This is a genomic window from Pseudoclavibacter sp. CFCC 14310, assembly GCF_008831165.1.
Classification (GTDB): Bacteria; Actinomycetota; Actinomycetes; order Actinomycetales; family Microbacteriaceae; genus Pseudoclavibacter_A.
The window spans coordinates 227,544-285,214 of sequence record NZ_WBKC01000004.1 but is presented as its reverse complement, the minus strand read 5'-3'; the positions used below and the strand labels follow the sequence as shown (position 1 = coordinate 285,214).

Here is a 57,671-nt window from a genome sequence, read left to right as displayed (position 1 = left end):
AAGTCGCGTTCGTCGAGCAGGCGTCGGATGACACCGCCGACCTGGCCGGTCGCGCCGACCACGGCGACGTTCAGCGGGCGGGTGGGATGTGTGTAGGTGCTCATCGTCCTGTTCCTCCGTAGACCACGGCCTCGCCGTTGGCGTCAAGGCCGAAAGCGGTGTGCACGGCGCGCACGGCCTCGTCGAGGCTGTCGAGCCGGGTGACCACTGACACGCGAATGTCACTGGTCGAGATCATCTCGATGTTGATGTCGTTGTCAGCCAGCGCAGAGAAGAAGCGAGCCGAGACACCGGGATGCGTTCGCATCCCCGCGCCGACGATTGCCAGTTTCGCGATCTGGTCGTCGTACTGGATCGACTCGAAGCCGAGCGCCTCCTGATGACGACGCAGCGATGCGACCACCCGGGGGCCGTCGCCGGTCGGCAGGGTGAAAGAGATGTCTGTGCGACCAGTCGCCGCGGCCGAGATGTTCTGCACGATCATGTCGATGCTGGTGCCCTCGTCAGAGACGACCTTGAAGAGGTCGGCGGCGCGACCGATCTTGTCGGGAACCCCGATGACGGTGATCTTCGCCTCGTCTTTGTCAGTGGCGACTCCGGTGATGATGGGTGCTTCCACGGTCTCTCCCTCTTCGGGCTCGGCGACGATGGTGCCGGCCTTGTTGCTGAACGACGAACGCACGTGCAGGGTCACGTGATGACGGCGGGCGAACTCCACGGCGCGAATATAGAGCACCTTCGCGCCCGACGAGGCGAGTTCGAGCATCTCTTCACTGGTGACGAAGTCGAGTTTGTGCGCGGTGGGCACGACGCGCGGGTCTGCGGTGAAGACGCCGTCGACATCGGTGTAGATCTCGCAGACGTCGGCGTGCATGGCCGCGGCCAGCGCGACGGCGGTGGTGTCCGAGCCGCCTCGACCGAGCGTGGTGATGTCGCCGGTGCTGCGGTTGAACCCCTGGAAGCCGGCGACGATGGCGATGGCCCCGTCTTCGATGGCTTCGAACACGCGCTTGGGCGTGACGTCGACGATGCTGGCGTTGCCGTGAATGGCGTCGGTGACCAGGCCGGCCTGCGACCCGGTGAACGACCGGGCCTCCTGCCCGAGGGCGATGATGGCCATCGCGAGCAGCGACATCGAGATGCGCTCTCCGGCGGTGAGCAGCATGTCGAGCTCGCGGCCGCTGGGAGTGACCGAGACCTCGTGTGCGAGGTCGATGAGCTCGTCGGTGGTGTCACCCATGGCGCTGACGACGACGACGACGTCGTTGCCGGCCTTCTTCGTCTCGACGATGCGCTTGGCGACGCGCTTGATGCCCGTTGCGTCCGAGACGGATGATCCCCCGAACTTCTGTACGACGAGTGCCACGCGGTCTTCCCTGCCTTGTCTGAGTCTGCGGTGGCCGAGATCTCTGCGCGCAGCGCCGTCGAGGCCCCACGCGTCGGATGACTGCCGAACTCCAGTCTAACCGGTGCTGCGCGCCCACGGCAGGGTGGGTCGTCGCACACGTCTTTCTCATACTGAGCAACTATTGTGATGAGGGGCATGACACCTGTGCCCCGAGAACATCGACGAGGCGGTGCCGAAATGTCGCAGCTGGAGTCACTGCGTGACATTCTTGTCGCGATCAACCCCTTCAGCGGGCTGCCTCCGATTCTTCAGACGGTCTACTGGGTGGTCTTCGTCACGATTCTGATATCGATCCTCTCGGAGCTGTGGCTGATGGCCAAGGGGGCTCGGGCGACCTCGCGCCACGGCTCTTCAGGGCCGGCCCAGGCGACCGACGACTACCTCTGGGTGTTCGTCGTTCCCGCACTCAACGAGGAGACCACCATTCGCGACTCGGTCACGCGGCTGCAGGCGGTCGACGTTCGGCACCGACGCATCCTCGTGGTCAACGACGGGTCAGAGGACGGCACAGGCGCGGTGCTCGACGAGATCACCTCGGCCTCTGACGACGTGCTGGTACTGACCAGAAGACCACCGAGTGCCCGCCAGGGGAAGGCAGCAGCGCTCAACGCGGCCTACCGCCATCTGCTGGCCGAGCGCAGTGACCCGACCTCGTCTCTCGCGCAGTTCGACGAGGCGCACACCGTCATCGTCATCGTCGACGCCGACGGTCGTCTGGAGCCTGACGCTCCCCGGGCGGTGACTCCTCATTTCGACGACGCGCGTGTCGGCGGCGTGCAGGTGCTCGTGCGCATCTACAACCGTGCTCGTGTGCTGCCCTGGGTGCAGGATCTGGAGTTCGCCGTCTTCGGCTGGGTCTATCAACGCGGCCGTTCGGCGCTCGACACCGCCAACATGGGCGGAAACGGGCAGTTCAACCGTCTGAGAGCTCTGCAGTCGATCGCCGACGAGTGCGGCCCGTGGCGCAACCGTCTGACCGAAGACCAGGATCTCGGCGTGCGTCTTCTGGAACAGGGATGGAAAGGGCGCCAGGAGAACTCGACGTGGGTGTCGCAGCAGGGGCTGTCTTCGCTTCGCCGACTCTACCGACAGCGTGTGCGCTGGTCTCAGGGCACTTGGCAGGCGCTTCGCCTGATCGCCCAGCCGCGCACCGGCATGAGGCCGCTCGCACGTGCCGACCAGATCTGGTATCTGCTCACCCCATGCACCCAGGCGCTCGTCGGAGCCACCGTCGCGCTCAGCGTCGTCTACGTCGCCATCGACATCGAGCATCTGCACATCGCAGTGATCACGGGGGTCATGTTCTATCTCATGTCATTCGCGCCCGGCGTGGCCGCCATGCTCGCCTCGCTGCGTGGAAACGGCCCGTGGCGAGTGCTGCTGGCCATCGCGCTGGCGCATTGCTTCGTGATCTACAGCTGGATAATCTATCCGGTGGTGTATCAGGCCGCCCTGCGGCAGCTGCTGCACAGACAGTCCTGGTCGAAGACGGCGAGAGAGCCGATCGACGACGACCCCGCGCTCAGTCTGTCCGTCTGACCGCGCCCTGGACGAGGCATCAGCCATCGAAAGGAATCCTCTCGCCATGACGCAGCCCGACCCGACGACAGTGACAGCGACTGCAGCGGCAGCTGACCATCCGCTGCGCGTCTGGGTGATCTACGGCACGCGGCCCGAAGGCATCAAAGTCGCCCCGCTCGTCCACGTTCTCGAACGTTCGCCGCTCTTCGCACCAGTCGCGATCTCGACGAAACAGCACCGAGAGATGCTCGAGCAGGTCAACGAGGTGCTCGATCTGCACCCGGCGCTGACAGACCATCTTGACGTGTTCCAGCCCGGGCAGGGCGTGAACGAGCTGTTGAGCAAGGTCATCGCCGGGGTAGACAGACTCATCGTCGAGGCGCCGGAACCGCCTGACTGCATCGTCGTTCAGGGCGATACGACAACGGCGGCGGGCACCGCGATCGCAGCCTTCAACAGGGATGTGCCTCTGGTGCACATGGAGGCCGGGCTGCGCAGCTGGGACATCCGCTCGCCTTTTCCAGAAGAGGCCAACCGGCGCCTGATCTCGCTCGTGGCATCGCTGCACCTGGCCCCCTCAGAGCGCGCGAGACACAACCTGCTGGAGGAGCGGATCCCAGCTGACCGCGTGATCGTCACCGGCAACACCGTGATCGATGCGCTGAAGTACATCACAGCCAAGGATCTGCCCGTCACAGACCCGCGGCTGCGAGCCCTGCTGGACAGCGGGCGCCCGTACATTCTGGTGACCACGCATCGCCGCGAGAACTGGGGCGAACCTCTGCGGCACATCGGGGCGGCGCTCGCGGCGCTGGCAGCGGCGCATCCTGAGATCGACATTTTCATTCCGCTGCACGGCAATCCGATGATTCATGCCACGCTTGCACCCTTCATCGACAGCTGCGAGAACATCATCGTCACCACGCCGCTCAGCTATCCCGATTTCGTGCACGCGATGAGCCGAGCCCATGTCATCCTCAGTGACTCTGGAGGGGTGCAGGAGGAGGCGCCGACCTTCGGCGTGCCGGTACTGCTGCTGCGCGAGACGACTGAACGCCCCTCGGCGGTGGCCTCGGGCGCGGTTCGGCTCGTCGGCACAGATCGCGACCGCATCGTGGCCGAGACCGAGCAGCTGCTGACCGATTCGCAGGCGTGGGCGAGGATGGCCCATGCTTCGAACCCCTATGGCGACGGGCACGCAGCCGAACTCTCGGCGGCTGCACTTGCCGACCTGCTCACTCGCACACGAAGCGAGTGAGCCAGTCGACGACTCTCGCCTCCGGCGACAGGCGGTGAGACGGACGTCTGCGCTGCGCGCTCACGAGGCCTGTGTGTGGCCGGGGCCTTGATGCGTCAGAGACTGCGTCGCCCCTCGAACGCGCGGCCGAGCGTGATCTCGTCTGCATATTCGAGATCGCCGCCCACGGGCAGGCCGGAGGCGAGTCTGGTCACTGAGATGTCGAGGTAGCTGAGCTGCCGGGAGAGATAGGTGGCCGTGGCCTCGCCTTCGAGATTGGGGTCGGTCGCGATGATGACCTCTTGCACGGTGCCGTCGGCGAGCCGAGGCATCAGGCTCGTGATGCGCAGCTGATCGGGGCCGACGCCGTCGATCGGGCTGATCGCGCCGCCGAGCACATGATAGAGACCGTGAAACTCGTGGGTGCGCTCGATCGCGGCCACGTCTTTGGGCTCTTCGACGACGCAGATCACCGTCTGGTCACGTCGAGCGTCGCTGCAGATGCTGCAGACGTCGGTCTCGGTGAGGTTGCCGCAGATGCTGCAGAAATGCACATGCTCGCGCACGGCCGCGAGCGTCTGCGCGAGCTTGGTCGGATTGTAGTGCTCGTCCTGCACGACAAAGAACGCGATGCGCTGGGCAGACTTCGGGCCGATGCCGGGCAGCTGCCCCAGCTCGTCGATCAGATCCTGGATCAGACCTTCGTACATGTGCTCCTACTGTTCGTGCTTCGTGACAGGTGACTCCCGGCGCGTGGCGGGCGCTCAGCGCTCGTCGATCGGCTTCGCATGCAGCATCTGGCGAATCACGGCTTCGCCATACTGCGCTCGGTGGTGTGGGGTGGTCGACTGCTGCGTCGGTGCAGGAGGCGGGGTGGGCGGTTCGGCCGACTGCGGGGTCTCGGAATCGAGATCGTCCGGGGCAGGAGCACCACCGTACTCGTCTTCGGGAGGTTCGGGCGGGAGCTCTTCTGGCCAAGGAGCGTCGGCGGCAGCGGAGGCGGGCTGCGGAGTGGTCGACGGCGGGGCCGAAGGCTCTGCGGAGTTCTTCGCTGGCGCCGTCGCTGTTGAGGGTGATGCGGCTGTATCGCCCGCTGTCGGACTCGTCGGCTCTGCAGGGGCAGACCCGGGGGTGCCGGCGTCGCGAGGGACGGGACTGCCGGTCACCTGCGGGGCGGGTCGGGTGCTGCCGCTGTGCGCGATGAAACGCATCCGGATGCCGAAGATCTGCTGCAGCGCATCGCGTACGCCGTCTGCGGCCGGGTTCGACCCGGTGCGGCTGCCGCGGAAGCTCTCGGCGTCTGTCGACGAAGCGAAGCTCAGAGTCAGGACGTCGTCGTGGAAAGCCACCGGTTTGGCATTAATCGCAACGATCCAAGCGCGACGGTTCGTACCCTCCAAATGCGCGAGCACCTGATCCCAACTGGCTCGAATCTGATCGAGCGTGAGCACAGTTGCCGGTGCGCTCGGCTGCTGCTGGGCGGTCGTGCTCTCGCCGGAGGCAGGGGCGGCAGCGCCGGCTGGGGGAGCCGGCGGCGTCGTCGAGGGCGCGGGAGCGCTGGCCGGGGCCGAGGTCTTGCCCGCTGGGCTCTCGGACGGAGCGGGGGAAAGCCGGGCTGACCCCTTCGGTTGCTCGGCACTCTGCGCTGGCACCGACTGTCGGGCTGCAGGCTGAGCCTCGGCCTGTGCCGCAGGCTGCGGGGCAGTCTCCTGCCCCGGCTGCGCCCTTTGAGGCGCTGCGGGCTCTGGCGAAGCAGTCTGTGGTGCACCTCCACGATTGCTCGGGGCACCATTTGCGGCGGCACCCTGCACGCCGATGCGGCGTTCGAGGCGGTCGATGCGGCTCAGGGCGCCGAGCTCGTTCGCATCGGCGGCTGGGACGAGCAGTCGTGCGCACATGAGTTCGAGCTGCATCCTCGGGCTCGTGGTGCCCGCCATCGTGTTCAGCGTGTGATTGACGATGTCTGCAGCGCGCGACAGCTCGGCCGTGCCGAACTCGCGAGCCTGGCGCTGCAGCACATCGAGCTCGTCTTGGCTCGTGCCGCGCAGAATCGCCTGCGCCTGGTCAGGGGCGGCCTGCACGACGATGAGATCGCGCAGTCGTTCGAGCACGTCTTCGGCAAAGCGCTTCGGATCCTGACCTGTCTGCACCACCTTGTCGACGCTGAGGAACAGCTGCTCGGCCTGCTGCCGCCCGATGGCGTCGATCACCTCGGCGAGCAGATCGCCGGGCGTGTAGCCGAGGAGTCCGATGGTGCGTGCATACGAGATCGTGCCGGTCTCAGAGCCCGCGATGAGCTGGTCGACCACCGACAGGGTGTCACGCACCGAACCGCCGCCCGCACGCACGGCCAGAGGCAGCACGCCGGGCTCAGCCGAGACATCCTCGGCAGACAGGATCTTCTCGAGAAACGGCAGCATCGTGGCAGGGGGCACCAGCCGGAAGGGATAGTGGTGCGTGCGCGACCGGATCGTGCCGATGACCTTCTCTGGCTCGGTGGTCGCGAAGATGAACTTCACGTGTTCTGGCGGCTCTTCGACGAGCTTCAGCAGCGCATTGAAGCCGGCTGCCGTGACCATATGGGCCTCGTCGATGATGAAGACTTTGTATCGGTCACGTGCCGGGGCGAACACGGCGCGCTCGCGAAGGTCGCGGGCGTCGTCGACGCCACCATGACTGGCTGCGTCGATCTCGATGACGTCGAGTGAGCCGGACCCGCCGGTCGCGAGTTCGCGGCAGCTGGCGCATTCGCCGCATGGGGTGTCAGTGGGGCCCTGCTCGCAGTTCAGGCAGCGGGCCAGAATGCGTGCCGACGTGGTCTTGCCGCAGCCGCGCGGCCCGGAGAAGAGATAGGCATGGTTCACACGATTCGTGCGCAGCGCGGTGGACAGGGGAGCCGTCACCTGCTCCTGACCGATGAGGTCGGCGAAGGTGTCTGGGCGATAGCGTCGATAGAGTGCGGTGACCACGTGTCAAGAGTACCCGTCGGGTACGACACGAACGGTGGATGCCGTACATCTGTGAGCGAACACGCGCACGTCGTACTGGTGTGCAGAGACGATGGCCGGTGTGCTGAGAAAAGAAAAGACTCCTCGCGCACCCGACAGAGCCCGGTTACCCTTGCTGCGTTTCCGCCCTGGGGGAATTGGCCTGGATGTCGTCACACGAGGAGCCGACTGCAACATTAGCACAGCGGAGGATAGGGGATTCGAACCCCTGAGGGCTTGCACCCAACTCGCTTTCCAAGCGAGCGCCATAGGCCACTAGGCGAATCCTCCAGGCGTCGCGCATCCGAAGACGGCAACTCTGCGAGTATACCCAATAGCCATACCCCGTGAATGACAGCTGTCAAGGCGGGGTGATTCTTGGGGTGAATTCTTCCAGAAACCGACTTCTGTTGGAGAACCGCTGCCTATTCTCATGCACAGTGCGTCTGCCCTCTCCGCAGCCGATGGATTCGGACAGTGAGGGCGCCTTGGCGTGCACGGGGATGGAATGAAGGACAAAGACATGGGCATAGGGGCGAAGAGGCACGTGCAGGAACAGCCTGCGACGAACGGTGGAAGGCGCAAACGCCTCCTGAGTGGGATGCTGGGAATCGTCAGTGCGTTCGCTCTCGTCGTCAGCGGCTTCGCGCCGGCGATCGGCTCGTTGGCGCAGGCACTGCCAGCGGTCGCTGACGAACTGCCCGAATACCTGGCCATCAGCAAGTCTGTCGACGGAGCAGATCTCAGGACGCTTGAGCCCGGCCAGTCATTCACCTATCAGATCGATCTCAAGTGCTCTGAGAGCAACTGCCTGAACGCTCAGGCTGTCGACCGACTGCCATCCGAACTCCAGGGCTTCAGAATCAATGGTGTCGAGGTGACTCCGAACGAGGTCGGCGGTGTGGTGACCTGGAAAGACGGTGAGAGCACCGTGCCACAGCCCCAGACTGTGGGCGCCGACACCGGATTCGTCCTCGACCTGAATCAGGCGTTCCCCGGTGGAAAGGGCCTGGCCGACGGCACGACCGCCCACATCAATGTCACGCTGCAGGTGCCGGCCGACTTCTCGCCCGACGACCCCCGCAACGGCCAGACGATCACCAACACTGCGAAGAGCACCGCCGACAACTCACGCGCTGACGAAGACTCGGCCGATGTCGTCGTCAAGGTCGATCAGAGAATCGATGCGGCAGTCGATAAGGGCTGGACGCCCGCCAAGGCCTCATACAACCCTGGTGATGCATCGACCATCACGCTCAAGTCGTCGAACACCTCCAACGTCACGGTCGACAGCCTCGTCGTGCAGGAGCCGCAGTCCTCTGACGCAACCGACGGCGCCGCTGCTCTCGCCGAGAACAATCCCTTCCGCATCACCGACTTCACGGGGTTCGGCACTTCTCAGAAACCGGCCGGGGCGGATACCGTGCAGGTCGATGCTTACGTCAAGGGCGAGGACGGACAGTGGCACTGGGTCACCGGCACACCCGGCGTCGACTTCGTGCTGCCCGCAGGTGTGACCAACGACGAGGTCGGCGGCCTGCGTTTCACCTATCAGGGTGCCCTCGCGCCCCGTGCGGCTGACGACATCCAGCTGCAGCTGGTGCAGCGAGCGACCGACCGCAACGACGACAGCGATCTGTCGACGAAGACGTCGACCATCGCCAACGTGGCTCAGGCGCAGACTGCCAAGGGCGACGCAAAGAGCGAGGTCAAGACCGATGACGCCACGTACACGGTGGCTCCGAGCGCGATCGCCACGAGCGTCGACAAGTCGTTCACGCCCAGCCGCCTGCCGGCCGGCAACACCACGACCGGCACGATCCTGGCGAAGAACACCGCATCACCGGTCAAGACTCTGACGATCTCGGACAACTCCGGGTTCTTCTCCGACACAACGAAGTTCTCCGGATTCACCGATCCGATCGCCTACCCCGACAGCGCCACAAGCGGCAAGGTCGTCTTCCACATGAGCGACGGCACGACGAAGGAGGTCGCCTTCGCCGACGGAGACACCCCGCAGACTCCGGCTGGCGTCGTCACCGGATTCGACGTCGTGTTCGGCGCAGAGACGAACAGCATCATCAGCAATGGTCAGACGACTGTGAAGTTCAGGGTCTCGACCACGAGCGACGTCGATTTCGGAGACGAGACCACGCTGACCTCGACCAATACCGCCACATCGAACGTCGAGGCGGCGAACGGCCAGACCGGCACCGATTCCGACTCGGCCGACCTGACCATCATCAAGCCCGCTGTCAACGTTCATCTCGACAAGACTCTGAAGCCGGCCGACAACGTCGAGCCGGGCCAGGAAGTGGTCGCCGAGATGAAGTCGACTGCCGAGTCGGGTTCTGACTACGTCAAGCCGACGAAGATCGTCGTCGAGGACTCATGGGCCGACGACAAACCTGCAGACGGCTTCTGGAACGCCTTCGACCTTGCCTCGATTCAGCCGACCCAGGTACCTGCCGGAGCATCGCTGACGGTCGAGGTGCAGAAGGCCGACGGGAGCTGGATCACCCTGGACACCAAAGACGCACAGACCGGCGCGTCGCTGTACCAGCTGAGCGCCGCCGATCTGGCGGCCAAGCTGAACGGAGTCTCCGCCGACTCTCTGACCGGCATCCGATTCACGTTCGAGAAGCCTGCCGATGATCCGTTCCCCGCAAGTGCCACAGTGCGCCCGTACGTGAGCTATACAGCCAGAGAGAACACGCGACTCGATGCTTCGACGCCGACGGATCAAACGGATGGCGACGACGACGCCCAGCAGAAGTCGACCAAGTATCAGAACTCGGCGACCACGAAGGGCACCGGAACGACGGACGACGGCACAGAGATCTCCGGCACCGACGACGCCCAGGCCGATACCGGCGTCATCGTCTACCCGGGAGACCACGGAACCGGGCCGGCCAGCCACATCAGCAAGGTGTGGGATCGTGACTCCGTTGCCGCACAGTCCGGTGACGTCGCCACCACGCATTTGAACTGGCGTGTCAGCAAGGGCATCACACAGGCGAGAATCACAGACCCGCAGAGTGACCTCGAAACGCCGAAGAACACCGTCTTCGACGCGTTCGACCTCACCGCTGTCAACGGCGTGCAGGTCTCGAACGACGCCTATTCCAACGGGTGGTTCATGAAGTACGACACGGTCGCGTCGATCGAGCTGTACTCCAACGGAGCGTGGCACACGGTCGCCCCGACGGGCGGCGCCTGGCAGCAGCCCGACGGCAGCTTCAAGGGCTACCGCCTGACCCCCGACGAGAAAGCGAACTCCACGGCCGTGCGGGTCACGGTCGTGCCGAACGACGTCGCTCGAACAGCAGCCCTTGAGAACGGTACCGACCCCTACGCCCCGGCACCGGGGTCGGGCGTGGCAGCATCGAGCGCTGATCGCACGTTCGACCTCGTCTGGACGCTGCGCAACAAAACTCGCTCAGACGGGTCGTTCGTCACGGCGAACAGCGCACTCAACAACGGCTTGGGCGCCGTCGACAATTCCGTCGCGATCGACGGAACGACGGCCAACGGCACCACGCACGACGAAGATGACGACACGATCGTCGTTCGAAACTACGATCCGTCAGTGGCGGTGACCAAAGACACCAGGGCTCAGCAGCCGATTCAGGTGCCTGCGCCGGCAACCGTTCCTGCTGCCCAGTACCCGACCAACAGCTACACGCTGACGGCTCACAACAACGCTCTGAGTCGTGCGTCATACGTGCGGGTGACCGACCCGACTCCCTGTGATGACACGAATCTCTCCGCCTGCCCGTCAGCGGGCGACGCGGCGGGCGCATTGGCGAATCCATTTCTGGACAACGCCGATGTGCAGTCTGGTGCGATGGACACCGACCCGGGCACGCCCAACCCCTTCAATCGGCAGAACATCACCAAGATCACCGTCAGCGCTTCGGTCGCCGACGAGGTGGATCTGACGAAGTCGAAGGTCTGGCTGCTGCACTTCACCCCCGGGGCTCCGGGCAGCGAGACCGGACAATACTCGTTCAGCGAGTCGACCGCGGCCGAGGTGAACGCGCTTCCGGCCGGGAGCCTCGCCGACGTCGTCGGGATCTCAGTGACCTATCAGGGCACCGACCCCGTCTCGACGGGCGGGACGATCAGCGCCGGCAACGCACTGTCGATCACGATCGACACGCAGGTGCGTGACACGCTGCGCACGACCGGTGCAGAATTCGTGCCGAAGGCGGACGAACTGAAGGTCTCCAAGAACCGTGTGTTCGCACAGTCATATGATCCGGTGCTCGCGCCAGACACGAAGACCGGTGACACAGACGATGCAACCGTGAACTACACCACCGGAACGATCGATGTGAAGCCGGGGAAGTCGATCACGAGCGGCAGCATCACTGCCGTTGATCCGAAGGCTGCCCAGACTGTGACGCTGACAGCAGATCAGGGGGCGTCATCCGTGTCTCCGACTCGCGTGGATATCACCGATCAGCCTGACGGAGACAACGGCTCGGACGGCTTCTGGACGAACTTCGACTTCACCGGGCTCGGCGCAGTCACATTCCCGGCTGGTGCCGATCGTGTGGTCGTCTCGGCCTACGGGCCGTTCGGCGCGGGCAACGTTCTGAGCTGGAAGGACAGCGAGCCGCAGCCCAAGACGGCGGGCACGTTCGCCGTTCCCGTCGACGCAGCCGACTACAGCGCGATTCAGGGCTTGAAGTTCACCTTCACGAGAGCCGACGGCTCGGTGTTCTCGACGACGACGCCGAACTGGAGCGCGGGTGCGACGTTTACCGCCGTGCTGCGTGACACCGTGCGTGGAGGAGATGCCGCTGTCGCCTTCCCGGACAGTGCAACAGACAAGGTGACCGCGCAGAGCACGGGCCTGCTGGACACCAGCGATGAGAAGCCTGCGACGGCTCCGGTCACCTGGACGACAGGCACCGCGAAGCTCGCGATCGACAAACTGGCGAATGGCGGTGCGCGTTCGGCGTCTGTCGGATCCATGGTGCCGTGGGACATCACGATCAGCAACGCCGGCACGGGCTTCCTCGATCTCACTCAGGTCGTTGACACGTTGCCAGCAGCGCTCAAATTCACCGGTTCGGGCAGTCCCGCAGATCCGGGGCATCCAGTGCAGTTCACCCCCGGAACCCTGCCGGACGGATCACCTGGATCTCTGAAGACTGCTCCGACCACGGATTCCTCCGCGGCAGGCAAAGTCGTGTTCACCTGGCCGCAGGGCGATTCTCGCCTGCAGCCTGGTGAGACAGCTGTGATCCGAATCTGGCTCGAACTGCAGCCTGGACCGGCATCCGGCGAGAGAGTCACCAACAACGTTTCGGCGTTCACCGAGCAGACCTTGGACAGCGTGAGCGACGCGAAGCCCAACAACGGTGCCGGTGCGGTCACTGCCGACGGAGAGGACGGGGCTCAGACCTCGGACTACGTATCGCCGACTCTCGGTGAGAACCTCTACGTGGTCAAGGGCGTCAACGGCGCTCTGGACGGAGCGGTGAACACTCTGGACCCGACGCAGAACTGCACGTCGTCTCTGCAGGGGTACAACGGGCGCAGCTACTACCGCTCACCGTGTGCGGCCAACAGCACGATCAACGGCACTGACCAATGGGTTCTGCACATGGTCAACGCGGGTACGACCGATGTGAAGCGGGCGCAGTTCTTCGACCAGCTGCCGGTTCCGGGTGACAAGTACCTGGTCGCCAGCGGCAACGACCGCGGCAGCGCATATCGCCCGCAGCTCCTGGATGATCTGCAGGTCATCGGCGCCCCGGCCGGTACGACGCAGACCGTCGAGGTCACAAGCGACGCGAATGCGTGTGTCGCCACCTGGGGAACCCTTCCCGCAGCGGGTAGCGCCTGTGCGGCCAACAGCTGGACAGCGGCCGACGGAGACACCGACTGGTCGAAAGTCAGCGGAATCAGAGTCACACTCGATTTCACGACCTCCTCCCAGGGCGCTTTGAAGCCAGGGCAGGGTGCCGACGTCACCTACTCGAGCCGCAACACGCCGAAGAGCGCCGCGGACGTCACTGGTGCCGCCACCGACATTCCTGCTCTCGACCAGTTCGCCTGGAACCAGTTCGGTCTGCTCTACACCGGTGACAAGACCGACAAGATCGCGCCGAGCCTCGTCGGCACACATCTGCGCACCGGATCGATCGAGGTGACGAAGGCGGTGACCGGCGAGGCCGGTGCCTACGCACCGAACGCGTTCACAGCGAACGTCGTGTGCACGATCCCGGCAAAGGATGGGCAGACGGAGGTACCGCTGACCTTCGGCGGCCAGACGTCCAAGCAGGTCACGCTCACAAAGCAGAGCGATGGCACCTACGCGGCTCAGCGCGTCTCGGGCATTCCGGTGGGAGCATCCTGCGATGTGAAGGAGGACGGCGAGGCCGGGCACTTCGGAGAGACGACGCGTAACCCGGCAGACGGCGTCTCCCTGCAGATCAGCGAACCGGATGCCTACGCCTCAGGATCCAGCGACAAGGGAGAGCCCACCAACAAGGTGCCGGCAGCTCAGGTCGCAGATCTCGCCAATGACTACCAGTGGTCAGGGCTGAGCGTCACGAAGAAGGTCGACACGCAGGCAGACTCCGGCACCTTCGGACCCTTCGCGTTCGCCGTGCGATGCACGACTTCCGATGGGCAGACGGTCAGGTTCGGCGACGCTGATCGGGTCGAGTTCACGCTCGAGCCGAATGGCACCTGGACTGCACCGGCGAAGACGATTCCGGCGCGCAGTGACTGCACGATCGCCGAGACCGACAGCGACAAGGCCGACAGCACCGTCATCACCGGTGACAACGTCAGGAAGAATGACGATGGTTCGGCGACTGTCAACGTCGGAACGGATGCTTCCGCCGTCGTCAGCACGCTGGTGACGAACCACTATGACGCCGGAACCCTCACAGTGGGGAAGAAGATCAACGGTCCAGGTGCCGAGAAATACGGCACCGGTGCATTCGAGTTCCATGCGATCTGCACGTACGACGATGATCAGACTCTCCTGGACGAGACCTTCTCTCTGCTGGCCGACGAGACGAAGACCTTCGGCGTCTACCCGGCGGGCACCGAATGCCACGTCGACGAGACCAAGACCGGCGCAGCGACAGCGACCAGTCTCGATCCAGATGGCGGCGACGTGACGATCGCTCATGGCGACGCAGTCACGAACGTGACCGCGACTGCGACGAACACCTATGACGTGGGTTCGCTTCAGATCGACAAGAGCGTCGTCGGAGACGGGGCCGAGCTCTATGGTGCCGGGCCCTTCGAAGCTCAGGCCATCTGCACGTACGACCGCGACGGGGAGCAGCAGACGATCGACTTGGCGAACGACGGCAGAGTCGCACTGAACGCTGCCAACGGCTACTCGGCGACCATCGGCAACCTGCTCAAGGGGTCGTCGTGCACGGTTACCGAGACGAAGTCTGCAGGTGCGACTGCGAGCGCCCTCGACCCGGCAGACGGCACAGTGGTCGTCGGTGGAGAGAACGATGACCCCGTCACCGTGAACATCACCAACACCTTCGAGGTCGGCAGCATCGACATCGTCAAGAAGCGCGTCGGCGTGGGTGCAGATGCGTACGGCAAGGGACCCTTCGAGGCTCAGGCCGTCTGCACCTATCAGAAGGACGGCGAGCAGACCCCGATCGAGCTGCCGAATGACGGCAGAGTCGAGCTGAGCGAACAGAACGGCTACCGGGCGAGCATCGACGACCTGCTCGTGGGCGCTGACTGCAAGATCTCAGAGACTGAGACCGGCGGGGCCGATGTCGTCTCGATCGACCCGCAAGACGGAGAGATCACCGTCGACGACCGGCCGGGGGCTCAGACCGTGACGATCACGAACGAGTTCAACACGGCGCCGCCGACAGACGAGGGCGGTCTCGCCCGTACCGGTGAGACCATCGGAGCGGTGCTGTTCGGAGCAGCTGTGCTGCTCGGCGGGGCGGGTCTGATGCTGCTGGCGCGCAGCCGTCGCAAGCATCTGTGAGGCGCAGGGTGATCTGACGCACGCTCAAAGGCCGGGCAGAGACATCGTCTCTGCCCGGCCTTTGAGCGCACAGGCGGCTCCGGCTGCCGCCTGTGGATCCGAACCCGGCCGGAAGTGCCCCTACCGACCGGCGAGAGACGCTTCGATCGCTTCGGTGATCTGTGGCGCGTCAGGCTCGGTGCGCGGCCTGAAACGGCGGATGCCGGGAGCCGCATCTGCGTCGTCTGCGGCCGGAGGGGTGATCAGAAACTTCTCGAAGTTCCACTGCACGCGCCCGGCCTTGCCGTTGTCGTCGGGCACCTCGGTGAGCACCTTGTAGAGCGGATGACGGTCGCGGCCGTTCACCTTGAGCTTCTCGAACATCGGAAAGGTCACGCCGTAGGTCACCGAGCAGAAGGCCTGAATCTGCTCAGCGCCGCCTGGCTCCTGGCCGAGAAACTGGTTGCAGGGAAAGCCCAATACGGTGAAGCCGCGTTCGGCATAGGTGCGCTGCAGCTCTTCGAGCTTCGCGTACTGGGGCGTCAGCCCGCACTTCGACGCCACGTTCACGATCAGCAGCGTCTGGTCGCGGTACTCGGCGAGAGTCGTCGGGGTGCCGTCCAGCCGGTGCAGGGGGATGCTGTAGATGTCGGTCATGGCGGCAGTCTAGCCGCGAGGGTGGGCGCTGTCAGCAGCGATCGCCGACTGCCGGACCGCGGCTAGAAGTCGGCGACGATCTCAAGCAGGGCCTCGCCGTAGGCGGCGAGCTTGGTCTTGCCGACGCCGCTGACCTCGCCGAGCTCGTCGAGGGAGTGCGGCTGGCGCGTGGTGATGCCGCGCAGCGTCGCGTCGTTGAACACGATGTATGCGGGCACGCCCTGCTCTTTGGCCGTGGCGGTGCGCCAAGAGCGCAGACGCTGATAAAGCGGGTCGAGCGCCTCGGGCACGGTCTCGGCAGGTGACGACCCGCGACCGCCACGCCGACGCGAGCCGCCTGATGCGGAACGCCCGATCAGATCGCGGCGCAGCTCGAGCGTCTGCTGCCCCTGCAGCACCGGCACCGCAGCCTGGGTGATCGACAGCGTGGCGTATTTGTCACCCGAGGTGCGCAGATAGCCGAGTGCCAGCAACTGACGGATGACGGCGCGCCACTCTGCGGCGGAGAGCTCGCCGCCGATGCCGAAGGTGGGCAGCTCGGCGTGACCGTACTGCTGCACGCGCTCGTTCTCATGTCCCAGCAGCAGATCGATCAGGTAGCCCGACCCGAAGCGGCGGTGGTAGTCGCGTTCGAGGCGCACCACGGTCGACAGCAGCTTCTGCGCCGGGACGGTCGCGTCGAACCGCTCAGGGGGCGTCAGACACGTGTCGCAGTTGCCGCAGGGCTCGCTGGCCTCGCCGAAGTGTGCGAGCAGCCGCACCCGGCGGCAGTCGAGCGTCTCGCACAGCGCCAGCATCGCGTCGAGCTGTCGGCGCTGCACCTCGCGATGCTGCTCGTCGCCGCTGCCGCGTTCGATCATCTGACGCTGCTGCACGACGTCTTGCAGCCCGTAGGCCATCCAGGCAGTCGCCGGCAGCCCGTCACGGCCGGCTCGTCCGGTCTCTTGGTAGTAGCCTTCGATGCTCTTCGGCAGATCGAGATGTGCGACGAAGCGCACGTCGGGCTTGTCGATGCCCATGCCGAATGCGATCGTCGCGACCATCACCAGGCCGTCTTCGCGCAGAAAACGAGCCTGGTTCTGCGCCCGCACCTCGGCGGTGAGCCCGGCGTGATAGATGAGCGCGGGGATGCCCTGGCCTCGCAGAGAGTCAGCCGTGCGTTCGACGCTCGCGCGAGACAGACAGTAGACGATGCCTGCCTCGTGCTCGTGTTCGCCGGTGATGAACTCGACGAGCTGTTCGACAGGCCGGCTCTTCTCGACGATGCGGTACTGGATGTTGGGTCGATCGAAGCTCGACACGAACTGTCGAGCGCCGTCGAGCTCAAGACGCTCGACGATCTCTCGTCGTGTGGCCGTGGTGGCCGTCGCAGTGAGCGCGACACACGGAACGCGCGGCCAACGCTCATGAAGCATGCTGAGACGCAGATAATCAGGGCGAAAGTCATGGCCCCACTGCGACACACAGTGGGCCTCGTCGATGGCGAACACCGAGATGCCGGGCCCTGAGGCCAGACGATCGAGCAACTCGACGGCCTGTTGGCTGCCGAGGCGTTCGGGCGCCAGATAGAGCATGTCGAGTTCACCGGCGAGAGCCTGCTGCTCGATCATGCGCTGTTCGTCGAGTGGCGCACTGGAGTTCAGCGCTGCAGCGCGAACGCCGTTGGCGTTGAGCGCAGAGACCTGATCTTGCATGAGTGCGATGAGCGGCGAGATGACGATGCCGACCCCCGGGCGCAACAGCGCCGGGATCTGGTAGCAGACGGATTTGCCGCCGCCGGTCGGCATGAGCACGAGTGCGTCGTGGCCGGCCGCGACCTCACTGACGATGTCTTCTTGCTGCCCGCGAAAGGCGTCGTACCCGTAGACGTCGTGCAGGATGCGACGAGCTCGTTCTCGCAGTGCCTTCTCGTCGGGCATACCCTGCCCGGTGGCGGAGGGCTGAGGCTGCACGAGGTCTGGAGAAGACATGTGGCCATGCTACGCGCCGCCTCTGACGTCGAAGGGCGACGACCGAGGTGTGCGAGGGCGTGCCGGCGGTCGTCCTCAGCCAGCTGCGCGGCATTTGATATACGTTCCGATCAGGCTGAGGCGCCCTGATCGCGGGACTGCTAGCGTGGCATCAAGATAGCGATCTCAAGGGGCCAAAAGGGGCGATATCCGCTGACGCACAATGCTGTGCGCCGGCAGAGCACGCTCGGGGGATCGATGGCGAAATGTCATCGAGAGGGCCTGAATCATGTCTGGTGAGAAGCGCAGTCAGCACCGCACGCACACACACCGCTCAACTCGGCGAAGGCGGCCGCACTCCCCGCCAGGCGGTGTGCGATCGGGCGAAGAGAGCTCCGAGCCGCTTCGGCTGAGACTCCTGCCTCGCATTGCGGCCATGGTCGTCGCCACGGCCGCAAGCTTCGCGCTGGTGGCGAGCGTCGGGTACGGCAGCGTCCCGGCCACCGCAGACCAGGTGACTCCGGCATCCTCGTCAGAGTCGGTCGATGCGGGAGTCGTGACCTCGCGGTCGGCGCAGGCCGTCACGGCTGAAGTGGACGCAGATGAGACGCCGCCTGGCGAGGCGTCAACGCCTCCGGCGGAGCAGTCAGGGTCTGCGGCGGAGTCCAGGGCGCCTGCGGCGACGCCGTCGCCGGCGTCTGGCGCTGCGGACGCAGGTGACAGCAATGCCACTGACGACCCGCCGGCGACACCCGATGCAGAGTCGGTCACGCCGCTGAGCGTGCCGACGCCGGGTCAGGGCGAAGCCGTCATCACCGTGAAAGTCGGCAGTGACCGGTCGGGCGTGCAGACGGTGTCGGTGCTCGCCGGCGTCGTTCTGCACCTGCGCACGGGCGGCGACAACGGCCCCTCGAACTCTCGCGCCGACGGGGTCGCGGGCGATGGCGCCGGATGGGCACGATGTGTCTCGGACGCCCAGGGCGACTGCAGCTTCGTGGTGCCGAACACCGGTAACGGCGGGCAGAATCGCAATGCACGCTTCTGGGTTGTGCAGCACGCTGCGCCCGATGGATACTTCGCGAACCAGACACTGCGCACCGGTAACGGAGATGGCAGCAACTCGGCACAGCAGCAGTACACGTTCAGAACAGGTGAAGTGCTGCATTCGGGACAGACGTACTCGTCGACCGACCAGTTCATGATCGCGACGAACAACGGCACTGCGACCGCGTCTGGCGGCGTCTGGCAGCAGTCTCGGGTCAACCCCTCCTTTCCCGCGAAGTGCGGGCTCGACGTCGGCTTGGTCCTGGACATCTCCGGGTCGGTCGGGCAGAGCATGCCTCAGCTGAAGGGCGCGAGTGACACGCTCGTCAACTCGCTGGTCGGCACCCCGTCGCGCATGGGGCTCTTCTCGTTCGCCACGGTCTCACCGGGGGGCGGTGCCACGCAGAACTATCCGTCGCTCGCTCCAGTGGCCACACAGGCACAGGCTGACTCGGTCAAGAGCCGGTATGCGGATTGGACCTCCGAAGGCGGGACGAACTGGGATCGCGCGCTCGCCGTGACGGCACAGTCGCCGGCGCACTACGACGTCGTGATCGTGCTCACCGATGGCAACCCGACCTATTACAACGATCCGGCCGTGGGCCCAGGAAACTTCACACGTATCCGCGAGGTCGAGAACGGGATCTTCTCTGCGAACGCGGTGAAGGCCAAGGGCACGCGCGTGATCGCACTCGGTGTGGGATCAGGCGTGACCACCCCAGAGACCGCGCTGAACCTTGCGGCGATCTCGGGACAGACGAAGTTCGACGGCAGCAACGCCACCGCTGCTGACTTCTTCCAGACCGGCGACTACACTGCGGCAGGCAATGCGCTTCGCGAGCTTGCGCTGGCCAACTGCAAGGGGTCGGTCTCAGTGGTCAAACAGATCGTGCCTTCGACCAACACCGGTGACGATGTCAGCGGCGCGACCACTGCCGGAGCCGGCTGGACGTTCGACGCGACCACGACATCCCCGGGAATCACCGGTCTGCCGAAGAGCGAGACCACGACGACCGACGGCACGGGCGCCGTCAACTTCCCGCTGACCTTCACCGGAGGCACGACGGCCGGCCCCGTCACCGTCACCGAGAATCAACAGCCGTCATACTCACTGGTCACGCCGGGCGGCAAGAATGCCGTCTGCCGCAACCTGACGACGGACCGTCCGGTGGACGTCACGAACGCCGGCGAACTCGGCTTCACCATCGACACCGCGGCCACGGCGGCGATCAGCTGCACCATGTTCAACCGAGAGGCGCTGCCACACGCAGACGTGAAGCTGAACAAGCGCTGGAAGGTCAACGGGGTCGAGTTCGCGAACGGCGCTCAGCCGGCGGAGCTCTCGGCAGCGGCAACGCTGACGGGGCCGGGTGACGGCGGAGCGACCGCGCAGGCCTGGGGGCAGGCACGCGGCGGTTACAAAGTCGGCGACGGCGTGACCTTCACCGAGAGCGTGACGCTGCCGAGCGGCGGGCTGTGCACGTCGACGCCAGAGGTCGTCTTCAACGGCACCGCTCTGCCGAATCCGGCAGACGGAGCGCTTTCATGGCAGGCGTCCCTGACGCAGCAGAGCAACGAGGCGACCATCACCAACGTGGTGACCTGTGAGAGCCAGCTGACACTGACGAAGACGGTGCAGGGCGGATCCGCCGCAGCGACAGACTGGACGCTGGGCGCGTATCTGCCTGACGGCACCACTCCGGTGATCTCAGGTGCGACGGGCAGCCCGGGCGTGACGGCACAGACTGTGACAGCCGGTCAGAACTTCGTGCTTCGCGAGACCGGAGGCGACCCACGCTATCGGCAGTACGACGTGCGCACCGAGCCGGTGCAGTACCCACAGGCAAGCGGGTCATGGCAGTGCCGCGAGATCGATGCCGACGGCAACACCGTTCCGGGCTTCAACCTCGGACTGAGCGGCGTGGTCGCCGTGCCACTCGGCAAGCGCATCACCTGTGACGCCGTCAACCAGACGGCATCGCTGACGCTGCTCAAGGCCGTGGTCAACGACAATGGCGGCACTGCGGTCTCAGGTGACTGGGACCTGACGGCCACTCCGGCGTCGGGCGTTGACGGCCTGCAGGCGAGCACGGTCGCCGGAGCCGACACCGCGTCGGCGGCCAACACGTTCAACGTTCGGCCAGAGCACACCTACACGGTGAGCGAGTCGGCCGGGCCCGCAGGCTACGCGAAGACGAAGCTGCAGCGGCTCGAGGGCGGCGACTGGGTCGATGTCGAAGGCTGGGACGTCAGAGTACCGGCCTTGGGCGATGCGACCTATCGCATCGTCAACGACGATCAGCCGCGTCCCTGGACGGTCAAGAAGTCATCGGATCCGGCGACGGGTTCGACGGTCAAGCCGGGTGACACCATCACGTATTCGGTCACGGCGAGTGCGGCGGATGCTCCCGGCGCGATTCGAGACGTGGTGCTGACCGACCGCCTCGACGATGTGCTCTCCGGAGCCGACTTCGTGAGCGGATCGGCGAAGCTGACCATCGGCTCGACCACGACCGACGTGGATGACCCCACAGATGAGCGTCTGCAGACCTCCGCTTTCGATCTGCCGGCAGGGTTGACTGCGACGCTGACCTACCAAGTCGTCGTCAAGGCGGATGCCTATGGCGAGACCCTGCGCAACGTGGCGACCGGCACGGGCGACGTGCCGCCGACGACGTGTCCGACGCCTGAAGGCGACGGGCCGGTCGACGGCCCGGAGTGCACCACGACCCACGTGACCGCGAAGTGGGCGCTGTCGAAGTCGTCTGACCCGGAGTCTGGAGCGCAGGTCGTGCCAGGCGCGACGATCGACTACTCCCTGACGGCGACCAACACTTCGGGCAACGGGGCGGTTCTCTCCGGCGCGACGGCAGTGGACGACCTTGGCGGTGTGCTCGATCACGCCGCACTGGTCTCACCTCTGCCGCCCGGGCTGACGCTCAACGACGACGGCAGAACGCTGACTTGGGCGGTGCCGACGCTGGCAGACGGTGCGTCAGCGACCACGACGTACCAGGTGAAGGTGAACTCTGACGCTGTGGGCGTGCAGGTCAGGAACCTGGCGACGCCGGGTGCTGGCGGCGAGTGCGTGCCGGTCGAGGGTCAGGATGTGCAGTGCGAGACGACGCATTCGGTGCCCACTCCGGGGTTCACCCTGGAGAAATCGTCGGATCCGGTGTCGGGTTCGACGGTGGCCCCGGGGCAGGTGATCACGTACACGGTGACGGTCTCGAACACTGGTGAGACGGTGCTGACGCCGGTGACGGTGTCGGACGATCTGACCGGCGTGCTGGTGCATGCGACGTTCGACCCGGGGTCGGCGAAGCTCGCAGTCGGCGATGCCGCGCCGATCGATGTCGCAGACCCGGTGGATCAGCGGTTGAGCAGTGGCGAGTTCGAGCTGGCGATCGGGGAGTCGGCGACGTTGACCTATCGAGTCACGGTCAACGGTGACGCCCATGGAGTCACGTTGAAGAACGTGGCGACGGCAGAAGCGACTCCCCCGGGATTCCCCCCGATCACCCCGCCCCCCGGTGAAACCACGCACAACGTGCCGCCGGTGACACCAGATCCAGACGATCCCGGCGCACCGGGCGATCCTGGGCATCCACATGACTCAGGCGGCACCGTCTCGACCTACCGCTCCTACGGCGGAGGCGGAGGCCTTGCGAGAACAGGCGTCGAAGCCGGAGGCCTCATCGCCCTCGCCGCGATGGCCGCCCTGTTCGGTGGGCTGATGGTGGTCGGCTCGCGTCGACGCCCGAAAGGAGCCGAACCCAGCCAGTCGTCAGCGAAGAAGGAGTGAGCTGACTGACGAGAGACCGCGGCGCTGAGTTCCCCTTGTCAGCGCCGCACCCAGAGATGCAGTCGTCGGGTATGACCCCTTTGCCCGGCGGCTGCATTTCGCTGTGTGGTGCGGTTCGGCCGGGCTGCTCTGTGTGGCTGATGCAGTTCTGCTGGGATGTGCACGCTTCTGCTGGGATGTGCACGGTTGGGCCGATCCCACATGGTTGGATCGAGATGTGCACGCTTCCGCTGAGAAGTGCATTGTTCCGCTGAGATCAGGGTGATTTGAGCAGAACGGCGTACATCTCAGCGGAACGGTGCGAGACAGATGCGTCTGCAGCGTCCGGCCGAGGCTACGCTGATGCCTATGCCATCTGCACCGTTCGCTCCCCGCGACGGCGTGTCAGCCACGCGCGTGGTCACCCCGCCACCGGTGCGCCAGACACCACCCGCGTGGCAGACCCCGCCACGCACGATCGGGGAGTGGCTGCGCGTGCGCTTTCCAGCATCCGTCGATGTCGATGCAGGCCTCGCCGACGGACGATATGTCTATGCAGACGGGCAGCCGGTCAACGCAGGCGATGTCTACCGCCCGCGCGCCGAGATCTGGTTCGAGCGTGACCTCCCAGATGAGGTGGAGGTGCCCGGCAGTATCCACATCGTGCACCGAGACGCCCGGCTGATCGTCATCGACAAGCCTCCGTTCCTGGCGACGATTCCGCGCGGGCAGCACGTGCGGCAGACGGTCGTGGCTCGGCTGCGCTCTGCGCTCGGCCTGCCAGAGCTGCAGCCGGTGCACCGGCTCGACCGGCTCACCTCGGGCCTCGTCGTGCTGACGACGGAGCGGCGCTGGCGCGGCGCCTATCAGACGCTGTTCCAACGGCGTGAAGTGCACAAGGTCTACCGGGCTCTTGCGCAGCTGTCCGCAGAGCGGGTGGCGCTGATGTCGCTGTGCGAGGGTGCGCCGCGCAGAATGGGGGATGCCGGTGTGCGCCCGTCCTGGACGGTCGGGCAGGCCATCGAAGTGCGCAGCCGCATCGAGAAGCGCCGTGGATGCTGGCAGGCTGAGGAGCTGCCGGGCGAGGCCAACGCGATCAGCAGCATCGTGCTTGAGCGCGTGCTTGAGCGCGCGGGCGCCGAACCCGCATCGGAGGAACTCTTTGGTTCCGGGGCGAATTGCGGCGGTGCCGAGGGCGTGACTGCTGGCGTCGGCGTCGGCGTCTTCCGACTGGAGCCCTCGACCGGACGCACGCATCAGCTGCGAGTGCACATGAACCGTTTAGGGGCGCCGATTCTTGGCGATCCTCTGTACCCGGTGGTTCGAGAGGCATGGCCCGGCGGGCCGCCTGCGGATGACTTCGAGCAGCCGCTGCAGCTGCTGGCGGCCGAGCTGTCGTTCACGGATCCGGTCGATGGCGTCGCCCGACAGTTCGAGGCGCAGCGGCGGCTGCCGATCAGCGTACAAGAGTGCGAATGAGGGCTGTTGGTCTCGTAAACTGCTTGGCACCTGCACCTGCACCTGCACCTGCACCTGCTTGGCACCGTCACCTGCTTGGCTTCGGCGTGCTGGCCTGGATCGGGTGACTCAGGCGCGAGCGAGTCGACTCAGGATGTCGCGATACACCTCAGGCCACTGATGCAGAATCTGATGATAGGTGTACCTGGCGCTGACGTATCCGGCACGCTCGATGGCAATATCCTTCGCATGATCACGCCGAAACTGCTCGGCGTCGCGATGCGTGCCTCCATTGAGCTCGATGGCCAGCACCCCATCGACGACGAGATCGATTCGCTGACGGTTGTCGAGCAGAACCTGTGATTCAACGTGGTGACCCGCCAAAGTCAAGAGCACCCGAGCAATGCTCTCAAGACCAGACTCAGCCTGGGCGTCGACGAGCGCGAGCACAGCGCGACCGCGAGGAGTGCGCCGCAACTCGGCCATGACATCCACAGTGCTGATGTGCAGATCAAGCTGGCGTCGCGCGCCGTTGCCTGGGCGCAGCGTGGCATGGCGCAGCAGTGAATCGACGACCGCGACGGTCTCGGGTATCGACACATCGTTCAGGCCGTGGCGCAGGGCGGTCACCGGAGGCACGACGCCATGCTGCAAGACGGTGCGATTGTAACGAGGGTGGGTGTGGGTTATCACCAAATGGCCTGATGCGGCGGGGCAGGTAGCAATGTGGTGTTGACGTGCAGGTGCATCTGAGCCTGATCTGGCAGCCAGATGTCTTTGTGCAGCAGTTTCAGCCGGTGGAGCCCAGAGAGATGCCCGCCGAACTTGACCGCTGCGACCACCCATGCGTTGGCGCCGATGGTCGCGAACCAGCCCTGTCTGAGCCGGACGAGCTCGTTCTGCCGCAGGAGCTGGTCGAGCCTGCGTCGCGAGATGCCGGCAAGCGCCAGGGCTCGTGTGTTGGATACTCCGAATGGTGTTGATGGAATGGCCATGTCGCCTATGGTCGTGCCCCGGGGCCTGAGGTGTCAGCGGGGCGGCTGCACTGTGGTGAAAGCGATGGTGCCCGCACAGCTGTGCAGAACTGGGTGCAGAACTGGGTGTGTCTGTGTCTGTGTCTGTGGGTGTGGGGCGGGCGTGGGTATGTGCAGTTGTGGCTGCGGGCGGGTTTGCGCGCGAGCGTGGGTATGTGCAGTTGTGGCTGTGGGTGGGTTGCGCAAGTGGGAGGTATTGAGCGTGTGATTGCGCTCAGCTGGTCGGTACGGGTGTGTACGGTTCCGCTCAGATGTGTACGGTTCCGCTCAGATGTGTACGGTTCCGCCGACATCGGGGTGATTTGGGCGGAAATGTGTACAGCGCGGCGGAATCGTGTGCATGCGGCGGAATCGCGCGGCCGTAGATCTGGGCTGGTTGGTTGGCTGGCTGGGCAGGGCTGGACTGGGATGGGCTGGTTGGCTGGGCAGGACTGAGATGGACTGGTTGGCTGGGCAGGACTGGGATGGGCTGGGTTGGCTGGGCTGGCTGGGCTGGTTGGCCGGTTGGCTGGTTGGCTGGTGGGTTGGTTGGTTGGTCGGCTTGGGCTGGCTGGTTGGGCAGCTTGGGCGCCTAGGCCGGGCGAGTTGGGGCGGCGGGGTGCTCGAGCTGTCGGCGGATGCGCAGAGAGAGCGGGTGAGAACCACCGCTGAGAGGTCGGTCGGGTTCGTTCCGTGCTCGTGTGATTGCCAAGACCTGTGAAACTTGAGTGAACTTTGCTCAACATTTCGGGAATAGCTTGACTAGGGGATGCCGTTGTGTAACCTTGAGCGTAGATGACTCAAGGGTGTACATCAGAAGCTGATGTGCAAATGACCTGGAGGTCATCGAAGAAGACTTATATTGCGCGGGTGCAGAGCCCGTGCATGCGTGGCTCGGTTCGCCGAGCAGAAAGGACACACAATGTCACGTGCAGTAGGAATCGACCTCGGCACCACCAACTCGGTCGTCGCGGTTCTGGAAGGCGGCGAACCCACAGTCATCGCGAATGCTGAGGGCTTCCGCACCACTCCATCAGTGGTCGCATTCGCCAAAGACGGGGAGGTGCTCGTCGGCGAGACCGCAAAGCGCCAGGCGGTGACGAACGTCGACCGCACCATCGCATCGGTGAAGCGCCACATCGGCACCGATTGGAAGACCGATGACATCGACGGCAAGAAGTTCACTCCGCAGGAGATCTCGGCTCGCATTCTGCAGAAGCTGAAGACCGACGCCGAGAGCTACTTGGGCGACAAGGTCACCGACGCGGTCATCACCGTGCCTGCGTACTTCAACGACGCCCAGCGTCAGGCCACCAAAGAGGCCGGTGAGATCGCAGGCCTCAACGTGCTGCGCATCATCAACGAGCCGACTGCGGCCGCTCTGGCATACGGCCTCGACAAGGGCAAAGAAGACGAGCTCATCCTCGTGTTCGACCTCGGTGGCGGCACGTTCGACGTCTCGCTTCTGGAGGTCGGCAAGGATGACGACTTCTCGACCATTCAGGTGCGGGCCACCTCGGGCGACAACCACCTCGGTGGTGACGACTGGGATCAGCGCGTCGTCGAGTACCTCATCAAGAAGTTCAAAGAGGCCAGCGGCGTCGACGTCTCGGGTGACAAGATCGCCCTGCAGCGCCTGAAAGAGGCCGCCGAGCAGGCGAAGAAAGAGCTGTCGAGCCAGACGACCGCCCACGTGCAGCTGCCGTACCTGTCACTGACCGAGAGCGGCCCGGCCAACCTCGACGAGACCATCACTCGCGCGAAGTTCGAAGAGCTGACCGCAGATCTCGTGCAGCGCACGGCCAAGCCGTTCACCGACGTGATCAAAGAGGCCGGCGTCAAGGTCTCGGATCTCGACCACGTGGTGCTCGTCGGCGGTTCGACTCGTATCCCGGCAGTCGTCGAAGAGGTCAAGAAGCTCACCGGCGGCAAAGAGCCGAACAAGGGCGTCAACCCTGACGAGGTCGTCGCAGTCGGCGCAGCCATCCAGGCCGGCGTTCTGAAGGGCGAGCGCAAAGACGTGCTGCTGATCGACGTCACCCCACTGAGCCTCGGCATCGAGACCAAGGGCGGCATCTTCACCAAGCTGATCGAGCGCAACACGGCCATCCCGACCAAGCGCAGCGAGACGTTCACCACGGCTGAGGACAACCAGCCGTCGGTCGCCATCCAGGTGTTCCAGGGCGAGCGCGAGTTCACCCGTGACAACAAGAGCCTCGGCACCTTCGAGCTGACCGGTATCGCACCGGCTCCGCGCGGTGTGCCGCAGGTCGAGGTCACCTTCGACATCGACGCCAACGGCATCGTGAAGGTCTCGGCTAAGGACAAGGGCACCGGCAAAGAGCAGGAGATCACCATTCAGGGTGGCTCCGGCCTTTCGCAGGAGGACATCGACCGCATGGTCAAGGAGGCCAAGGACAACGAGGCCGAAGACAAGAAGCGTCGCGACGCCGCTGAGGTGCGCAACAACGCCGAGCAGCTGGCCTACTCGATCGAGAAGCTCATCAAAGAGAACGAGGACAAGCTCTCTGATGAGGTCAAGACCGAGGTCACCGCTGATGTCGAGGCCGTCAAGAAGGCACTTGAGGGTTCGGACGACGACGCAGTGAAGGCTGCGTTCGACAAGCTGAACGAGTCGCAGGTCAAGCTCGGCCAGGAGATCTACAAGACCGCGCAGGAAGAGGGCGCCGCTGGCGCTGCTGACGGCGAGGCCAAGGCAGACGGCAAGTCGGGCGATGACGACGACGTGGTCGACGCAGAAGTCGTCGACGACGATGACGACAAGAAGTAAGGCGATTCACCATGGCTGACAACAACGTGGCTGGCACTCCGAACGAGTCAGGGCTTCCTGACGACGGGGCCCAGCCGACGAGCCAGCAGCCAGAGGCCCAGCCGAACGGGCAGCAGACCGAGGGCGCGCAGGGTGCTGACACAGCATCCGCCGCCCCCGGCCGGCCCGCCGGCGAGGCTGACCAGGCTGCAGGCGAGCATGATCAGGCGGATGCCGGCGCGAGCGCCGAGGGCGCCGCGGCAGACGCTGACGGCGAGGCCTCACGCGAGGACAAACTGTTGGACGAGCTGCAGCGTCTGGCGGCGGAGTACAAGAACTACCGCCAGCGCACCGAGGCCCAGCAGATTCGCGATCGCGAGCGTGCGGTCGGCGATGCGGCCAAACGACTGTTCCCGATCTTCGACGACCTCGACCGGGCTGAGAAAGCCGGCGATCTCGCAGAGGGCACGGCGTTCGCGACCATCGCGTCGAAGCTGAGGGCCGTCGGCGAGGGGCTCGGCATCGAGCGCTTCGGAGCGAAGGGCGAGCCGTTCGATCCGAACCAGCATGAGGCTGTGCTGCAGCAGCCCAGCCCCGATGTCGATGCGCTGGTCATCGGTGAGGTCGTCGAACCCGGCTACAAGCTGGGCGACACACTGCTGCGCGCGGCCAAAGTGGTCGTGCTGGCACCTGCTGAGTGATCGGTCGCATGAGAATGCGCCCGACGGGCAACGCGCCCCGTGGCGGGATGCGGATCCTCTCTGGATCCCTTCCGTCACGGGGCGCTCGACACATGAAGACGACAGAAGGAGGCGAGAGGCATGGCGAGTCAGGATTGGCTTGAGAAGGACTTCTACGCCGTGCTGGGAGTGTCGAAAGACATCTCCGACGCCGATCTGAAGAAGGAATACCGCAAGCTGGCGCGCAAGTATCACCCCGATGCGAACCCGGGCGACGCTGCGGCAGAGAACAAGTTCAAAGAGATCAGCGAAGCGTATTCGGTGCTCTCTGACCCCAAGCAGCGCAAGGAGTATGACGCGCTGCGGGCCATGGGCGGAGGTGCGCGCTTCACCGCGGGCGCCGGCGGCCAGGGCGGTCAGGGGTTCGAGGATCTCTTCGGCGGGCTGTTCGGCCAAGGTGCCGGGGCACCCGGCGGTCAGCGAGTGCGCTTTCAGACCGGGGGACAGCCCGGCGGCGCAGGTGCGGGCTACGAGGATCTCTTCGGCGGACTGTTCGGCGGCGGAGCCGGCGCCGGAGGGTTCGGCGGTCAGGGATACCGCGCTGCGCCGCAGCGCGGTCGTGACGTCGAAGCTCGTGCCCAGCTGACCTTTGCCCAAGCGGTGCATGGCGCGACGGTGTCGTTGGCATCGCCGCAGGGCAAGCGCGTCAAGACGAAGGTTCCGGCCGGAGTTCGAGACGGCCAGAAGATCAAGGTTCGCGGCAAAGGCGAGCCCGGTCAGAACGGCGGTCCGGCTGGCGACTTGATCGTGCGTGTGCACGTGGGCTCCCACCCGGTGTTCAAACGCGACGGCGACGACCTGCGGGTCGAGCTGCCGGTGACGTTCGCCGAGGCGGCGCTGGGCGCCACCGTTCAGGTGCCGACCTACGACGGCGAACCGGTCAAGGTGAAGATTCGCCCGGGCACCCCTTCGGGCCGCGTGCTGCGAGTCAAAGGCAAGGGCGTCAAGGCAGGTCGGCACACCGGCGATCTGCTGGCAGAAGTCCAGATCGTGGTGCCGAGCAAGCTCGACAGCGCGGCAAAGAAGGCATTGGATGACCTCACCGAGGCGATCGGTGACGCCGACCCGCGCGCAGAGCTCTACGCGCAGGCCAAAGAGAAGTAAGAGAGCAGGTGAGTCGCCATGATGGATGAGACGGAGCATCTGTTCAGCATCTCGGCGGCCGCACAGCTGGCGGGCATGCACCCGCAGACGCTGCGGCAGTACGACCGAATCGGTCTGGTGCAGCCGCAGCGCACTGCGGGTCGCTCCCGTCGGTACTCGCTGCGTGACATCGTGCAGCTGCGAGAGGTGCAGCGTCTCTCGAACGCCGGCGTGAGCCTAGAGGGCATTCGCCGCATGATCGATCTCGAGAACCAGGTGCACAGGCTGCAGAGTCGTGTGGCCGAGCTCGAGGCCGCTCTTGACGATGCACTCATCTACCGCCCCGGTGCTCGCACGTTCGCCGCCGGCATCGCCGGTGAAATCGTCACGCTCGACCAAGGTCGCCGTCGCGTCCAGGCGACGGGCGGCGAACTCGTCGTATGGCGGCCGGTCCGTCAGAACGGCCGGAAGCCGCCGTCAGAGGCCTGACAGCGCATCCTCACCCGCGCAGGGCGTCGAACGACCACTCGCGCTCGGTGAGCATGCGCGCGATGGTCAGCCCGACGGCCAGCGACACGATGGTCGCGAGCGCCTGCACACCATAGCCGCCAGCCTGCACGATATCGCCCTGGTTCAGGTACACCAGGGCGCGATAGGCGCTGGAACCCGGCACCATGATGAGCACCGCGGGCACGGTCAGCGTGATGCGTGGGGCCTCCAGACGCGAAGCGATCATGTAGGCGAGCAGCCCCACGAGCAGGGCGGCCACGACCGTCGACACCTGCGGCGGCCAGCCCATGTCGCCCGTCGTCAGACGGAACACGTTCGCGACCGCGCCGATCCAGGCTGCGCTCAGAGCGAGCCTGAACGGGGTGTTGAACATCATCGCGAATCCTGTGACGGCGACGAAGCCGGCGACGAGTCGTGATGCGATGACGATCCAGACCGGCCAGGTCGAGGGAGTCGGCGCAGCAGTCGGCTGCAGATCGAACATCATGGCGACCGCCCACGCGCCGAACGACACCGACATCAGCACCAGCCCGGCAAACGTGAGGCGGCCGATCGCCGAGTTGAGATCGAGCCGAGCCAGATCGAGGGTCGCGGTCACCAGCGGAAAGCCCGGCACGAGCAGCAGCAGCGCCGAGGTGAAGCCGGCATCGTGCAGCGGGCTCACGTGCCCGCTCACCGCCGACAGGATGCCGGTGAACAGCACGTAGCAGAGACTGGCGATGAGGCCGCAGACCGCATACATCGCGAGCTGGTTGATGCGCAGCTTCACCAGCGTCACGCGCAGCCACTGTGCGATCGACACGGACAGCGCGACTCCGACGCACTCCTGCCACCCGCCGTTGTTCAGAAACGCGAACCCCGAGCAGGCCATTATCGCGGCGATCAGCGTCAGCCACGTCGGATAGTGTCGAGGCCTCTTCTCGATGACGTCGAGACGCCGGTTCAGCTCCTCTGCCAGCATTCCCTGCGGCATGTGATGTGAGAGTCGCTCCAACTCGACGATGCGATCGGCATCGACCCCGCCGACTCGTGCCTCAGCGACACGCGTGCGAAAGATGGCGCCGCGAAAGAACGTGCAGACGATCTCTGTGGCGGTGATCTGCGTGTGCAGTGAGGTCATGCCCAATGCCTGGGCGGCGCGTGACATGGCCTGCTTGACGCGGAACGAGCTCGAGCTCGCCTGCAGCATCATCCGTCCCAGCCGCATGATCGCGTTCGACTTCTCGATCAGATGGATCGGCTCGAGCAGAATCTCGCCGGTCGGTGTCGGGTCGACTGGTGTCGAATCTGGGGAGGGCGAAGACGGACTCATACTTTCTATTGTGCCGCTTCCGCCGGTGGGCCGTTCTACGCGTTCCAATGCCGGAGACCACCCAGCGTGCGCGATTGCCGGTCGAGAGGCCTTCTGGCGAAGATGAGAGAGGATGTGCCTCCGACTTGCTTGCGGAAGGCAGGTCTCAGGAGGAACGATCAGTTCGTGGTGCTCTGCGAGTTCTGCTGCGGACCGGGCGCGCCTTGCCCCGGACCGCTCTGTGTCCCAGCCATCGGCGTGTCCGCAGCGTCATCGCCTTCGGTGATCGACTGAGCCATGATCGAGCCGTTCGACTCCTCGCCTTGGACGCGGATCGAGTCTCCGACGGCCAGATCCGAGACAGAGCCCTGCTGCGTGGTGGTCACTGAAGTGCCTGATCCGGTGTTGATCGTGGTCGTTTCGCCAGACTGCGTCTTGATCGTGATGGTCCCGTCTGAGACTCCGGTGATCGTGCCGCTGGTCAGCCCGCTGAGCATGCCGCCGGATGCGGCCTCGCCATCGGATGCACCCATTGGGGCTCCCTGTCCGCCGGTTCCGCCAGGCCCCTGCTGTATCGAACCGGCTGAGGTGGAGGCCGCCTGAGCGAAGACCGTGCCTCCGAGGAATCCGAGTCCGATGAGGATCACGGCGGTCAGCCCGCCGGTGAGCCACCTTCCGACCTTCGATCTCGACTGCGAGGTCGGCTGTGCGGTCTCGGGTGCGGTGGGTGGGGTCGAACGCGATTCGGCGCCGTCTACGTCGCCGAGCCGGTTGTTCGTCGTCGGGGTGGTCAAGGTTGCTCCTTCATCTCAAGGCGTGTCGGCCGGTGACCGATGAGTGCCGCTGGGCTGGTGATTCCCAGTGTTGCGGCGCACACTGTCCGGTGGATCTTCGACTGCTGTGTCGTCTCTGTCTCTCTCTTGTGGGGCAGCCAGCACCTCTCGTGCGAGCCAACCAGCGGAGCCAATCAGTGATGCCGTTGACTCGAAGAACGCCACCGCTACTCGGGCGCAATGGCAGTCGCCTGCAGACGTCGGTCGGCCCGCCGCGGGTGGTCTGCGACAGTCTGATGATCGAAGTCGAGGAACTTCACAGCTCGGCATCAGCCGGAGGCCAGCTGAACCGATCACACTGTGAAATGGCCACCATCGTCACGACAGGGAGGACCCCATGCAGATTCAAGAGTTCGCTCGCGCCTACCAGACGCCATACCGTGTGCCGCAGCGTCGCGGCAGCGAGATAGACACGATCATGCTGCCGGCGCGAACGTTCTCAGGTGCGTGGGGAGAAGTGCTGTGCCAATCTCTCGACGGGCAGCCGGAAGGGGCGCTGCGTGCGCGCGTGAAGACGCTGCAGACCGCGTACCAAGGGTGGTTCGAGACAGTGGGAGACGTGCTCATGCGGCAGCTGAGCCACACCCTCGAAGCATCTGACGCCGAAGTGATGACGGCGCTCGCCGAGATGGCTTTTCATCGTATGAACACGCATCTCGGCGCCGCGTGGCTGCGTCTTGCGAGGAGTGCCGAGAGCCGCGGGGCACGTCGGCAAAGCGGAGAGGGCGTGGCCGATGCGACGGCCAGCGCCAGAATTGCCATTCGCGCCGACATCGATCGGCTCAGCGGTGCCCACCGAGGCATCGAGACCTCGGGCGAGTTCGCGGCCGACGATGTCGCCGAGCTCGACGACTGGTATTCCGCGCTGGTGACGCAGATGCGCGCCTTCGACGATCTGCTCGAGGTCGCTCAGATCGATCCGGATGTCGTGGTGCTGCCCGCCCCGGTTCAGTTCAGCACGCAGGGAGCGGCGAGCTGCGACGTGGTGCTGGTGAACCCGGCCACTGATCGAGCGATCGGCGTGCGAGTGCCGCACCGGAGCGGCTGGCGATCCTCCCTGCGCAGCAGCGCTGGGATGCCGCGTGCCGGCCGCGTCGCCGCAGACCGATCTGCCGACCCGGGGAAGGAGGCTGCGGAGACATCGCCATCGGGCGTCGGCCAGCGCATCGATCACGCCCGCGTGCTTGAGATGGGCACGCTGCGCCCGGCGCAGATCGTGACCATTGCGCTGCATCAGCTGCGGCCGGTGGAGGCACAGGCCTGACTCCGGCGGAATCCGGCTGACCGGCGAGCACGGTCGGGATCAGTCGTCGAGCGCGGCGCTCGCCGAGGCGAGCAGCTCGTCTCGGGCCTCGCCGTAGCGGCCGAGCGCCTCGGCCCCGCGTTCACGGGCGCGCAGAGCGAGCAGATAGTAGGGAAGTGCAGCACGCTGTGTCGTGCGTGCTCGTTCGTCGTCTGCTGCCACATGCAGCACGTGGTCGGCGAAGAGCGCGTCGTCGCGGTGGTCGCCGAGCAGATCCTGCAGTCGTTTCGCCGCCTTCGCCAGGCGCTTCGCATCTGTGCGCTCCAGCACCCGCACCGGAGTGTCGGCGAGCCCGAGCGAGATCGCCTCGGCCGCATACCGGATGCGACGGGCGTCTTTGCGCACCTCGTGCAGGGCGTGCTCGAACCGCAGGCGTGCGCGCACCCCGGCTCCCGTGGGTGGGAGTCGATCCCAGACCTCGACCAAACAGTGGTCGTCTGCGACGAACGAAGCGACTGCCTCTGCGAGCTGTGCACGCAGCGCGGGTACGGCATCCGTCTGGCCCTCGGGTGAGGCCGCTTTGGGATCGGTCAGACGCCGAAGCTGCTCGGCGATGTCGTTGCGACGTTCGTCGGTGAGATCGGCAGTGAGCCGAGCGTGCTCCACGGCGTAGAGACGCCATGCCGGTTCTGACAGACGGCCGACCAGACGCCTCGCCGCGGGCACACCCTGCAGCTGCAGCACCTGCTGCTCGGCGTCGCGGGCACGCACCTCGGCGTCGCGGGCAGCACCGAGATCGTCGCCGAGACGTTTGAGGTGGCGGCGGGTGGCCCGCACGATCGCCGGGTCGACGAAGACACCGTAGACGTCGAGCAGACTGCGCAGCCGGCGGATGACGATTCGAGCCTGATGCACGCCGTCGGGTCGGTCGGCGATCGCGTCGTCGAGGCGCGAGTCGAGCTCGACGGCCAGCCCCTGCGCGATGTGCGCGACGGTCTGCGCGGCCGTCGCCTGTGCGCCTCGGTCGAGGCCGAGCGCGCGCTGCAGCTTCGCCACGGCCGACGAGGGGCGGGCTCCCGCTTCGATCAGACGATCGGAGACGGTCTGCAGCAGCAGTGCGCCGGAGCTGCCGGGAGCGTCGTCGAGGCGTTCGTCGAGCTCGGCCTCCCACTCATGCCACTGTCGCACCGAGCCGTCGCGCAGGTCGGTGGTGCGCACTTCGTCGTCGGCGATCTCGGCGAGCGGTCGTCGTTCGGCGTCACTCAGCTCGGTGGCCGTGCGTGTGGTCTCGATGCGTGCGACCGGGGCCAGCTCCTCGGGCTTGGCCCAGGCCTCTACCAGACGCAGTGCGCCGACAGGAATCTCGTCGGGGGCGGCCGAGTCTATGGGCCAGTGCCGCTCGATGCGCCCGTGCTCACCGGTGGTCTTCACGTGCCAGCCGGCATCGTGGCCGCCGGTGCGACGGCGCAGCGCCACTTTCGCCTGAATCAGCGTCAGCGAGGGGGTGTCGTAGTAGATGGCGTCGAGATGTGCTGGCTCTGGAGTGACCGCATGCGCCACGACGTCGATCACGGTGAGGTCGGGCAGAGCCGCGGCGCCGGGAACGTCGAACTTGCGCTCGATCTCGACGTGGCGTTCGCCAGCAGAATCGGAGGTTGCAGTCATGCTCCAAGACTAGCCGCGGCACCCGGGACGATGTCGCCTGTCAGAGAGTTGAGCGAAGCGCACTCAAGTTTGGAATAATGTCGATGACGCGACGTTGATACAGATGCAGCCGTCAAGAGGCGGTCGCACCGCATGATCGTGTCGATGACCCGGCGAGCGCCGGGCACCGAATCACAGACATTGACGAGAGGATGAAGCATCATGGCCATGGTTTTCGACCCGTTCCGCGAGATTGATCGTCTGGTGTCGAGCGCACAGCGAGGCCCCAAAGGCATGCCGATCGACCTGTATCGCAAGGGTGACCACTATGTGCTGTTGGCAGACATTCCGGGCGTAGAGCCCGATTCAATCGACATCGACCTCGACGGTCAGCAGCTGTCGATTCGAGCCGAGCGCAAGGCACACCGCAGCGGGGAGGTGCAGTGGATCGCGCAGGAGCGCCCCGCTGGCACCTATCTGCGGCAGCTGACTCTCGGCGACGGACTCGACGTCGAGCACATCACAGCCGACTACAGCAACGGGGTGCTCACGCTGACGATTCCGGTGAGTGAGAAGGCGAAGCCACGGAAGATCCAGGTCTCGACTTCGGCCGATGAACCCGGGTCGGCGACGGCCGCCGGTAATGCGGCGAAGGCCCCTGTCGAGGCCCCGAAGCAGGAGTGATCGGCCTGGCGGGCTGCGGTCTTCTGCGACCGTGGCCCGCCAGTCTCTCTCTGCGACAGACCCAGCGAAGGCACTGCGCGTGTAACATTCCCGACACCTGAGACTGAGAGACTGCTCAGTGTTCGCAGAACCGACGACATCCGATCCCCTCGTCTCAGCCGTTCGGCTCTGCAGGAGGGGAGACAGATGAGCGATCTGTTCGCCGGGTATCACACAGCTGCGGCACGGCATCCGTTCGGATCTGACGCTTGGGACGAGATGTTCTCGGTGCTGCCGGGCACGCCGGGAACCAGCGTGCAGGTGCGTGACGGGTACGATCGAGTGCTCAGCGTGCTCGAAGGCATGCCGCGTCGAGAGCTGAGCGCACGCATCGATGCGCTCGCGAACTCGTACCTCACTCAAGGCGTCACTTTCGACTTCGCCGGTGAGGAGCGTCCTTTTCCGATCGACCCGATTCCGCGCATCATCGAAGACGCCGAGTGGCGGCATGTCGAGGCCGGCATCGCTCAGCGCGTGCGTGCACTCGAGGCGCTGCTCGACGACGTCTACGGGCCGCAGAACGCCATTCGGGATCAGGTCATCCCCTCGCACATCGTGGCATCGTCGAAACACTTTCATCGGCAGGCGGCTGGCATCCGGCCGGCCAACGGGGTGCGCATCCAGGTCGCCGGCATCGACCTGATCCGTGATGCCGCAGGCACGCTGCGCGTGCTCGAAGACAATGTGCGTGTGCCCAGCGGGGTCAGCTACGTGATGTCGAACCGCAGCGTGATGGCACAGTCGCTGCCCGAGCTCTTCGGAACCCAGACGGTGCGGCCCGTCACGGAGTATCCCTCTCGCCTGCTCGCGGCCCTTCGCGCTGCGGCACCCGCTGACGTGGAGGATCCCACTGTGGTCGTGCTGACCCCGGGCATGCACAACTCGGCATATTACGAGCACACCCTGCTGGCGCGACGCATGGGCGTCGAGCTGGTCGAGGGTCGTGACCTGTTCTGCACCGGCGGTCGCGTGTACATGCGCACCACCGGCGGCCCGGAGCGCGTCGACGTGATCTATCGGCGCACGGACGACGAGTTCATCGACCCGCTGAACTTTCGGGCCGACTCGCTGCTCGGCTCGCCGGGGATCATGCTGGCGGCTCGCTTGGGGCACGTCACGATCGCCAACGCCGTCGGCAACGGCGTGGCCGACGACAAACTGATGTACACCTACGTCCCCGATCTCATTCGCTACTACCTGCACGAAGAGCCGATCATCCCCAACGTGCCGACGTGGCGTCTCGAAGACCCGGTGCAGCTCGAAGAGGTGCTCGATCGGCTGGACGAACTCGTCGTGAAGCCGGTCGACGGGTCGGGCGGCAAAGGCATTGTGCTCGGCCCCCAGGCGAGCCGTGACGAGCTCGATCAGCTGCGCCGGCGCCTGAAGAAAGATCCTCGCGGGTGGATCGCGCAGCCGGTGGTGATGCTGTCGACGATTCCCAGCGTGGTCGAAGACGGCATCCGCCCTCGGCACGTCGACCTGCGCCCGTTCGCCGTCAACGACGGCGAGGACGTCTGGGTGCTGCCCGGCGGGCTGACTCGCGTCGCGCTGCCTGAGGGACAGCTCGTGGTGAACTCGTCTCAGGGCGGCGGGTCGAAAGACACCTGGGTGCTCGGAGCACCCGCCCGATCGTCGCTCGCCGACGAACTCGTGCACGACGACCAGATCGACGCCCCGGCCAACGATCTGCTGAAGCTCGGCGGTGCGGTCGCATCCGGCGGCACCGGCAGCCTGATCGGGCCCGACCAGGGCCCGCGCAACGCGCCGGATCTGCGCCGCCAGCAGGAGCAGGAGCAGCAGCAGAGCCGGGATGCGCGCAAACACGGGGAGGTGCGTCATGCTGTCGCGAATCGCTGAGAGCCTGTTCTGGATCGGCCGGTACGTCGAACGGTCCGACGGCACCGCACGTCTGCTCGACGTGCACCTGCAGCTGCTGCTCGAAGACCCCTGGGTCGAGGAGTCGAACGCGTGCGAGGCGCTGCTCGGAGTGATGGGCAGCGCCCCCAAGACGTTCAGTCGCCTCTGCCGCGCCGACGTGCTGCGGCTGCTCGGCACGGATCGTACGCAGCCCTCGTCGATCGCGACGTCGCTGTGGGCGGCGCGAGAGAACGCCCGTGGTGCACGTGACGTGCTGCCGAGCGAGCTCTGGGAAGCGCTGAACATGACGGTCAAACGCCTGCCCCGGCAGGTGCAGCAGGAGCGGTCGCACGAGTACTTCAGACTGGTGCGCGAACGTGCGGCGCTGGTCTTCGGCATCATCGACTCGAACATCAGCCGTGATGACGCCTGGCGACTGATCACGCTGGGACGCTGCCTCGAACACGTCGATATGACGGCGCGCCTGCTCGCGACCCGCTCGCTGACGGAGGCCAGCGGGCCGTCTTGGTCGACCATCCTGCGCTCGTGTGGCGGGTTCGAGGCGTTCCAGCACACCTATCGCGGGCGGGCCAGCAGTCGTCACGCGATCGAGTTCCTGCTGCTCGATCTGCTGTTTCCCCGGTCGATGACGTACTCGCTCAACCGCGCGGTCGACTGCCTGCGCGGGCTCGACCCGATGCAGTCCCGAGTCTCGGTCGGCGTCGACTCCCTGCGCGTGCTTGGGCGAGTGCGCAGTCAGCTGGAGTACGCGCCCGTAGAGGCCCTGCAGGAGGATCTGCCGCGGTACATGGCCACGGTGCAGGCTGCTGTGCAAGAGGCGGCCGAGGGCATTCGCGACCGGTTCTTCCCAGTCAACCCGGATCCGACCTGGATCGGAGAGAACGTATGAAGCGTCTGCGCATCGAACATCGCACCGGCTACACCTATGACGGCCCGGCCGTCGCCTCGTACAACGAGGCCCGCATGCTGCCGGCGAGCGGCAGGTCGCAGCTGGTGATCAGCTCCGACCTGACCGTCTCGCAGGCCACGTCGCAGTTCGGCTACGTCGACTATTTCGGCACCAAGGTGTCGAGCTTCGACGTGCTGGGCCCCCACGACGAGCTGACCCTGGTCGCAACCAGTCTGGTCGAGGTGAGACCGCACTCCGACGGGCCGGGTGGGGCCACTTGGGAGCAGCTTGCCGATCACCGCAACGACACGATCGCGCTCAGCGAGCAGCTGCAGCAGACCGGTCGCACCCGACCGCCGGCAGAGGTGACCCGGCTGGCCAGGGGAGCCGTCGAGCAGACCAAGACTCCCGCTGAGGCCGCAGCCAGCATCCTCAGCGCGGTCGGCGACTCGATCGAGTATGTGCAGGGTGTGACGGCCGTGACCACGAGCGCGGCTCAGGCTTGGGACAAACGCAAGGGAGTCTGCCAGGACATCGCGCACATCGCGTTGGGCGCACTGCGCGCTGTGGGCATCCCGGCTCGGTATGTCTCCGGTTATCTGCATCCGCGACCGGATGCCGCCATCGGCGACGAGGTCGCCGGCGAGTCGCACGCGTGGCTGGAGTGGTGGGACGGCGACTGGCACGGCTACGACCCGACCAACCACACCGAGATCACCGACCGGCATGTGCAGGTGGGGCGCGGACGCGATTACGGCGACGTGCCTCCGCTGCGCGGCGTCTACTCGGGCGAGGGCGCATCGCACCTGTTCGTCTCAGTGCACATCACCCGAGAGGCGTGAGCGGCGCCGTGCAGAGCCTGTCGCTGAGGATACGGGCAGCAGCTCAGAGCAGAGAGCGCGACTGAGACCGGTGCCACAGAAGCGGCGTGTGCTCGGGCGTCTGCCAGGCCGAGAGCACCTCGAGGAAGGCGACATTGTGATCGCCTGCCTCGACCTCGCTGTGCAGCGAGCATTCGAGCGCGACCGGAGCATCGGTGAGCAGCAGCGCCCCAGCCTCGGTCGAGGTGGTCGCGATGCCGTCGAATCGATGGGCTCGATCTGATCCGGCCAGCTGACGCAGACGTTCGCTGTGCTGCTCGCCGAGGTATGAGATGCCGATGTGATGAGCGGCGCGGAGGTACGGCCATGTCTGCGAGTCTGCCTGCACGGCGACCGAGACGAGCGGTGGCTTGAGAGAGACCCCGACGGTGAACGACGAGGCCACCAGACCGTGCCGTTCGTCGCCTCGGTCGACGCCGAGCAGCACGATACCGCTGGGGAAGGCCCCGAAGAGCGTACGGAGCGTGGTCGGATCGAGTGCAGCTGTGGTGCTCATGCTCTCGCACGGCTCTCTTGGACGAGCAGCCGACCGAGATCGGTGCGTACTCGTGACAGGGTGGATGCCGAGCCGAGCTCCTGCGCAGCCTGCCAGTACCACTCGAGGTTCTTGCCGCGTTGCGTCGCCGACGCTCCGAGCTCGTCGAAGAATCGGGTGCTCACGAACGTGGCGGTCTCAGCTGCGCTCAGCCAGGCTCGGCGAATGTCGAGGTCGTTCTGCGAGTCGAGGGCGGCGCCGACCAACGACCGAGTCTCGGCGACCACCGTGTCGAGCTCGCCGATGATTGCCTGGATCTGGGGGTCGTCGGCGGTGACTTCGGCGTTGCCCTGCCAATAGCTGCGACGACGTGCGATCACCTGATCGATCGCTTCGATGTGTGCGGCAGAGGCGATGCCGAGAAGCGCCACGGCGTCGGTGAGCAGGTGAACCGGGTCGTCTGCGTGATCGTCGACGCTGTGCGGCTGTGCCGGAACGACGGCTGCAGCGGCGTCACGAACGGCGTCGACCTCGGGCTTTCGTCTGGCGATCGCCGTCAGCGACCGGAGTGGTGACGTGGTCACAGTCATGGATCCTCCTTGAATGGCTCAGAGCCGAAGATACGAGACTGACTGGGTCGACAGGTGATTGTTGCGGAATGTTCCGCCGCCGGTGGGAGCGTCGCTGAGATATTGGCGAGAATAAAGACATCATGACTTCCAGACCCGCGCAGAACGACACCACGACTGTGTCGACAGCAGACCTCGTAGCCCGATTCCGCCCGACACTGCAGGCTCTGGAGAGCAGCGCACTTCAGCGTGAGCAGGATCATGAGCTGCCGTACTCCGCGTATCGTGCACTCAAAGCCGAGGGCTTCGGCAAGGTGCGTCTCGGTCGAGACGACGGCGGAGACGACATCACCGTGCCGCAGCTGCTCGAGCTGATCGCGGCCGTCGCCCAGGCCGATTCCAACATCGCCCAGTCTTGGCGCACGCACATTCTGGCCGTCGAGCGCTTTCGCACGGCGCCCCAGTCGGCTCACCGAGACGAATGGCTGCGGCGCATCGCACAGGGAGACGTCATCGGTGGGGCCTGGACGGAGTCTGCGGATGTGACCATCGGCGTGTTCACGACGACGATCGCCCCAGACGCCGAGGGCGTGCTGCGGCTCAACGGGCGCAAGTTCTACAGCACCGGGTCTCTGCTCGCCGACTGGCTCGAGGTCGGGGCAGTCGATGCCGACGGCGAGTTCGTGATCGCCTCGATCCCGGCGCGCCGCGCCGGCGTGGAGCTGCTCGACGACTGGGACGGCTTCGGCCAGCAGCTGACCAGCAGCGGAACGACGATCTTCACCGACGTCGAGGTCGCGCCGGCCGACGTCGCCGGCTTCTCAGACAACCATGAGGGCTCACGGGGCTGGCAGCAGGTGGTGCTGCTCGCCATCCTGACCGGCATCGCTCGTGCCGCTGAGCACCTGGCCGTCACGCTCGTGCGAGAACGTGCGGCCGCGGTCGGCGACGTCGAAGAGGTCGACACTGCGGCGCTCGGCAGCATCTCGGCAGAGGTGCTGCGGGCAGAGACCGCGCTTCGCGCGGCCGGTGAGATTCTGCAGCGCGGTGACGACGCACTGATCGCCGCGGCCGCAGAGGAAGGCGGCCGCGAGAGTGTCGCATCGCTGCTGGGCGAGGCAGAGCTGCAGACCTTCCGTGCGCAGCTCAACATCGTCCCGGCTACGCTGTCGGCTCTGAACAGCCTGATCGGCGTCGTCCCTGGCGTGCGAGAGACTCGTCACTGGGCCCGCATCGACCAGCTCTGGCGCAACGCGCGCACGATATCGTCGCACAATCCTGTGGCGTTCAAACAGCGCATGGTCGGTGACCGCCTGGCATTCGGCGTCGACTTCGGGGCTCGTGCCGAAGACCGGCGTCGCGAACAGTAGCCACCGCATCGAGGGCGCTGCATATTCCCGCTGATGGTTCTGCGCCCTCTGCCACGGTTCAGAAGATGTGGCTGCGCTGCTCGGGCCCGTTCTTCTCGGTGTGTGAAGACAGCCCGGCTGGCGCGTAGGCGCTCTTCCCGAGGTCGGTGAGGGCGCCTCCGACGGCAAGCCCGAGTCGTTCTCTCAGCGACTCCGGCTCTGGCCCCCGCTCTCGACTCGGCTGCGCACCTGCGAGCGCACTGATCACGGCGGTCACAACCGCGAGATCTGTCTCGGCAGGCAGCGAGACCAGGACAGACGCCCCGCCGGCCTGCACGTCGCGGGCGTTGTCCAGCCGGCGGGCGAACAGCTGCTGATCGTCGGCCGGATGCGGCACCTCGACCGTCTGCCACACCTGCGGAGCTGCACCCGCGGCGATTCCGGCCGGTCGTGGCGCATCGTTCGTGTTGGGGAGCCGGATGACGAGGTCGGTTCCCGGGGCGGCATGGTCGACTGTTGCGACGACCGGATGCCCCTGTGTCGAAGACGGGACGTTCAGCGGGCCTCGTGAGCGAAAGAGTCCGTCGTGGTCGGCGAAGCGGATCTGCTCCGATTCGATGAAGACTCCACGTGTACGATCTGCCACGATGGCGGCGCGGGGCCAGGTGTGCCACAGGGCGATGGCAGCGGCGACGGCGTCGGCGGTCAGCTCTGAGCCCGGCTCGGCATGGGCCCAGACGCTGCCGCCGGCGGTTCTCTCTGCATCTCGATCAATCGCCAGCCAGCCGATGCGACCGTTCGAGACCGAGTCGAGCGAGCCGATGCGTCGAGCGATGTTGTACGGGTGCTCGCGTTCCGCTGACAGGGCGACGAGCAGACGCAGACGCGGGTGGCGGCTCTGCAGAGCAGCAGCGGCGATGCTCGGATCGAGAACACGGCGCACCGGCCGTGTGCCCGGAAGCCCGAGCACGACGAAGTCGACGGGGGCGTCTTCGATCGAGGACCAGAGCGCTTCGGCAGCCGAGGGGCTGTTCCAGACCACCGGGAGCGCAAGTGCAAGACGATTGTTCGGTGTGGTCATCAGTCTCCTGTCAGAGGGCGAGGTTCGACGAACGGTCGGCCGAAGACGCGCCCGCGCAGAGTCGAGTCTTCGTACTCGGTTCGGAACAGACCCCGACGTCGAAGCAACGGCACGACCTCGTCGACGATGATCTGCAGGTCGCGGGGGAAAACGCCTGGCATCAGGTTGAAGCCGTCGGCCGCCGAGGTCGAGTACCAGTGCTCGATCGTGTCGGCTGCCTGCTCCGGGGTGCCGATCAGAATCCGATGGCCGTAGCCGCCGGAGCCTCGCAGAACGTCGCGCAGCGTGCCGCCGCTCTCTCGGGCGAAGCGGATGAAGGACTCGCGGAAGCCCAGCGACGCCCGAAAGTCGGCCGGTGGAGCGGCGTCGAGCAGGCTGGCGGGGATCGGACGATCGAGCGGCAGGTCGAAGACCTCTGGCCCGAGGAATCCGGAGATTCTGCGCAGCCCGTAGCCGTGCGGACCGCGTCGCTCGAGATCGTCATAGAGTTCGATCGCCTCATGCTCGGTCGAACCGAGTATGAGAGACAGACCGGGAAGGATGCGAATCGCATCGCGCTCCCGGCCTGCGTCCTGCGCGAGATCCTTGACCTGCTGGTAATGCTGTCTGCCGGCCTCATGGTCCATCTCTGCCGAGAAGACGAAGTCGGCCACACCGGCTGCGAGTCGTCGGCCGTCAGGAGAGCCGCCGGCCTGGACGATGAGTGGCTGTCGCTGAGGCGACGGCGGCGCGTCCAGACTGCCTTCGTAGTCGAAGTGAGCGCCGTGGTGCGTGACACGTGGGCCACCGGACGCGCTGCGCCAGAGCGCCTTGACCAGACCGACGAACTCGGAAGCACGTGCGTATCGCTCATGACGATCCGGAAGCGGGCCCGTTCCGAAGTTCGCGCCGGCCGCGTCACCGATGGTGGTGACGACGTTCCAGGCGAAACGGCCGTTGGAGACGGTGTCGAGACTCAGAGTGCGACGCGCCCATTCGACCGGATCGTTGTACGTCGTCGTGGCCGTCGCGATGAGGCCCAGCGCCTCGGTGTGCTGACTGACGACCGCTTCGATGACAGTGGGATCAAGATTGCCTGCCGGGCGCAGTGCGGGGTCGTCTTCGAGCCGTGGAGCATCGGCGAGAAACAGCGCGTCGAGCCGGCCGCGTTCTGCAAGCTGGGCGATCTCCACCCAGTACGGTGCCTCGAAGAGTCCTGTCGGTCCGTGATCGTCGAACTGCCAGGCCGCAGGCTGCTGGCCGACCCCGAGCACGTTCACATTCAGAATCACATGACCGTCACGTTGAGCTGACATGACCTGCGCCTTTCTGCCGTTGCCGTTGCCGTTGCCGCCGAATGAGCTGGTCAGTTGCCGAGCACCTTCTGTGACGGCTGTACGAAGCCCTGGTAGGTGTCTTTGATGAAGGTGGCAATCTCATCACCGGTGAGGTACTCGGTGAGCAGCTTGATCCGAGGGTCGTCAGCCTTGCCGGCCGTGGTCGTCAAGACGTTCGCATAGGGGTTGTCGTCTGCCGACTCCAGCTTGAGCGCGTCATTGGGGTTGATGCCGTTGCTGAGCGCGATGTCACCGTTCACGAATGAGGCGTCGACATCGGGGAGTGACTTCGCTCGCTGCACTGAAGCGGTGGCCACGAGATTCAGGTGCTTCGGGTTGTCGACGATTGACTGCTCGCTCACGCCCAGAGCAGCGGCTGAGCCGTCTGCGCTCGCGACGTTGAGCTTCAGCAGCCCGAGATCCTGCAGCAGGAAGAGCGCTCGCGGCAGGTTGGTCTGTTCGTTGGGTACGAGAACGGTGGCCCCATCAGGCAGGTCTGAGGCGTCGGAGTGCTTCTCGGAATACAACCCGAAGACGTTGACCAAGACCGTCGCCTTGTTGACGAGGTCGGTGTCCGGATGCTTAGCGACCCATGAGTTGAAATACGGCTGATGCTGGTAGAAGTTCGCGTCGAAGTCGCCGCCGACAAGCTGAGCGTTCGGATCGACCGACTCTGTGGCGCTGGTCGTGACCTCGAGTTTCAGCCCACTGCCGTCTTCGTCAGCAAGCTTCTGCACCTGCTTCAGGACGTCACCCTGGGGAACGGCTGTGGCGTAGATCTTCAGCGGCGAACTGTCGACTTTCGACCCGTCTGCGGGCGTTGAGGAGCTGCCTGCGCAGCCGCTCAGGGCCAGGGCGGCCACTGCGGCGATCGTCACGGTGCTCAGAACTCTGCGGATGGGATGAACTGACATGGGGTTCCTTTTCTGATTGAGGGCGGGTATCGATTGAAGGCCGGTCTGGTGGGTCAGGGCGAGCGTGTGCTCAGCGCTTGTGCCGACGCAGTCGGATCCAGATGTCTCCGGTGAGCTGTATGGCCTGCACCATGATCACCATGGCCAGCACGGCGAGCAGCATCAGCTCCGGATAGAACCTCTGATACCCATAGAGCAGTGCGAAGTCTCCGATGCCTCCGGCGCCGACGGCACCAGCGACTGCGGTGCCGTCGACCGTGCCGACGAGAACGATGGTCGCCGCCGAGAGCAACCCTGAGAACGACTCGGGCAACAGCACGCGAGTGATGATCTGCCACTTCGTCAGGCCGATCGTCTTGGCGGCTTCGATGCGCCCCTCATCGACTTCGCGCAGGGCAGACTCCACGAGACGCGAGAAGAACGGGGTGAACCCGATGGTGAGCGGGACGATGGCTGCGAAGACACCCACCGAGGTGCCGACCAGAATGCGAGTCAGCGGGATCAGCAGAACGATCAGGATCAGAAACGGGATGGATCTCCCGAGGTTCACGATCGTCGACAGCGCGTGGTAGAGCACCGGATGAGGCGTGAGCGACCCTGGTGCGCTGATGTGCAACAGGGTGCCGATTGAGAGTCCGAGCACGAGAGTGAGGCCGCCCGCGATGGCGACCATGAACAAGGTCTCGCCGATCGCAGCCCAGTACTCTGGCAGGTAGGTGCTCCAGTCAACGAACATGTGCGTTCTCTCTGATCTCGACGCCGGCTTCGGTCAGCGTCTGTCGAATGCTCTCCAACGGCACGCGGCTGTCGTCCTGCGACGTGAACCGAACCAGAAAACGCGAGTAGGTTGCGCCCCCGATGTGCTCGATGCGACCTGATCGCAGCTCGACGTCGACCAGAAACTCCCGTGCCAGTCGAGAGAGCACTCGGCTCTGCTGCGAGCCGGATGCGAACACGAGATCGAGGTCGGCGTCACTCGTGTCATCTGCGCCGCCGTTCGCGGTCTCCTCCCCGTCGGCAGGCAGCAGCATCGGGCCGAGCTGTGACGCGGGGTCTTCCAGCAGGTCTCGAACGCGCCCTGCCTCGATCAGACGTCCGTGCTGCATCAGGGCAACGGAGTCACAGGCGTAGCGCACGACATCCCAGGAATGTGTGATGAGCACCACGGTGAATCCGAGTCTGCGCTTCAGATCCTGCAGCAGGTCGAGGATCACCGCCGTCGTCGCAGAGTCGAGAGCGCTCGTGGCCTCATCGCAGAGCAGTACTTCGGGGTCGCTGATCAGCGCGCGGGCGATGCCGACTCGCTGTTTCTGGCCGCCGGAGAGCTGAGACGGATAGGCCTTCTCTTTGCCGTCGAGGCCGACGAGCTCGATGAGCTCTCTCGCCCGACGAAGCCGCTCGGTTCGAGGCACTTTGCGCACGGTGAGCGGAAATGCGATGTTCTCGAGCACTGTGCGTCCGTGAAAGAGATTGAAGCTCTGAAAGACCGTCGAGACTTTGAGCGAGTAGTCGCGAAGCGCTCCAGAATCGAGGTCGCGAAGGGGCCTGTCGCGAAACAATATAGTGCCCGAGGTCGGGGAGTCCAGAAGATTCAGCATTCGCAGCAGCGTGCTCTTCCCTGCTCCCGAAGTTCCCACGATCCCGAAGAACGCACCTTCCGGTATGTCAAGAGAGACGTCGTTCAGCGCGAGCACCTCGCCCTCCTTCGTCCGAAAGGTCTTGCTGACCTGGTCGACACGGATGATGCGCGGCATAGTCTCTCCTGTTCTTCATCTGAAGGGTGCTTGCGGTGTCGTCGCTCGGGGCGAGTTCGCAGACAAGGCCGCGGCGGTGCCGGGTCTGGAGTGAGCGTAGACGCGCGCCTCGAAAAATGTCATAGGGGCCCGACATGTTTCGTCATCCGCCCACCGGTCGGGCCAGCGAGTCAGTATCAATAGGGGGAACGGCGGCGGCGTGACGTCGGCGTCGACGTCTCTCTGGAAGGAAGACCACAGTTGCCTGATGACCTCTTCTTCGATCAGACGGTGCCCGATGTGCACCAGCCCTACGTCGCAGCTCCGGATCGCTACACGCATCTCGGCTATCGTCGGGTCGGCGATTCCGGTCTGCTGCTGCCTCCGATCTCGTTGGGGCTCTGGTGGAACTTCGGCGACAACCGCCCGTTTGACCTGCAGCGAGAGGTGCTGCGGTTCGCGTTCGACCAGGGCATCACCCACTTCGACCTGGCCAACAACTACGGTCCGCCGCATGGTGCGGCCGAAGAGAACTTCGGTCGGGTGCTGCGCACGGACTTCCGCCCGTATCGCAACGAGCTGATCGTCTCGACGAAGGCCGGGTGGCCGCAGTGGCCGGGGCCCTATGGCGACTTCGGGTCGGCAAAGTACCTTCGGGCCAGCCTGGACGAGTCTCTGGCGCGTCTGCAGACCGACTATGTCGATGTCTTCTACTCGCATCGCGTCGACTCCTCGACGCCGATCGAGGAGACGATCGGCGCTCTCGACGCCGCTGTGCGACAGGGCAAGGCGCTTTATGTCGGCATCTCCTCCTATTCGGCAGAGCGGACCGAGCGAGCGATCGCGGTGGCGCGCGAGCTGCACACGCCATTGGTGATTCACCAGCCGGCCTATTCTCTGCTGAACCGCTGGGTGGAGCATGGCCTGCTCGACGTACTCGGTCGCAGCGGGCTCGGAGCCATCGCCTTCACTCCGCTTGCTCAGGGGCTGCTCACCAACCGCTGTCTGCAGCAAGGGCAGGTGCATGCCTCCGGTGGCCGAACGACGCTGTCGGACGCCGATCTCACAGCAGAGAACCTGGAACGGCTGCAGAGGCTCGCCGACGTTGCCACGAGACGTGGGCAGACACTCGCTCAACTGGCGATCGCCTGGCTGCTGCACAACGATCGGGTGACGTCTGTGCTGCTGGGAGCCTCGACGGTGCAGCAGCTCGCAGAGAACCTCCAGGCTGTGCACAACACAGGCTTTACCGAGGCGGAACTGGCCGAGATCGATGAGATCACGGCTGCTGACGCCGGTGTCAACATCTGGGCGCAGTCGTCCGATCTGTGACGATGCCGCCCTGCACACAGCACTGGCTGCGGCGCGTGCCGCAGAGAGGAACACCTGATGACTTCTGAACAGAGCGAGCACACGCTGCGCCGCCTGCTCGCCTCCACCCCGTTCGGCATCGCCTTCAGCGGCGATGCGGCGCTTTCGCTCGTCCCCGGAGCCGCACCGGGCGAGCGCAGGGCGGTGCAGGCACTTGCCCGTCGTATCGATTTCGCAGTGCTCGGAGCGGAGCGGCTCTCCGGCTCAGGAGCGCCGCCGGAGGCCCCACGTCTGGATCCGACGAGTCTGGCGATCAGTCTCGCCAGCGATCATGCCCTTGGCGTGTTCGTCGCGCAGACTCCCGAGCACGATCATCCGTACAACGCCGCTCGACGTCTGCTGACGGCTGACAACCTCACTGGCGGAGCGCTGGGCGTGGTCGTGGCCCACAACGACGTCCTGACACCGGCGCCGGTGCCCGCGGCCTGGACCTCCGAACTGACGGGGCCGAGAACGACGGCTGACTTCACCGAGGTCCTGCGTGATCTCTGGAACAGCTATCCGCGTGACCTGCTCATCGCAGATCGGCAGAGTGGAGTATTCGGCCGGAGCGAGCAGATCCGAGCCATTGACCATTCGGGAGTGTACTCGGTGGCAGGCCCCCTGGGCATTCCCTCCAGCGTGCAGGGAGAGCCTGTGCTCGCGTCGTGGGCAGCCGACCCTGCCGATGACTTCCCGGCTGCCGAAGTTCTGGTGCTGCCTGTGCGAACGCTCGACGACTGGGCGTCAGCCGCACGGGGGGCGCTGGCGGTGATACCCGTTCTCACCGCAGGCGACGAAGGCGACGTTCGCTCCGTGCTCGACAGCTGGGCTGCGCTGCTCGACGCCATCTCTGGCGAGACGCACGTGGCTGCCGTGGCGATCGAAGTAACGAGCAGGCTCGGCCTCGCAGCGACGTCTGCGGCCGGCGTGCTGACCGCACTGCTTCCGGAACGTCCGCAGACGGGAGCGCGCACCCTGCGCGAGCGCTTGGGGTTCGCACCGCGGTCGAGAGATCTCAGCGATCGTCCCAGCCCGTTCTCAGAAGAGCAGACCTCCACCGACCCCCTCTCGACGACCAAGACGAAGGTGCACGAATGAGTGACGTCCAGCGCACGCTCAGCGAAGATGACGTACCGAACAAGTACGGCCATGCACGCAGCCTGATACTCAATGTCAATCTGCAGGGGTACGGACAGCGCCCTGCCGCCTGGCGAGTGCAGGATGTGGTGCCTGACGATCAGATCACACCGGGATTCTGGAACCACCTCGCAGCCGTCGCCGAGCGCGGCCGTCTGGATGCGGCGTTCTTCGCCGATCACCCAGCCGGCGAGAACCCCAACCCGCGGCCGTTGGGGCTCAACGAGCCCTTCGCGCTGGCGGCGAGCATTGCGGCGAGCACCGAGCACCTCGGCATCGTGGCGACCGCGTCGACCACATACAACGACCCGCTGGAGCTGGCCGCACGGGTGTTGGGCACCGACATCGTGGCAGGCGGAAGAATCGGTTGGAACGTGGTCACGACGTACAGTCCGAAGGTCTCAGCGAACTTCGGAGTCGCTCAGAACCCGGATCGTGAGACTCGCTACCGTCGGGCGCGGGAGTTCACCGAGGCCGTGATCCGTCTCTGGAAGACCAGCGGCACCGACCAGAGCGTGGACTTCCACGGAGAGCTGGTCGACGTCGTCGGCCGACTTGACCTGCCGCATTCCCCTCAGCGGCATCCCGTGCTTTTCCAAGCGGGCGGCTCTGCCCAAGGAAGAGATCTCGCGGCACGTTTCGCTGACGGTGTCTTCGCGGTCGAGCTCACGAAGCAGGGGGCGATCGATCACCGTGCCTACGTGCGCGATCGGGCTGCGGCCTACGGGCGCAATCCTGACTCAGTGAACATCGTTCCGGGGCTCTCGCTCGTCATCGGCAGCACACAGGCCGAGGCCGAGAGGCTCTACGACGAGCTCGAGAGCCTTGTGCCAGACTCCTACACGATCGGCTCTCTGAACGCGATTCTCGAAGCCGATGTGAGCAGTCTGCCATTGGACGAGCCGATCCCCGACGACGTCCTCCATCGCCCTGTGGACGAATCCGCGCATGTGGCGTCGGCTGGCTACCGAGAGACCTTCCTCGACTGGATTCGAGACAACAACGACTCGCTGCGCGGCGTTCTTCGCAAGTTCGGCGGCTACGGCGCACGCATCATCGTCGGCACCCCGGAGCAGATCGCCGACGACATCGAAGACTGGTATCGGGCAGGCGCGGCAGACGGCTTCAACCTGATGATCGATCGCTTTCCCGCCGGCCTCGAGAAGTTCGTCGACGAGGTCGTGCCGCTGCTGCAGCGCAAAGGCATCTTCAAGCGCGAGTACCACGCCCAGACGTTGCGAGAGCGGCTCGGAGCGCACACACTGCTCGACTGAGTCGAAGCGTGTGACGAGGGCGACGGCACGAGTGAGACATCTGTCAGAGATGTCATGGGTGCGGAACGACGGAGGAACGGAACGTCGTTGCGCACCCGTCTTCGTCTCTGATCTGCTCGGCCTTCTGCAGGGCCTGCCGATATGCACAGAGTTCGCATAAATGCCACAACATGACGAGATCTTTCCTGATGCGAACGAGTGCGACGCCACGGGTCGCACCCGCTGGCGAAGTTTGAATAATCATCAACATGACAAACACAAAACTCTCTCTCCGCCGTTTTGCGACCGGTGTCGCGTTCACCCTGATCGGCTCGCTGGCGCTTGTGGGCTGCTCGGCGGGTGGAAGCGGCGACAGTGCGGACGGCACGCAGAAGATCGTGATCGGAACCGACGACGGCAATGAGCCGCACTGGACGGTTCTGAAGAACAAGCTCTCGGAGGAGGGCATTGACCTCGACGTTCGCACGCTGAACGACGGCGTGCAGCTGAACCAAGGAGTTCAGGACGGCGAGCTCGACGTCAACCTCTTTCAGCATCTGATCTTCCTCTCGCAGTTCAACGTCAACAACAACGGCACGCTGGTCCCGGTCGGCGCAACAGCGGTCTATCCGCTGGCGCTCTACAGCGAGAAGTACAAGAGCGTCGACGAGCTGCCTGAGCACTCGACGATTGCGATCCCGAACAACCCGACGAACCTCGCCCGCGGCCTGCTCAACCTGCAGCGCGCGGGGCTGCTCACGCTGAAAGACGGAGGCAACGCACTGTCGACTCCTGCAGACATAGAGACCTCGAAGGTCGAGCTGAAGCCGGTCGACAGCAACCAGACCGTGGCCGCGTTGAAAGACGGGAGTGCCCAGGCCGCCATCGTGAACAACACGCAGGCCCAGAAGGGTGGGCTCGGCGATGAGCTCATCATTTTCAAGGAAGATCTCAACAGCGCTGAACTGGCTCCGTACATCAACGCGTTCGTGACTCGAGATGACAAGAAAGACGACCCCAGGTGGCAGAAGCTGGTCGACGCCTACCACTCACCGGAGGTCGAGGCGGCAGTGACCGAGCTGAACCAGGGGAACCTGCTGTTCAAGGCGGAATGGACTCCGAGCCAGCTGCAGGATGAGCTGACACGTTTGCAGGATCAGCTCAAGGCAACCAAGTAGGGCTTTCGGCGGAAGCCTGATGACTCAGGGGCGTTGCGGTGTCGCCAGTCAGATCTCTGGCGACACCGCAACGCCTTTCGATCAGCACTCCGGTGTCGCCGGTGCAGAAATGGTGTGTAGAACATGACAACAGTTGTTGAGTTCGACAACGTCTCCAAGGTGTTCCCTGGGCCCAAGAAGGGCCAGCAGGTGAAAGCCGTCGACGAAGTCTCGCTGAAAGTCGAGGCCGGATCGATTGTGGGCGTGATCGGCTACTCGGGTGCGGGAAAATCGACGCTCGTCAGACTGATCAACGGGCTGGAGAAGAACACGGGCGGAAGCATCCGTGTGCTGGGCACGGATGTCGGCACAGCCAGCGAGAGCGAGCTGCGTGCACTGCGTGAGCGCGTCGGCATGATCTTTCAGCAGTTCAACCTCTTCACGTCGCGCACCGTTCGGGGCAACGTCGAGTATGCGTTGAAGCTGAGCGGCTGGAACAAGGCGAAGATCGCCGAACGTGTCGACGAACTGCTGAAGTTCGTCGGCATCTCGGACAAGGCCGGCGAATACCCGCGGAGACTCTCCGGCGGCCAGAAGCAGCGCGTGGGAATCGCTCGAGCGCTGGCGACCAGCCCGGAGATCCTGTTGGCCGACGAAGCGACCAGCGCACTCGACCCGCAGACCACGGTCGAGGTTCTCGAGCTGCTGCGGCAGATCAACCAAGAGCTGGGCACCACGATCATCATCATCACCCACCAGATCTCGATCGTGCATGAACTCTGCGACCAAGTGGTCGTGATGGAGAATGGTCGGGTCGTCGACAGCGGCGAAGCGTACGAGGTCTTCGCGAACCCGTCCAGCGAACTGACCGAGCGTCTGGTGTCGTCTGTCGTGCAGGGTGCCCCCCAGGGGCGCACACTCACACAGCTTGCAGCGGGGGGAGGGCAGCTGCTGAGCGTGGACATCAACGCCGAGGTCACCGGCGAAGAGGTCGCGAGCGTCTTCCGCGGCCACGGCATCGAGCGCTCAGTGGTGTTCGGCGGAATCACTGATGTCGCCGGGCGCCCGCTGGGCACGCTGACCTACCGGCTGCTGACCGATCAGGCCACGGCTGAGGCGATCGCAGACGAGTTGCAGCAGACGACGAAGGCTCGGGTGCTGGTGCCTGAGGAACTCTCAGTCATCACGAACAGCGGGCTGAACAATCCGGCGCGCGTCGAGAAGGGGAACTGATCATGGGCGGCAAGTGGGAGACTCTCTGGCCGGTGCTGCTGCAGTCTCTGCAGGAGACGATCTACATGGTGGTGGTGACCCTGGTCATCAGCGGCGTGGCCGGTCTGATCATCGGTGCGGTGCTGTATGCCACTCGTCCGGGAAACCTGTTCGAGAACCGGGTGATCTTCACCGTGCTGAACTTCATCATCAACATCGTCAGACCGATTCCGTTCATCATCTTTCTCACCGCGGTCGGTCCGCTCACGAAGCTGGTGGTCGGCACGACACTGGGCACCGAGGCTGCGATCGTGCCCATGGTCATCATGGCGGCGGTCGTGATCGGCCGAGTGGTCGAGCAGAACCTCGTCGCGGTCGACCCGGGGCTGGTCGAGGCGGCCCGGGCACTCGGCGCACCACGGACGCGAATTCTGTTCGGCATCGTGATTCCCGAGGCTCTGGCCCCGCTGATTCTGGGCTATACGTTCATGTTCATCGCAGTGGTCGACATGTCGGCGATGGCCGGGTACATCGGCGGCGGCGGTCTCGGCAACTTCGCCATTCTCTACGGCTACCAGCAGTTCAACCAGCAGGCGACCTGGGTGACTGTCGCAGTCATCGTGGTCATCGTGCAGATCGGCCAGCTGCTCGGCAACTGGCTCGCGCAGCGCGTGCTCCGGCGGTGAGCGGTGGCCGTCTTGACAGGTGAGCTGCAGCAGCTGCGACGTACGCTTCATCGCGTTCCCGAGGTCGGTCTGCACCTGCCTCAGACTCAGACGGTGCTGTTGGCCGAGCTGTCGGGCCTTCCGGTCAGCGTGACGTGCGGGCAGTCGCTGAGCTCGGTGGTCGCCGTTCTGCATGGGGCCCACCCCGGGCCGACGGTGCTGCTGCGCTCAGATATGGACGCGCTGCCGATTCGCGAGAGCACAGGGCTGCCGTTCGCCTCGCAGAACGGGGCCATGCATGCGTGCGGGCACGATCTGCACATGGCCGCCCTGATCGGCGCGGCCCGCCGGCTGGCTGCGCACCGAGAGAGGCTGCACGGCAGCGTGGTCTTCATGTTCCAGCCCGGTGAAGAAGGGCCGGGCGGTGCCGAGCGGATGCTGGACGAGGGCGTGCTGGAGGCGAGCGGGCAGCTGCCGGTCGCCGCCTACGGCCTGCATGTGTGGACAGATCTGCCGCGCGGACGCTTTCTGCTGCGTGAAGGAGCCATCATGGCCGGGTCGAACTCACTGCTCGTCGACATCGTCGGGCGAGGAGGGCACAGCGCAGCGCCGTGGAACGCCCTCGACCCGGTCGGTCCGCTGTGCGAGATCGTCACTCGTGTACGGGCCGCGGTGGCCGCCGCAGAGGCCGATGACGATGCAACTCGGGCGGGCAGACGGATCTCGCAGGGTGTGCGCCTCGGCAGTGGAGAGCTGGAACCGATCGTGCTCTCCCCAACGCAACTGTGCGGCTCCTCTGTGCGCAACGTCATTCCGGACACCGCCGGGTTCGGCGCCTCGCTGCGAACTCTCTCGGCAGAATCGGCAGGCGTGGTCGAGCAGCTCACACGTCAGATCGTCGACGACGTCACCACACCGGCGGAACTCTCCAGTCGGGTGAAGGTCACCTCGCACTATCCTGCGACCGTCAACGACTCTGCCGAGACCGCCAACGTCGCTCATTGGCTGGGCGAGGCCTTCGGGGGGGATCGAGTGTCGACGCTCGACGAGCCGCTGATGAGCTCAGAGGACTTCTCGTATGTGCTGCAGCGAGTGCCCGGCGTGTTCTTCATGCTCGGTGCCGCCGCAGCCGATGTGCCGGAACCCGCTTCGAACCACTCGGCTCGCGCGGTCTTCGACGACAGCGTGATCGATGACGCGGCACGAGCTCTGGCGACGCTGGCCTGGCGCAGAGTGCATCAGTGACGGCGTCTCACTGGCCGGGGCGGCCCCAGCCGTAGTCTGGCTCCGAGTCGGTGAGCAGTGTGCTGCCGACTTCACGCACGCGGAATCGGTGGGGATTGTGCTGTGCCACGGTACGGGCGTTTCGCCAGTGCCGATCGAGGGCAGAGCGCCGTTCGATTTCGGTGGCGCCGCCGACGTCGAAGATCTTGGTGGTCACTGCGAGCGTCGCGTCGACGATCACCGCCTGCGCCTGAAAGACCGAGAGGCTCAGTCGGGTCAGCGCGGCAGGGTACTCGGGGGAGTCAGTGGGGATGCCGTGCACCTGGTCGTAGAGACGGGTGACGTGTGCAAAGGCGCTTTCGGCTGAGAAGGCCAGACTCGAGGCCTCTCCGATGACGCTCTGAATCACTGGATCCTCAGCCGGACTTGCCGACAGACCGTGGCTGAAGTTGTGGTCACGCGCACGCACATACGCGACGGCGTCGTCGACGGCCGACTGAGCGATGCCGACCTCGACGGCGAGCAGAACCAGCTGCCAGAATGCGAAGATGACCTCTTGAACGCCGGTGGCTTGTTGTTCCACCCTGCGTGTGGTCGCTTCGTCGAGTCGCACCCCAGCGAAGGTGATTGACCCGCTGCCGCTGCCGCGCTGGCCGAATCCGCCCCAGTCCGGATGAACGGTGACGCCGGGAGCATCGGTCGGTACGAAGAAGACTTCGACGGTGCCGTCTTCGGTGACGCCGCTTGCGCTCGTCCAGTCAGCGAACAGCGACCCGGTGGTGAAGTACTTGGTTCCGTTGAGCACGCGATCGCCCGACGGCGAACGAGTGATGGTGCTGCTGACCCGTGAGACGGCGCCATGCCGTTCGTTCGATCCAGAGCCGAAGATTCGCCCCTGTGCCGCCTGCGCGTAGATCCAGTTGGTGTTTGCGTCCTGGCTCAGGAACGCGCTTTCGATCGCGTTGACGTGAGGGCGGAACGCATGGGCGATATTCGAGTCGGCGCGCGCGAGAGCGACCAGCACGGCGAGCACCTCAGAGGGCAGCAGGCCGTCGCCACCGAACTCCCGCGGAACGCTCAGGCGACCGAAGCCCTGCTCGACCAGGCCGGCGATGGCCGCGTCAGGCTGTTCTCCCTCGGTCTCGCGTGCCGCGGCAGTCGACTTGATCTGGGCGAACTCCGGTGCGAACCGCCGAATCGCGTTGTCAACTCGACTGCCGGCCTGCGGGCTCCAGCTCTTCTGGGCGGTGAGCGGGGAGGCAAAGCGGTGAGGGCGCTCGAGGGGCACGGCGGACATCCTTAGTCGATGGGGCAGAGCACCCGATGGCGCTCTGATCGAGCCCTGGGCGCATGCTGCGTCTTGGCAGGTCTCAGCGTAGGCGGCCGATTCGCGAGACCGACCTGCATGTCCGACTGTGACGCCGGCCGGTTTCTCAAGACGCTGCGTCGTCAGCAGGCGGGTGCACACATGACGGTGCATGAAGCCCGTGCTTGCCGTGTCGCTGCCGTTGCGAGACTCTACGCACGCAGCAGTCGCATTCGGCGACGAGAGGATTGGTCATGGCGCAAGAGAAGTTCGGTTTCGAGACACGGCAGATTCATGCCGGGGAGGAGCTCGACAGCGACTACCGCGCGCGAGTGACTCCGATCTATGAGACCGCCGGGTATGCGTTCGCCGACTTTGACGACGCCAGACGTCACTTCGAGCACGTCGACCCACGAGACTTCTACGGACGCACCGGCAACCCCACGAATCACGTCGTCGAACGGCGTCTGGCCGACCTCGAGGGCGGCACGGATGCGGTGGTTCTGGCCAGCGGACAGGCTGCGATCAGCGGCACGCTGCTGGCACTGGTCTCTTCGGGGTTCGAGTTCATCGCCACGTCGAGCCTGTACGAGGGCACGAAGGTGCTCTTTCGAGACGCACTCTCACGACAGGGCATCACCGTGCGCTTCGTCGACGCGGAGGCGAGTGACGACGTCTGGGAGCAGGCCTTCACCAACGGCACTCGCGCGGTCTACACCGAGACGATCCCGAACCCGAAGAACGACATCGTCGATCTGCCGCGGATCGCCGAGATCGCTCATGCGCACGGTGTGCCGCTGATCGTGGACAACACCGTTGCGACTCCGTACCTGTCTCGTCCGATCGAACACGGCGCAGACGTCGTCGTGCACTCCACGTCGAAGTGGCTGAGCGGGCATGCGAACATCATCGGAGGCGCCGTGATCGACGGCGGCACGTTCGACTGGAATGCGCATGCCGACGCGTTCAGACACCTGACCGCTCGAATTCGGCCAGACCGACCGTCCTACGTCGAGGCGTACGGCACCTCCGCCTTCGCCGCCTATCTGCGCTTCGGCGTGGTGGGCAACTACGGGCAGTCCTTCTCGCCGCACAACGCCTCGTTGCTCCTGCTCGGAATCGAGACGCTGTCGCTGCGCATCGAACGAGAGGTTGCGAATGCCCAGCGCATCGCCGAGTATCTCGAGACGCATCCGGCAGTGTCGAGTGTGGACTACCCCGGGCTTCCGTCGAACCGGTGGCACGAACGTGCCAAGAGACTGCTGCCGCTTGGCGCTGGTGCCGTGGTCTCGTTCGATCTGGCCGGCGGGGTGGATGCCGCAGCACGGTTCTACGACGCGCTGCGGCTGGTCTCGCGAATGACGCACATCGGAGATCTGCGCACGCTCGCGATTCACACCGGCTCG

At 65.4% G+C, this 57,671-nt stretch carries 42 protein-coding genes, 1 tRNA gene and 1 other RNA gene (2 of these 44 cut by a window edge); 23 read left to right on the top strand and 21 right to left on the bottom strand.

Annotated features, from left to right (window positions below; all coding sequences use genetic code 11):
- Window positions 1-104, bottom strand: the 5' end (the start) of a protein-coding gene (locus F8O06_RS10835; RefSeq protein ID WP_158038573.1) for an aspartate-semialdehyde dehydrogenase. 976 nt of this gene lie to the left of the window's left edge; 104 of the gene's 1,080 nt are visible here — the first part of the coding sequence; its start codon is at window positions 102-104; the stop codon falls past the left edge of the window.
- A complete protein-coding gene (locus F8O06_RS10830; protein ID WP_158030637.1) occupies window positions 101-1,366 on the bottom strand; it encodes an aspartate kinase in 1,266 nt (421 codons plus the stop codon). Before F8O06_RS10830 ends, F8O06_RS10835 begins: the two co-directional genes overlap by 4 nt.
- A 219-nt stretch (window positions 1,367-1,585) precedes the next feature.
- On the opposite strand from F8O06_RS10830, the gene F8O06_RS10825 reads away from it, so the two are divergent.
- Both F8O06_RS10825 and wecB read left to right on the top strand, forming a co-directional pair.
- Window positions 1,586-2,947: a glycosyltransferase family 2 protein gene (locus F8O06_RS10825; RefSeq protein WP_192496929.1), complete on the top strand. Its 1,362-nt coding sequence runs from the start codon at window positions 1,586-1,588 to the stop codon at window positions 2,945-2,947.
- A 46-nt stretch (window positions 2,948-2,993) separates the two neighbouring features.
- Entirely contained in the window at window positions 2,994-4,187 is a 1,194-nt protein-coding gene (wecB, locus tag F8O06_RS10820) for a non-hydrolyzing UDP-N-acetylglucosamine 2-epimerase (RefSeq protein WP_158038571.1), read from the top strand.
- A 95-nt stretch (window positions 4,188-4,282) separates the two neighbouring features.
- Here the strand turns inward: wecB and recR are convergent, their stop codons facing one another.
- The 4 genes from recR to F8O06_RS10800 form a co-directional block, all read right to left on the bottom strand.
- On the bottom strand, window positions 4,283-4,876 hold the full coding sequence (gene recR / locus F8O06_RS10815) for a recombination mediator RecR (protein ID WP_158038570.1): 594 nt from the start codon (window positions 4,874-4,876) through the stop codon (window positions 4,283-4,285).
- A gap of 54 nt (window positions 4,877-4,930) precedes the next feature.
- Complete coding sequence (locus tag F8O06_RS10810; protein WP_158038569.1) at window positions 4,931-7,135, bottom strand: DNA polymerase III subunit gamma and tau; 2,205 nt, start codon at window positions 7,133-7,135, stop codon at window positions 4,931-4,933.
- 111 nt (window positions 7,136-7,246) lie between these two features.
- Window positions 7,247-7,343, bottom strand: an RNA gene (gene ffs / locus F8O06_RS10805) — signal recognition particle sRNA small type.
- A 16-nt stretch (window positions 7,344-7,359) separates the two neighbouring features.
- Window positions 7,360-7,444 (bottom strand) — tRNA-Ser (locus tag F8O06_RS10800).
- Between the two features lie 217 nt (window positions 7,445-7,661).
- On the opposite strand from F8O06_RS10800, the gene F8O06_RS10795 reads away from it, so the two are divergent.
- The gene (locus F8O06_RS10795) at window positions 7,662-15,152 is read left to right on the top strand and encodes a DUF5979 domain-containing protein (protein WP_158038568.1); all 7,491 of its coding nucleotides are present in this window, start codon (window positions 7,662-7,664) and stop codon (window positions 15,150-15,152) included.
- A 120-nt stretch (window positions 15,153-15,272) separates the two neighbouring features.
- On the opposite strand, the gene F8O06_RS10790 is transcribed toward F8O06_RS10795, so the two are convergent.
- On the bottom strand, window positions 15,273-15,788 hold the full coding sequence (locus F8O06_RS10790; RefSeq protein WP_158038567.1) for a glutathione peroxidase: 516 nt from the start codon (window positions 15,786-15,788) through the stop codon (window positions 15,273-15,275).
- A 62-nt stretch (window positions 15,789-15,850) separates the two neighbouring features.
- Window positions 15,851-17,758 carry a DNA helicase RecQ gene (gene recQ / locus F8O06_RS10785; RefSeq protein WP_412973464.1) on the bottom strand — a complete coding sequence of 636 codons (1,908 nt, stop codon included), beginning with the start codon at window positions 17,756-17,758 and terminating at the stop codon, window positions 15,851-15,853.
- A 415-nt stretch (window positions 17,759-18,173) separates the two neighbouring features.
- Here recQ and F8O06_RS10780 point away from each other — a divergent pair, with 415 nt between their 5' ends.
- Both F8O06_RS10780 and F8O06_RS10775 read left to right on the top strand, forming a co-directional pair.
- Window positions 18,174-22,586: a VWA domain-containing protein gene (locus tag F8O06_RS10780; RefSeq protein WP_192496928.1), complete on the top strand. Its 4,413-nt coding sequence runs from the start codon at window positions 18,174-18,176 to the stop codon at window positions 22,584-22,586.
- A 348-nt stretch (window positions 22,587-22,934) separates the two neighbouring features.
- Window positions 22,935-24,044, top strand: coding sequence for a pseudouridine synthase (locus F8O06_RS10775; RefSeq protein ID WP_225733480.1), 1,110 nt, complete (start codon window positions 22,935-22,937; stop codon window positions 24,042-24,044).
- A gap of 108 nt (window positions 24,045-24,152) precedes the next feature.
- Here the strand turns inward: F8O06_RS10775 and F8O06_RS10770 are convergent, their stop codons facing one another.
- Window positions 24,153-24,677: an endonuclease domain-containing protein gene (locus F8O06_RS10770; protein WP_192496927.1), complete on the bottom strand. Its 525-nt coding sequence runs from the start codon at window positions 24,675-24,677 to the stop codon at window positions 24,153-24,155.
- 35 nt (window positions 24,678-24,712) lie between these two features.
- Window positions 24,713-25,018 carry a type IV toxin-antitoxin system AbiEi family antitoxin domain-containing protein gene (locus tag F8O06_RS12280; protein ID WP_192496926.1) on the bottom strand — a complete coding sequence of 102 codons (306 nt, stop codon included), beginning with the start codon at window positions 25,016-25,018 and terminating at the stop codon, window positions 24,713-24,715.
- A gap of 940 nt (window positions 25,019-25,958) precedes the next feature.
- On the opposite strand from F8O06_RS12280, the gene dnaK reads away from it, so the two are divergent.
- The 4 genes from dnaK to F8O06_RS10745 all read left to right on the top strand — a co-directional run bounded on the left by dnaK (window position 25,959) and on the right by F8O06_RS10745 (window position 30,118).
- On the top strand, window positions 25,959-27,827 hold the full coding sequence (gene dnaK / locus F8O06_RS10760) for a molecular chaperone DnaK (RefSeq protein ID WP_158038562.1): 1,869 nt from the start codon (window positions 25,959-25,961) through the stop codon (window positions 27,825-27,827).
- Between the two features lie 11 nt (window positions 27,828-27,838).
- Window positions 27,839-28,507 (top strand): nucleotide exchange factor GrpE, encoded by a 669-nt coding sequence (locus tag F8O06_RS10755; protein WP_158038561.1) that lies wholly within the window; start codon window positions 27,839-27,841, stop codon window positions 28,505-28,507.
- A 120-nt stretch (window positions 28,508-28,627) separates the two neighbouring features.
- On the top strand, window positions 28,628-29,650 hold the full coding sequence (locus F8O06_RS10750; RefSeq protein WP_158030648.1) for a DnaJ C-terminal domain-containing protein: 1,023 nt from the start codon (window positions 28,628-28,630) through the stop codon (window positions 29,648-29,650).
- Window positions 29,651-29,671: 21 nt separating this feature from the next.
- Window positions 29,672-30,118, top strand: a complete 447-nt coding sequence (locus F8O06_RS10745; RefSeq protein WP_158031754.1) for a heat shock protein transcriptional repressor HspR — start codon at window positions 29,672-29,674, stop codon at window positions 30,116-30,118.
- Between the two features lie 10 nt (window positions 30,119-30,128).
- Here the strand turns inward: F8O06_RS10745 and F8O06_RS10740 are convergent, their stop codons facing one another.
- Both F8O06_RS10740 and F8O06_RS10735 read right to left on the bottom strand, forming a co-directional pair.
- Window positions 30,129-31,451, bottom strand: a complete 1,323-nt coding sequence (locus F8O06_RS10740) for a threonine/serine ThrE exporter family protein (protein WP_158038560.1) — start codon at window positions 31,449-31,451, stop codon at window positions 30,129-30,131.
- Window positions 31,452-31,609: 158 nt separating this feature from the next.
- On the bottom strand, window positions 31,610-32,224 hold the full coding sequence (locus F8O06_RS10735; protein ID WP_158038559.1) for a DUF5666 domain-containing protein: 615 nt from the start codon (window positions 32,222-32,224) through the stop codon (window positions 31,610-31,612).
- 376 nt (window positions 32,225-32,600) lie between these two features.
- On the opposite strand from F8O06_RS10735, the gene F8O06_RS10730 reads away from it, so the two are divergent.
- The gene (locus F8O06_RS10730) at window positions 32,601-33,527 is read left to right on the top strand and encodes a hypothetical protein (protein WP_158038558.1); all 927 of its coding nucleotides are present in this window, start codon (window positions 32,601-32,603) and stop codon (window positions 33,525-33,527) included.
- A 39-nt stretch (window positions 33,528-33,566) separates the two neighbouring features.
- On the opposite strand, the gene F8O06_RS10725 is transcribed toward F8O06_RS10730, so the two are convergent.
- Complete coding sequence (locus F8O06_RS10725) at window positions 33,567-35,171, bottom strand: CYTH and CHAD domain-containing protein (RefSeq protein WP_158038557.1); 1,605 nt, start codon at window positions 35,169-35,171, stop codon at window positions 33,567-33,569.
- A gap of 201 nt (window positions 35,172-35,372) precedes the next feature.
- Here F8O06_RS10725 and F8O06_RS10720 point away from each other — a divergent pair, with 201 nt between their 5' ends.
- The 4 genes from F8O06_RS10720 to F8O06_RS10705 all read left to right on the top strand — a co-directional run bounded on the left by F8O06_RS10720 (window position 35,373) and on the right by F8O06_RS10705 (window position 39,482).
- Window positions 35,373-35,834 (top strand): Hsp20/alpha crystallin family protein, encoded by a 462-nt coding sequence (locus F8O06_RS10720; protein WP_158038556.1) that lies wholly within the window; start codon window positions 35,373-35,375, stop codon window positions 35,832-35,834.
- 186 nt (window positions 35,835-36,020) lie between these two features.
- Window positions 36,021-37,730, top strand: coding sequence for a circularly permuted type 2 ATP-grasp protein (locus F8O06_RS10715; RefSeq protein WP_158038555.1), 1,710 nt, complete (start codon window positions 36,021-36,023; stop codon window positions 37,728-37,730).
- On the top strand, window positions 37,711-38,640 hold the full coding sequence (locus tag F8O06_RS10710) for an alpha-E domain-containing protein (protein ID WP_158038554.1): 930 nt from the start codon (window positions 37,711-37,713) through the stop codon (window positions 38,638-38,640). Before F8O06_RS10715 ends, F8O06_RS10710 begins: the two co-directional genes overlap by 20 nt.
- Window positions 38,637-39,482, top strand: coding sequence for a transglutaminase family protein (locus F8O06_RS10705; RefSeq protein ID WP_158038553.1), 846 nt, complete (start codon window positions 38,637-38,639; stop codon window positions 39,480-39,482). Before F8O06_RS10710 ends, F8O06_RS10705 begins: the two co-directional genes overlap by 4 nt.
- 43 nt (window positions 39,483-39,525) lie before the next feature.
- Here the strand turns inward: F8O06_RS10705 and F8O06_RS10700 are convergent, their stop codons facing one another.
- Window positions 39,526-40,017 (bottom strand): flavin reductase family protein, encoded by a 492-nt coding sequence (locus F8O06_RS10700; RefSeq protein WP_158038552.1) that lies wholly within the window; start codon window positions 40,015-40,017, stop codon window positions 39,526-39,528.
- A complete protein-coding gene (locus F8O06_RS10695) occupies window positions 40,014-40,586 on the bottom strand; it encodes a hypothetical protein (RefSeq protein ID WP_158038551.1) in 573 nt (190 codons plus the stop codon). Before F8O06_RS10695 ends, F8O06_RS10700 begins: the two co-directional genes overlap by 4 nt.
- 122 nt (window positions 40,587-40,708) lie before the next feature.
- On the opposite strand from F8O06_RS10695, the gene F8O06_RS10690 reads away from it, so the two are divergent.
- A complete protein-coding gene (locus F8O06_RS10690; protein WP_158038550.1) occupies window positions 40,709-41,935 on the top strand; it encodes a monooxygenase in 1,227 nt (408 codons plus the stop codon).
- A 58-nt stretch (window positions 41,936-41,993) separates the two neighbouring features.
- Here F8O06_RS10690 and F8O06_RS10685 read toward each other — a convergent pair whose 3' ends face one another.
- From F8O06_RS10685 to F8O06_RS10665, 5 genes are all read right to left on the bottom strand, one after another.
- Window positions 41,994-42,995 carry an LLM class flavin-dependent oxidoreductase gene (locus F8O06_RS10685; protein ID WP_158038549.1) on the bottom strand — a complete coding sequence of 334 codons (1,002 nt, stop codon included), beginning with the start codon at window positions 42,993-42,995 and terminating at the stop codon, window positions 41,994-41,996.
- Window positions 42,995-44,290: an LLM class flavin-dependent oxidoreductase gene (locus tag F8O06_RS10680; RefSeq protein ID WP_158038548.1), complete on the bottom strand. Its 1,296-nt coding sequence runs from the start codon at window positions 44,288-44,290 to the stop codon at window positions 42,995-42,997. Before F8O06_RS10680 ends, F8O06_RS10685 begins: the two co-directional genes overlap by 1 nt.
- A 50-nt stretch (window positions 44,291-44,340) precedes the next feature.
- Window positions 44,341-45,225: a MetQ/NlpA family ABC transporter substrate-binding protein gene (locus F8O06_RS10675; protein ID WP_158038547.1), complete on the bottom strand. Its 885-nt coding sequence runs from the start codon at window positions 45,223-45,225 to the stop codon at window positions 44,341-44,343.
- Window positions 45,226-45,295: 70 nt separating this feature from the next.
- A complete protein-coding gene (locus F8O06_RS10670; RefSeq protein ID WP_158038546.1) occupies window positions 45,296-45,961 on the bottom strand; it encodes a methionine ABC transporter permease in 666 nt (221 codons plus the stop codon).
- Window positions 45,951-46,979 carry a methionine ABC transporter ATP-binding protein gene (locus F8O06_RS10665; RefSeq protein WP_158038545.1) on the bottom strand — a complete coding sequence of 343 codons (1,029 nt, stop codon included), beginning with the start codon at window positions 46,977-46,979 and terminating at the stop codon, window positions 45,951-45,953. Before F8O06_RS10665 ends, F8O06_RS10670 begins: the two co-directional genes overlap by 11 nt.
- Window positions 46,980-47,219: 240 nt before the next feature.
- On the opposite strand from F8O06_RS10665, the gene F8O06_RS10660 reads away from it, so the two are divergent.
- From F8O06_RS10660 to F8O06_RS10630, 7 genes are all read left to right on the top strand, one after another.
- Window positions 47,220-48,290, top strand: a complete 1,071-nt coding sequence (locus tag F8O06_RS10660) for an aldo/keto reductase (RefSeq protein WP_158038544.1) — start codon at window positions 47,220-47,222, stop codon at window positions 48,288-48,290.
- Window positions 48,291-48,347: 57 nt separating this feature from the next.
- Entirely contained in the window at window positions 48,348-49,409 is a 1,062-nt protein-coding gene (locus F8O06_RS10655) for a hypothetical protein (RefSeq protein WP_158038543.1), read from the top strand.
- On the top strand, window positions 49,406-50,722 hold the full coding sequence (locus F8O06_RS10650) for an NtaA/DmoA family FMN-dependent monooxygenase (protein ID WP_158038542.1): 1,317 nt from the start codon (window positions 49,406-49,408) through the stop codon (window positions 50,720-50,722). Before F8O06_RS10655 ends, F8O06_RS10650 begins: the two co-directional genes overlap by 4 nt.
- Before the next feature lie 248 nt (window positions 50,723-50,970).
- Window positions 50,971-51,879, top strand: coding sequence for a MetQ/NlpA family ABC transporter substrate-binding protein (locus tag F8O06_RS10645; protein ID WP_158038541.1), 909 nt, complete (start codon window positions 50,971-50,973; stop codon window positions 51,877-51,879).
- Window positions 51,880-52,002: 123 nt separating this feature from the next.
- Window positions 52,003-53,091, top strand: coding sequence for a methionine ABC transporter ATP-binding protein (locus F8O06_RS10640; protein WP_158038540.1), 1,089 nt, complete (start codon window positions 52,003-52,005; stop codon window positions 53,089-53,091).
- A 2-nt stretch (window positions 53,092-53,093) separates the two neighbouring features.
- Window positions 53,094-53,756, top strand: a complete 663-nt coding sequence (locus F8O06_RS10635; RefSeq protein ID WP_158038539.1) for a methionine ABC transporter permease — start codon at window positions 53,094-53,096, stop codon at window positions 53,754-53,756.
- Between the two features lie 3 nt (window positions 53,757-53,759).
- Window positions 53,760-54,980, top strand: a complete 1,221-nt coding sequence (locus F8O06_RS10630; RefSeq protein WP_158038538.1) for a M20 metallopeptidase family protein — start codon at window positions 53,760-53,762, stop codon at window positions 54,978-54,980.
- Between the two features lie 7 nt (window positions 54,981-54,987).
- Here the strand turns inward: F8O06_RS10630 and F8O06_RS10625 are convergent, their stop codons facing one another.
- Window positions 54,988-56,247 carry an acyl-CoA dehydrogenase family protein gene (locus F8O06_RS10625; RefSeq protein WP_192496925.1) on the bottom strand — a complete coding sequence of 420 codons (1,260 nt, stop codon included), beginning with the start codon at window positions 56,245-56,247 and terminating at the stop codon, window positions 54,988-54,990.
- Window positions 56,248-56,519: 272 nt separating this feature from the next.
- Here F8O06_RS10625 and F8O06_RS10620 point away from each other — a divergent pair, with 272 nt between their 5' ends.
- A protein-coding gene (locus F8O06_RS10620) for an O-acetylhomoserine aminocarboxypropyltransferase/cysteine synthase family protein (protein ID WP_158038536.1) crosses the window boundary here: on the top strand, window positions 56,520-57,671 show its 5' portion. The gene runs 165 nt beyond the window's last position; 1,152 of the gene's 1,317 nt are visible here — the first part of the coding sequence; the start codon lies at window positions 56,520-56,522; its stop codon lies off the right edge, out of view.

What these genes read in the sequence shown, in the direction of transcription:
- recQ (WP_412973464.1), bottom strand. Translation starts at nt 17,758, where the DNA reads ATGTCTTCTCCAGACCTCGTGCAGCCTCAGCCCTCCGCCACCGGGCAG.
- F8O06_RS10790 (WP_158038567.1), bottom strand. Translation starts at nt 15,788, where the DNA reads ATGACCGACATCTACAGCATCCCCCTGCACCGGCTGGACGGCACCCCG.
- F8O06_RS10675 (WP_158038547.1), bottom strand. Translation starts at nt 45,225, where the DNA reads ATGTCAGTTCATCCCATCCGCAGAGTTCTGAGCACCGTGACGATCGCC.
- F8O06_RS10725 (WP_158038557.1), bottom strand. Translation starts at nt 35,171, where the DNA reads ATGACTGCAACCTCCGATTCTGCTGGCGAACGCCACGTCGAGATCGAG.
- F8O06_RS10690 (WP_158038550.1), top strand. Translation starts at nt 40,709, where the DNA reads ATGACTTCCAGACCCGCGCAGAACGACACCACGACTGTGTCGACAGCA.
- F8O06_RS10705 (WP_158038553.1), top strand. Translation starts at nt 38,637, where the DNA reads ATGAAGCGTCTGCGCATCGAACATCGCACCGGCTACACCTATGACGGC.
- F8O06_RS10740 (WP_158038560.1), bottom strand. Translation starts at nt 31,451, where the DNA reads ATGAGTCCGTCTTCGCCCTCCCCAGATTCGACACCAGTCGACCCGACA.
- F8O06_RS10715 (WP_158038555.1), top strand. Translation starts at nt 36,021, where the DNA reads ATGAGCGATCTGTTCGCCGGGTATCACACAGCTGCGGCACGGCATCCG.
- dnaK (WP_158038562.1), top strand. Translation starts at nt 25,959, where the DNA reads ATGTCACGTGCAGTAGGAATCGACCTCGGCACCACCAACTCGGTCGTC.
- recR (WP_158038570.1), bottom strand. Translation starts at nt 4,876, where the DNA reads ATGTACGAAGGTCTGATCCAGGATCTGATCGACGAGCTGGGGCAGCTG.
- F8O06_RS10745 (WP_158031754.1), top strand. Translation starts at nt 29,672, where the DNA reads ATGGATGAGACGGAGCATCTGTTCAGCATCTCGGCGGCCGCACAGCTG.
- F8O06_RS10665 (WP_158038545.1), bottom strand. Translation starts at nt 46,979, where the DNA reads ATGCCGCGCATCATCCGTGTCGACCAGGTCAGCAAGACCTTTCGGACG.
- F8O06_RS10670 (WP_158038546.1), bottom strand. Translation starts at nt 45,961, where the DNA reads ATGTTCGTTGACTGGAGCACCTACCTGCCAGAGTACTGGGCTGCGATC.
- F8O06_RS12280 (WP_192496926.1), bottom strand. Translation starts at nt 25,018, where the DNA reads ATGGCCATTCCATCAACACCATTCGGAGTATCCAACACACGAGCCCTG.
- F8O06_RS10695 (WP_158038551.1), bottom strand. Translation starts at nt 40,586, where the DNA reads ATGACTGTGACCACGTCACCACTCCGGTCGCTGACGGCGATCGCCAGA.
- F8O06_RS10640 (WP_158038540.1), top strand. Translation starts at nt 52,003, where the DNA reads ATGACAACAGTTGTTGAGTTCGACAACGTCTCCAAGGTGTTCCCTGGG.
- F8O06_RS10775 (WP_225733480.1), top strand. Translation starts at nt 22,935, where the DNA reads ATGCCATCTGCACCGTTCGCTCCCCGCGACGGCGTGTCAGCCACGCGC.
- wecB (WP_158038571.1), top strand. Translation starts at nt 2,994, where the DNA reads ATGACGCAGCCCGACCCGACGACAGTGACAGCGACTGCAGCGGCAGCT.
- F8O06_RS10700 (WP_158038552.1), bottom strand. Translation starts at nt 40,017, where the DNA reads ATGAGCACCACAGCTGCACTCGATCCGACCACGCTCCGTACGCTCTTC.
- F8O06_RS10685 (WP_158038549.1), bottom strand. Translation starts at nt 42,995, where the DNA reads ATGACCACACCGAACAATCGTCTTGCACTTGCGCTCCCGGTGGTCTGG.
- F8O06_RS10650 (WP_158038542.1), top strand. Translation starts at nt 49,406, where the DNA reads ATGAGTGACGTCCAGCGCACGCTCAGCGAAGATGACGTACCGAACAAG.
- F8O06_RS10730 (WP_158038558.1), top strand. Translation starts at nt 32,601, where the DNA reads ATGCAGATTCAAGAGTTCGCTCGCGCCTACCAGACGCCATACCGTGTG.
- F8O06_RS10780 (WP_192496928.1), top strand. Translation starts at nt 18,174, where the DNA reads ATGGTCGTCGCCACGGCCGCAAGCTTCGCGCTGGTGGCGAGCGTCGGG.
- F8O06_RS10795 (WP_158038568.1), top strand. Translation starts at nt 7,662, where the DNA reads ATGAAGGACAAAGACATGGGCATAGGGGCGAAGAGGCACGTGCAGGAA.
- F8O06_RS10755 (WP_158038561.1), top strand. Translation starts at nt 27,839, where the DNA reads ATGGCTGACAACAACGTGGCTGGCACTCCGAACGAGTCAGGGCTTCCT.
- F8O06_RS10825 (WP_192496929.1), top strand. Translation starts at nt 1,586, where the DNA reads ATGTCGCAGCTGGAGTCACTGCGTGACATTCTTGTCGCGATCAACCCC.
- F8O06_RS10645 (WP_158038541.1), top strand. Translation starts at nt 50,971, where the DNA reads ATGACAAACACAAAACTCTCTCTCCGCCGTTTTGCGACCGGTGTCGCG.
- F8O06_RS10710 (WP_158038554.1), top strand. Translation starts at nt 37,711, where the DNA reads ATGCTGTCGCGAATCGCTGAGAGCCTGTTCTGGATCGGCCGGTACGTC.
- F8O06_RS10750 (WP_158030648.1), top strand. Translation starts at nt 28,628, where the DNA reads ATGGCGAGTCAGGATTGGCTTGAGAAGGACTTCTACGCCGTGCTGGGA.
- F8O06_RS10680 (WP_158038548.1), bottom strand. Translation starts at nt 44,290, where the DNA reads ATGTCAGCTCAACGTGACGGTCATGTGATTCTGAATGTGAACGTGCTC.
- F8O06_RS10635 (WP_158038539.1), top strand. Translation starts at nt 53,094, where the DNA reads ATGGGCGGCAAGTGGGAGACTCTCTGGCCGGTGCTGCTGCAGTCTCTG.
- F8O06_RS10655 (WP_158038543.1), top strand. Translation starts at nt 48,348, where the DNA reads ATGACTTCTGAACAGAGCGAGCACACGCTGCGCCGCCTGCTCGCCTCC.
- F8O06_RS10720 (WP_158038556.1), top strand. Translation starts at nt 35,373, where the DNA reads ATGGCCATGGTTTTCGACCCGTTCCGCGAGATTGATCGTCTGGTGTCG.